Here is a 57,671-nt window from a genome sequence, read left to right as displayed (position 1 = left end):
TTATATGCGGAGTGGGCGCTGGACCAGGCGCCGGAGCTTCTTTCGGCAAAAGCGGGAGATGCGAGTGTCACGCTCGAATGGTCGGAAGTGCAGTTTGCGACTGGGTATGAGGTATACCGGAGCACGTTATCAGGTGATTACGGAGAGCCGGTTCATTCTGTAAGCAGCGCAGTGCACAGCTTTGTGGATACGGGACTGACGAATGCAGCGACTTACTACTACGTGGTGAAGGCGACAAGTCCAGCAGGGGACAGCGAGATTTCAAACGAGCTGAGCGCCACGCCAATTGCGGCTCAGGGTGGAGGTAGCGAAGGCGGTAATACTGGCGGGGAGGACAATCCCGCCGGAGGTAGCGAAGGCGGTAATACTGGCGGGGAGGATAATCCCGCCGGAGGCAGCGAAGGCGGTAATACTGGCGGGGAAGACAATCCTGCTGGAGGCAGCAACGGCGGCAGTACCGGCATCACTCCACCGACTGCCGGGGATACTGAACAGAAGGTCGAAATTGAGCTGCGCGTGAATGGGCAAGTCATTCGCGGCGTATCCGCCTCCAGCGCTGCGGTCGGCGGCCGGAAGGTTACGACTGTAGCGATCGGTGCGGATGGCGCTAAGTCGCTGCTTGCTGCGGCGGAAGAGGGCAGCATCGTTACAGTGCCGGTGACCCAGTCGGCGGACGTCATTGTGCTATCTGTGAGAGGATCATTGCTGAAGAGCCTGGATGAGAAGCAGTTGACACTGAAGCTCCAGACGTCGAATGCGTCGTATTCGCTTCCGGCGCAGCTCATTGATCTTGATGCAGTAATGAAGCAGCTTGGCACGATTGACGTGAATGACGTGAATTTCGAGGTCGAGATCGCTTCGGCTGCGTCCGGCATGGCAAGCCTTGCAAAAAACGCTGCAGCGCAAGGCGGATTCTCTCTCGTCGTTTCGCCGCTTGAGTTTACTGTAAGAAGCGTACACGGCGAGAAGTCGGTGACCGTCACTCAGTTTGACGCTTACGTCGAGCGGACGATCGTGATTCCTGACGGTGTCGATCCGAATCTGATCACAACGGCGGTCGTCGTCGAGCCGGACGGTGCGGTACGTCATGTGCCTACGAAGCTCGTCGTCTTGGACGGGAAATATCACGCTCTCATTCAAAGCAGGACGAACAGTGTGTATGCTTTGATCGGTAACGAGGTAGAATTCGCAGACGTTGAAAAGCACTGGGCGAAGACGGCGGTGAACGAGATGGGCTCCCGCCTTATTATAAGCGGGGAAGGTGACGGCTTGTTCAGTCCAGGCCGCCATATCACTCGCGCAGAATTCGCAGCCATCGTCGTTCGCGGGCTCGGCTTGAAGCTTGAGGGTACGAATACATACGTATCGTACTCGGATGTAGCTGAGAAAGCCTGGTACCATGATGCGGTCGCATCGGCCTCTCAGTTTGGGCTGATCGGCGGCTTTGAGGACGGTACGTTCCGTCCGAACGACAAGATTACACGCGAGCAAGCGATGGTAATTATCGCGAAAGCGATGAATTTGACCGGTTTGCAGGCTGACGGCAGCACGGCAGACGCATTGCAACCGTTCGCCGACAGAGATGCGGTCTCCAAGTGGGCGAAGGAAGCGGTTGCGGGGAGCGTGAAGGCGGGGATTATCTCCGGTCGGAACGCATCGGAACTTGCGCCGCAAGCTTCGATGACGCGCGCTGAAGTCGCCGAGGTTGTTCGGAAGCTGTTGGTGAAATCTGATTTGATCTAACGAATCTTACATGCAAACGAGAAGGGCTCTCCCTCGCAGGTTATCTGCGCAGGGAAGAGCCCTTTCTTTCGTACCGCAGCCGCAAATCTATGGTACAGTTTTAGTGCTTTTTTTCCCGCAAGATCGCACAGTTTTAGCGCAAGCGCAACCCCGACTACTTCGGCATGACGATGTATTGGCAGCAAAAGCTCGGTTCTCCGCTATATATCTTTTCTTTCATTTTCAGTCGCCCATTTCATTGCCTTTTTTACAATTTCGGTGCAATAGGCTTCTTTCCCATCTTGATAGGCACGAACATTATCCGGTGATTGTTGGGCTAAATGTAATTTCAATTCTCCGTATATTGTAGCTTCATCAGGATGATTCATTAAGTATTCTTTAAAGTTCAGATGATACTCGATGTTTATATTTCCGACCTCGTAAATATGTACGTGATGAGTTCTATGTTCTCCACGCTTCGGAAAATATCGTCGGCCAACAATTCCTTGTTCCCCTCTTGGTATATAGCCTTGATGAATCATTTGTTCGTTATACTCGTCTACCTTGATAATATTCTTGACGACAATTAATATATCAATAATTGGCTTAGCAAACCCAATCTGAGGTACAGAAGTGCTTCCAATATGATGGATATCAAGTAACTCGTACGAGAATATGGACTGTAATAAGGCTTCTTCTTTACGGTATAAATCAAACCAGGTTTCGGTCCAAAGAGCAATTTCGGTTCTTCTCAAATTCACACCCCGTTTTGATCATGAATTGTAAGATAGCGTAATGTTATTTTATGTGACCGCTCCAATTCCTCTCTAATTGAATTATGCATGTAGTATGGTTTAGCGAACGCTGCCACATCAGACTAATTCTATGGATCTATGAAAGGGAATGGATGGTTATATAGAGAATAAAGCTTGGATGAAACAAGAACAAGTGAAAGTGGGGGACTTATGTTTTTCAAAAAAGATCCGCTAGATAAGAAGAATCTACTTGAGGAATTAGATGCGCTTGGATATTCAGACAGAGTACACAGAATGGCCATACTAGGTCGTAATAATAATGGATCAGCTCAATATTCAAAGTTGCTTTCTTCCTTACTGGAAGGTGGTGCCTATGAGGCACATCTTGCGTTAACCGGCGCGAGTGCAACGCACGATGCAGCTATTATTTTGCTGGCATTAAAGCATCCTGCAGCCTCTGTTAGAAATCAGGCAGCAGGACTTTTAGCCAAAGTGGTCTCCGATGTTGATATTGAACGTGAAATCATCACTTTATCGCATGATTGTCGCCGCAAGTTATTGCACAGTATTTCATTTATAGACCGCAAAGAATGGGCAGAACGATTATTGCCTCTTGTGTATGCCCGGTGGGGTGCGAAGGAGGCATCCATTTTACTGCCGGCATGTCATAAGGAAACGGTCAGCAAATGGATATCGGATATGGGATATGCTATTCAAAACTGGTCTAAATTAGCCAGCCGGCATCTTGACGTAGTTGCGGAGTATTTTAAAACAACTTTAGAAAGCACACCCCTTAGGGATAAGGGATACGTTTGGTGGAGATTTTCATCCGCTATCGAAGTGTTAGGCAAGTTAAAAGGGGATTTGGTTTTAGAATGTGCCCTGAACCATAGCCCAACGGGTATCCTACATCCTGCGCTAAAAAAACAGCTCGGCACTTTAATTCGCATAAATCCTGATGCCGTGTATAGGCTGCTAACACGAAAAGAGTCGCGAAGCGATCTGATTTCTGAAGGAGTGCCGGACGGTATTTTAAAAAGGAGAGATTATTTTTCATTAGATCAATGGATTGAATTGGCGAAATTACTTGCCGAATACCCGGTACATGTAGCGAAATTACTTCATTATATGGCTCCTTCAAATCGTAAAGTGATCTTTGATTCCGTATATGAAGAAGATAAACGCCTAGAGCGCATTTTTCCAGAAACATTACTGTATGAGTTACCGCATGCATTACGTGACAAGGAAGCAACCCGAATGCTCGGTCTCCGTGAAATCTATGATAATCGGGAAAAAACAATGAGCATGACGGCTTGCCGTTCTATTAAATACTCAAGAGAGATGCTTGAAAAAGCAACACATGTATCCAGTGCAGACGAACGTGCAATGGCACTTGCACAGCTGATTAAGAGTACGGCTCTATCGAGACAAGGAGTTGCGGAGACTTTGGTGTTTCTGGGCCGTATCAAAAATGATCAGGATTCTGTGCGGTATGCAGTGTTGGCAGAGCTTTCAAACAGTCCTATGTCACTATTTACGGATGAGCATATTCAAGAACTCACATTACTTGTCGATAGTGTGATTGAAGCTAGCGATACTTCATATGGTACAAAGGCTGCAACTCAAAACCTAGCCTTTTTCATTATGCGGTACCATGCATCAAATCCCCAAAGTGAGATTTTTAAGTTCGCTTTAAGAACGATTGTAAAACTAGCTAAGCAGACGGGTCACCCGCTATTACCATCCTTAGAGGAAAATTTTCCGCGAGGTATAGAAGAAATACTATTTGACGAGCTGTATCCGCTAGCTGTAGAGGAAAACAAAAGAGAAAACTACAATTTCGTGATTAGTTTGGCCCATTCATTCGGAAAAAGAGGTTTTAGCTTATTCAAACTTCAAAATTCATTAAAGGAAGCGGCGACGCAAGCGAATATAGATTCCATAGCCGTGCATGCGACAAGACATTGGCTCGCTTCTAATAAAACACGGGATGAAAGAGTCAAAGAATTGTTAGCTTCGGATAAATCTTTTATTACCATTAATGAAGTATTCCTGCATTTGCATCTAAAACGTCAAGAATGGTTAGATCCCTTTATTTCGGGTGCTGCTATTAAAGGCAAGTTTTTATCGGGCAAAACCATTTATCTTGTACCGGCTGCGAATGGGTTTAACAGGTGGCTGCCGCGTCAGCAAAAATCGTTCAGTTCCTTATTAGAAAGAATTGCATTCGATGCTAAGCACAGTCTTTGGGAGCGTTCAAGAGTTATCAAGATCATGGGGAGAATGCCGGATCTTTGCCCGGATAAGATACGAGAACTTTTGAAGGATGACGAGGTATCTGTAGTAGAAGCTGCACTTTATGCCCTTTCATTATCGGAAGAACCCGAAAAGGCACTTCCCATTCTATTAGAGAATTTAGATGGAGATCGAGCTCGTGTAGCCATGTACTCGATACCCAGATGCATCCGTAAAGTTAATCCGGTTGTATGGACTTCAATGCTCCAAGAACTTTTAAATCGGGACAAACTTAAAATCACGGTTAGAAAAGAAGCTGTCAGGCTGCTGGGTGCGTATAGAAGCAGTGACAGTATTCCGCTATTAATGAGCGAGTTTGAAAAAACAAATTCACATAAGGATGTAATCATAGCAATAGGGCATGCTGCGAGGCAGCTTCTAGATGATGAACGTGGATGGACGATTGTAAGTTCACTGGCTTCTTCAACACAAAGTGATATTGCAAGGAGTTTGTTACTCCAACAACCTAATGAGCTTCCAGTCGAATATAGACCTCGATATTTAGAATTAATCCTTACAATTGCAAGTCATGCAGATGCGGATGTTGGAAGATACGCTTTCAATTGTATGATGCAATGGACGAATGGCAACGAAGAACGAATTGCGATTGCCACTGCAAAGGCTATTATGGATTTGGAGGATAGCTCCAGATGGAATGCTGCAATGAACACGTTGATAGAAACATGCCGTGACGGTAAGGTCAAAGAGATTGTAATAGGTGTATTTAAGAATCTGGCTAATGCCACAATCAGTGATGATTGGAATGCAAATGCCAAAAGAGATCTGCCTCATCGACAACGTCTCTTGAAATTTGCAGACAAACTGATCTCTTTGCAGGCGGGCACGCGCTTAAACCTGACACCTTTGTATAGGGGGATTATTGACTGTCTGGAACCCAATGAGACACTCAAGCATGTTGAAATGAAATTGTATATAGCCTCAATGGATTGGAATCATGTAGAGGAAACCGTTGCTAATTTAAATAGAATGGTTAGTCGTATTTCAAAGCAGCCCTATCTTTTGACCGAGGCTTATAAGCAGGTTGCGCTAAGTTTAAAAGACAGCAGAGGATATTGGAATCCAGAAACAGTGGTAGCTATTGTAGACGTACTGTGGTCTGAGGGTTGTTATGAATCCCAGTTTATTGGACTTTCTTTGCTTGAGGTTGCCGGAAGAGCTTTAATGTGGAGTCCGGATTGTGCTCACCTTTTAAGATCCTATAGAAATCACATAAACATTGAGATTCGCACACTTGCTTTAGACATTTGGACAGCGATAGATTGATTATTCTTATAAAGTAAAATTGAATCGACGATTGATTTAGATAGATAAAATCTTTATTGAACTAGTTGTTTCAATCAACTGGATGATTCCTATGGTTTTAGCTTCAGCGGCCTGAAATCGGCCGTGCTTAACGGATCGGAGCGGCGGCCTTCCTGAAATGGAACCGCGGCGAGACTACCGGGTTGGAATTCAAGACGGATCTGGTGCTGAGTCTGGAGAAGTGAGGTTGTTGACCGTAAGCGGGGCTCGTCCTGCGAATATATAATATACAAAGTCGTACCCATCCGGAGAGCCCCGCAAAGCGAATACAGACTCTGTAACAAACCCAATGCCGCAAAGGCATTGGGTTTGTTGTTACATTCGGCTAAACAAATGACCGCATCATTCAGGGAGAATTATATAGATTTATCCCGGAAGATCATCTACTTAAGAAAGTCCACCATATTGTGGACTTCGGTTTCATTCATGAGCTAGTAAAATATTCATATTGTGAGTATTAGACCGGCGAACGAACCGGAGTTACTCTTTCGCCTGCTGTTTTTACAGGTTTTTACAACCTCTCCGAGACCAAGGCCCGTATACCCGGCACGCAGACTACAAGTTAAATTTGAAACAATACTAGCAGAAGGATAAGTGGATACCCGCCATTCGGGTTTGTGATTATACGCAGAGTATTACTTAATATATGAATCTATAATATTTTCCAGCCCTCATTACAGCTATATCCCTGCTGTCCTTTATTTCATACAATTCTTCTCCACCTTTGACTAGAGGGGGCATACATCCCGTATCGCATTTTGCATGGATTATGGCGCTTTTCTGCAAGATTCCGAGTTTTCGGCCGATAAGGCCCCCTCCTTTAAAAACATCATCAAGGTAGTATTGATGGTCCTTATAAACAATGGTGAGTTGCTCAGGCTCTTTTGTTTGTCCGCATCCAAAAAGTGAGAGAATTAGAATAAGTACACTTATAAATTTTTTGGTCAATTTTAATGCCTCCTTTTGGAGTATTAGTAATTTTATTGACATAATTAAAAATGACCTTTATATTTTAAATATTACAAAATATGGAGGGTGTTTAATGGTTAAAAAAATGCTCCTATCGGTTCTCTTTTTATTTATTCTAACTCCCATTTTTTCCTCTTACTCATTTGCCCAAACTAGGTCATGGCATATAGTTGAAGTTCATGAGGGGACATATGATGGATTTTGGATGCAAAGTACACTTCCAACCATTACTTCAAGGTGGACTCCTGGTACAGAAAATAAAATAAATTATGAATTTTGGCAGTCGACTAATGGAAAGTCAAAGACAGATTGGGTTGAAATGGGTTATCACGATGGATATGATTATGATATTTATGGTGAAGGTAAGTATGACACTTCTTATAAAGGTCTCTTTGTTGCGAAAAAAACACTCACGTCTTGGACTTTAAGAAAAGTGACTAGTGAAAATTGGAAACCTGGAGAGAATCATACATGGGGAACTGATTTTTGGCCAAATTCCGACGGAACTACTTCTGTAGATATGAGAAGTGATGGAGCTGTAATACAAACTTATCATAAAACCACTCCCGCTGCCAAAATAAGTGTAGGTGTAGAATTTGGACAGGGGCCCATATTACCATCCTCTACACCACAGCGCATCTCTTCGAATAGTTATATATATAATCTTCATGTTAGAAAGTATCGGCCTAATGATATCTGGTACAAGTGGTCTGATGTGGGAGGGATTTTAATTTGGAATGATAATCAAGGCTTGAATACTGGGATATCTTCGTACTATATTAACAATCTAAATCAGATTCTATTCCAATAAAAAGGGAGATGTCATTAAATGAAAAATAAAAAAATAATTCTTGTCTTTTCCTTTGTAGTGTTAATCGTTACAAGTGGTGTTAGCTTCGCTGCTTTAGGTAAAGAAAAAAGTAAATTTGAATATGTAACTGAATCTTTTTCGAAACACAGTCCTGCTCCCGGGCCGAATGGTGAAAAAGTAAAATACGTTGAAAAGTTTTATAAAAAGAACGATCAACTTTTAACGGCATCAAAAATGAAAAAAGTTGAAGAGTTATCCGGTTATTTAGATGAAGAGAAATTGGCGAAAAAAGGAGGCAAGTATATCAGAAAAGAAATGATGACTTATAAAGAGTACATCAACTTAGGGGTCGACGATTCTTATATGCATGATGTGGACCCTGACAGGCTAGTTTGGGTAATCTCAACAAAATTCAACAAAACTCACTATGTGGATGGTAATCCGGTTGAAAAAGCCAATGTGACCAGTCTTTTTGACGCTGAAACCGGGGAATTTTTATCAGTTACAGTCACATCTGATGCTCCAAATGCATTCTCTGAATTTAAAAAAGGTGAGTGACAGGATGAATGTTTCTGTTATCCACATCGGACGAGAGCTGCGGGTCGGTGCGACGCAGTCGGATTAAACCTAAACACCCACCCTTGGAGCGGCTAAACGTAAACATCTGTCGAAGGTCATGAGGGCGGGAGAGAGTGAATACACAATCTTCACCAGTGGTCCTATATTGAGCTATATTGTCGGTAACATTTCTTTCAATTAATGACATCCTTATAAAAATCAATGAGCGGCTTTGGTCCGAAGTTTCATCGTACTGAGGCCTTTTCATTTAGTCTGTAACCGCTTGTAACTGTAAAAGCAAATGAGTTTTTCTCCTATAAAGTCGATAAGCTGAGCTATCATAAGTAAGGTAGAATTTTTGGGTAGAAAGCCGGTGCGTACAACTCAAGTTTACATTAGACAGAAATTATGCACTTCGTCGATGCTGTACTTCACACGGCGTGTGTAAAGCTAAGTTTGCATTCAAACAGCACCACTATGTTCATCTGAATTGTAAAAAATGTTGTTCGCTGCATAGAATTATTCTGTATAATAGTGGAAAATAAAGTGGATCATTTGGCCTACTATGCCAATGTCGATCTGTCGACAAACTCCTGCACGATTTGTTATTTCAATAATCAAATTAATATGGGAATCCAGCCATGCGATTAATCCCCTTTAACTTAGAGTATAGGAGTTGAGGAGCCGAGGTTAAATTCATGAGGGAAAACATTGGATTTATCGGACTCGGACTGCTTGATATGCTGGAGAACGGAGATCGGAGCAGAACATAAGGCTAGGGACGATGTTATTCGTACTCTTGTATAACCGGTCAGCCTGGTTGCGGTTATAAGTAACATTCGGCTCTCAATTCAATACGCTCAAGCGAACCGCTATAAAGCTATGCAATTGGGTTTTCGCAACAGACGGGAAGTCGTTTGCTCAACAAAGCGTCCATTGGATGGAGGAAGTGGAAATGGAAATAGAAAACACGAACAAGCAGTAGCATACCGTTGCTTGTTCGTGTAATTGTACGCTTTGTTTCATTATTTGCTTGTGACGGATTGTATGCCATTCGCAGATTGACTTCGCATCGAGAACGATAATATAGCCGGAAGGAGTGCGATTGCAACACCAATTGCGCCAGCCACGCCGATTGACTGTAAGGAGAAGCTTTCCACCACAATACCGCCCATGGCAGCTCCGACAGCAATTCCCAATTGGATGAAGGATGTATTCAAGCTCAGAAGGATTCCCGCTGCGCTTGGTGCCAAGCTAATCATATAAACTTGTTGAATAGGACCCGTAGACCAAGCAAAAAACGACCATAACAGCAGCAACGGAAAGACAGCTATAGATGTATGGGCAAAAAGGGACATAAGGATCAAAATAGCAGCGTGGATCATTAAGCTACCATTCAGCGTACGCGGAATACCTAATTTATCCGCACCATAACCTCCAGCCTGGGCGCCCAGCAAACTTGCTATACCGAATGAAAATAGCGCGATGCTCACCATCCCATTGCTCATACCCGTAATGTTCATCAGAAATGGTGTAATAAACGTGTAAATGATCGTATAACCGACCATCCAAAAGAAGCTAATCGACAAGGTTAATAATAGCTGCGGCCTTTTCAACAGGGCAAGTTGTTCTTTAAGAGGAACATTTGCCTCTCCCTGCGACTTTGGCAACGCCATTAAAATGACCAGCATCGCGATAAAACTAAGAAGGCCGATTCCATAAAAAATCATTTTCCAGTCGTAGGTGCTGGCAATGACTCTTCCCACAGGAACGCCTAAAATAAGCGACAGATTAAATCCCATCATGATAGTTGCTATGGCGGTGCCTTGTTTTCCAGGTCCGGCAATTTGAGCAGAAACAGTTAAGGCAACCACGGTAAAGACACCTGTACTAAGAGCTAAGATCACTCTCGCACCAACAAGCATCGGATAGCCCGTCGAGACCACCGTAATTAAATTCCCTATAAAAAAGAGCGCCAAAGCAGCCAGCATAAGTGTTCTCCGGCTTAGTTTAGAGGTAGCCGCAATGAGAATTGGAGTACCCACCGCGTAAGATATGGAATAAACCGAAATGAGTTGGCCAGCAGCAGCAATGGTTACGCCTACATCTTTGGAAACCAGGTCCAGTATCCCGGCAATTACAAATTCCGAAGTTCCCACTAAAAAACTTATAATCGCTAAAATATAAACTTTCCACGATTTAATCAATTGATTGTTTCCCTTTCAAATTATCTATATATAGAAATGTTAATGATGAAGGATTGGAATTTATTATCATCTTAGTTTCTTTAATGCCTAGCTAGCTCCTTATGGACAAGGGGGGCGACTTCCGTTCCAAATCGTTCGATCGTTCTTAACAAATCACGATGTGGAAGCGTACTAAAGTCAACGTACAAAAGAAAACGAGTCAAGCCCAATTGTTTGGTTACACGCACGATCTTTTCTGCTACATATTCTGAATCTCCAACATAAAGAGCGCCGCGAGGGCTCAGTGCTTCTTCATATACACTTCTTGTATAATTCGCCCAACCGCGTTCCCTTCCAATTTGATTCATTTGTTCGGCCATAATGGGATAATACTTTTCTTTGGCTGCTTCAAACGAGTTGGCAATAAAACCATGCGAATGACAGGCGATTTGCAATTGATTAGGATCGTGCCCTGCTTGTTGGGCTGCTTTAAGATATAACTGCACTAAGGGAGCGAAACGCTCCGGCATACCGCCTATAATGGAGAAAATGACAGGAAGACCAAGCTGACCGGCACGAATGGCCGACCCGGGATTGCCGCCAGTAGCAATCCATACAGGAAGCGGGAATTGTTGCGCTCGCGGGTATACGCCCATATTATGCAACGGTGCACGGTGCTTGCCGCTCCATGTTACGTTCTCTGAAGATCGTATTTTGAGTAAAAGCTCCAATTTCTCATCGAATAATTCCTCATAATTTTGCAGGTTATATCCGAAGAGCGGAAAGGATTCGGCAAAAGAACCGCGTCCGGCCATGATCTCGGCTCGCCCATTTGTTAAGTTATCCAGAGTGGCGAAGTCCTGATAAACACGGACTGGATCCGACGAAGACAATACCGTAACGGCACTGGACAGCCGAATATGGTTTGTAGTAGCTGCAGCCGAAGCTAAAATAATTGCCGGCGATGAGCTTGTGTAGTCCATGCGATGATGTTCACCGATCGCATAGACATCAAGACCGACCTGATCGGCCAACTGAATTTCTTCCATCGCTTGTCGCAGTCGTTCGCCTGGCAGAACGCCCCCTCCTTTGGGGTTGGTGTGAAGAAATGTAGAGATTCCAAGTTCCAATGGCACGCGATTTTCCAAAATGGTTTCCCTCCTTTAGCTTTTCTATAATTCTAAATATATAGAAATGATGCTTAAAAAATTTACGCCAGTAAATATGGCGCAAACTTCATTGCCACTTCTTGATCAACGCTGTAGTGAATAAACGAACCGTTCTTTTGCGACTGGATCAAACCCGATTCCGTCAGCTGCTTGAGATGATGGGATAACGTTGAACCGGCTACGTGTCCAAGCTGTTCACCGATCGCGGTAACGCATTGATTCTTTTGCTTTATTAGCATTAAGACAATCTTTAGTCGTGTAGGCTCACCTAGAGCCTTGTATACTTTGACAGCTTGCACTAGATCGTGATCGACATCAGCCATTAAATTCTCCTTTCCATCATTTCTATATTTATGGAATTATAGAAATGATATTACCACCTAATGACTGCGGTGTAAAGTAAAAATTTGGCTGTTTGTCAATCGTCTGTGAAACCTTAACGCGTCCGAGAAAATGCCACTTTCAAGTTTGGCCGAAGTGCTCATCAAAGCGACGAGGTCAGAGGGATTTTACACCTAAATATGGACCTGACCGTGGCCAATCAGATTATGGCTTAACCATCAAAGAATAAGCTTAAGAAGATTTAAAGTACACTTTAAGGCAAGCGTAATTTTAATACAATCGCTTGTTGCTTAACGTCGACACATTGCTGGCCAAGCACCGGTATTAATTGAATGAGTCTGCCAAAGTGAGTAGGCATAGCGAAGTCTGGCTTCCACAGGGCCGCCATTGTTTTCGCCGTTAGACCCGATACGGTGAACCGTACCATAAGTAGGGGGAAGTTTTTTGTGGAATTCCTTATCATGTAATGTTCCCCTATCATTTAGGAAAGGTCCAATATGCTGATGTTCAAAAGCGAAAAGAAGCGGTCCTACTGATCGCTTCTTCTTTAGCCCTTCGGTATAAGAATGATGAATGGCTGCCTCTGTCGTAGAAATATTTACTTCCGGGACAGCTTCGCCTAGTGTTCTTAAACAAACCTGTTTTTAAAATAATCCAAAGCGCTTCTTCCTATAAAAGGGTTCGATGTCCTTCCCAGCTTCCGTCCATTCGTCCATACCGATGATGTTGATGGCGATTCCGTTTAAATGGGGGGCGGCAGCCGCTGCAATCTCATTATAAATCTGCTCTTTCCCGCTCATAGCATCCACAATGAGCAGATAGCTCTGCTCGTTTCCCCGCTTCTTCTGCCGCAAATAAGCTTTTTGAATGCCTTTTTGCGTCTTCATATAAGCTTTGAGAGTTTGAATCATTTGCATAGGATATTCCTTGGGCTCGCCCAGCACAACAGTCGGTTCCTCAGTCACTGCAGCCTCTGTGACGGTGCTGTTCAAGGCTTCGTTTCGCTCTCTGCGGTAGTCTTCAATTTTTGCCCGGTTATTGGAATCAATCCTAAGTCCAAGGCCTTGCGGATTGATCACGATCCCAGTCATGCCACCAGAGATTGCCAAAAGATCCTCGTACGCAGCCACATTGCTGTCCCACAGCTCTTTATCATACACCTTTTCGAACTCGTACCAGTCCGTAAAGACCGGCAGCCATTTGGAATCATTGTCGCCATCCAGGACAGCAGTCACAATACGGTCTCCTTGTCTTAGAGTTTTTCTCCCCTGCTTGTCAGTAGCAGAAGGCTCCTGTTCCACCAACTGGATGGGGAGCAGGTACCGAGCTCTTATGATTTCATCCAACATGCGGGCTTCCAGCGATTGAAGACGTTGCTGTTTTCCCGCCGTATGTAGTCTCACGTTCATCGTTTGGAAGAAAAGGATCATCGCCTGCTGTAAACTGGGGTTGGTCACCGGAATTTGGATCTCAGGCGTACCGCTCCAATCCATTGGCGGCATTAACTCATCCCGGTTCACCTCGATATAATATACACCATTATCGATGAGGATGGTTGGAAGGCCCATGATATGAAGCAGACCGATTGTCTTCATGATCTCTTCCCCGCTGATCTTCCTCATTTCAAGCAGGACGAACTGCTGGAGGAAGTAGTCTGCTGCAGATGCAGCATACTCTTCCTTCGAGAAGAGCCAAACCCGGCCGCCCTCATCAACGTAGGGATAATTGGTCTGCTTGTCAAAAGCTATGTACAGTGCCTCGGCTTCCTTAACCTTTTCTTTTATTCTGTGGTTAAGCTCCTGAATCCGGGTATTCAACCATTCACTCCTAACGGGCTCGCTGGTTACTAAACCCTTGGCGTGATGAATCAAAAAGATCATTTCTTGAATCTCCACCCCCTTGTAAGCATCTTCGTCCAGGTTATCGTTCCGCAGAAATGTACCCACGAGTTCCTCTGCCCTTGCCTGATTCATGGCGTTCCCTCTTTCTCCAACCAAATTTAGGATATATCATATACTCTTTGTACTCTTCTTATCTTCTTGAAACAGTTGAAAATGCCAATCTAAAGCCATTCTTATGCCACCACTAACAGATAATTTGACCATACCAACCGATCCAATGCATAGGGTTTTACAAATATCGCCTATCGGATGGCATGGCTTATTGGTTTTACGTTATGCGCTTTGTTTTTCATCATCCCACCAAAACGTACGGTCAATGGAGTAGATTTCAGTGCATCGATATGTTATTGACTTAAATTAAATCTATCACTGAAGTAGTTCTGGAAGATTAATCCACAATAGTGTAATGTAAGAAAGAGTTCAAATTGGGGTTATCCCAAAGAAATTAATAAGACGGAGCAGTAAAGTCCATTCAAGATTAATCTATGAACATAAACAAAATCAGAAGAACCAGTTTCAAATTGTGGTTCTTCTGATTTTGTTTATATTGAAATATAAACTTATTTATGCTCAAATCTCACTTTGTTGTTAAGTGATATACGCCAAACCGTATAACAATGCTGGTAAAGAGAAAAGTTTCAATTACAAACTATTATTTAAAGGTGGGGGGCTTCGTCATGTCTTGGCTCATGCTTTGCGCTATCTACAACTTGTTGTTTGGCATCTTTCATTTAACTTTCTGGAAATTACTCGTATGGAAAGTCGAATTAAAGCGGGTGTCACCAGATAATAGAGCGGTTATGCAGACGTTGAATTTGTGTTTGACATTTGTGCTTTTTTTAATGGCCTACTTGTATTTTTTCCATGCGGACGAAATGCGTACTACATCAATAGGCGAAGCGGTTACATATGGAGCAATGATATTTTGGATGGTGAGAACCATTTTGCAAATCATGCTTTTTAATCTGAAGAAAAGGGTGCATCAAATACTGCTGGTTATATTCTTGACAGGTGTGGTCGTTCATTTAGCTGCCATAGTTAACTTGTAAATTTAGCTTATAAATATGGTATATTTGTATTCACAGTTAGTGAGCAAGGGCGGCAGTTCTCTATTAAATGGGATTAAATTAAAAAATGCATTTGTGAAAGAGGGGGATTTCATGCCTGAACAAACAAAGTCGGAAAGGGTTCATCATGTATTTGAAAAGATATCGAATCAATACGACTCCATGAACTCTATCATCACTTTTAAGAGACATATCGCATGGCGTCAAGATGTCATGAAACGGATGAATGTTCAAGAAGGAAGCAGAGCTCTTGATGTATGCACGGGAACCGGGGATTGGGCGATTGCATTAGCAGATGCTGTTGGAACGCGCGGAGAAGTAATTGGACTGGATTTCAGCAACAATATGCTCCAAATTGCACGAGATAAGCAAGAGAAACAAGCTTTAAAGCAGCTTACACTTATCCAAGGCAATGCCATGGAGCTCCCTTTTGAAGATCATTCATTTGATTATGTAACCATTGGTTTCGGTTTAAGGAATGTACCCGATTATTTAACCGTTTTACGTGAAATGTACCGGGTAACAAAACCGGGCGGAAAAGTAGTTTGTTTAGAGACATCCCAACCAACATTAATCGGTTATAGGCAGCTTTCCCTTTTTTATATGCGTTATATCATGCCCTTGCTTGGAAAAGTTATTGCCAAAAGTTATGATGAATATTCGTGGTTGCAAGAATCAGCGCGTGATTTCCCGAACAAAAATGTACTTAAACAAATGTTTGCAGAAGCGGGATTTTCCAAAGTTGATGTAAAAAGCTATAGCGGCGGCGTCGCAGCCATGCATATGGCGATCAAATAGACGGAACGATTGAAGAGGCTTCGAAGATAGGCTTCAAGTGCAGGAGCACGCCGTCTGAATCTACCGCTGGCTGTAAGTCCTCTTCGAGCAAGGCCCAAATACCAAAGTTAAACACACCCAATAACGGTGTGTTTTTGTTATGCAGCCCATTCGGGTTTTCAACGACCCTAATTGTTCTCTCAACGGCTTTCGAAGATAAAAGTCTGATAGCATCAGTCTTTTAGATTCTCCCGATTTCTTCTCAGCAGATCGATTTGCACTTCCAGCTTTTGTTGTGCTTCGTTTAATGTTTTCCTTTGTTCAATGATTTGCATTCGTTTTTTTTCGTACACTTGCATCAATTCTTCGCAATATATCCCTTTATTCTCGGTTGCTTCCTGAATTTCTGGGTACTTGCAATACATGATATCCCTGATCTGGTCTATTGTTAGACCCAACCCTAAATACAGTTGTATGGTACGAACGCTTTCAACCGACGATTCATCAAATTCGCGATAATTATTGGCTAGTCGTGAAACCGGAAGCAGTCCTTTGGACTCATAATGGCGTATAGAGCGTATGCTGGCCCCTGTATAATCTGCCAATTGGCTGATTTTCAACGAAAACAGCTCCTTTAATATCCTGTTATTGGTTTTTCCATAGTATGGCATATCAACCTGTTCTGAACAAACAATCAAGGCATTCTTGATGAAAGAACGCCTTGATGGAAGGTTGCTGCAAAGCTTATCAGCTAAAGACGTCTAAATGTTCTGCAACCCATTGCGCAAACGTTCGGGCATCTCGGCGGGTCACTTCTTTAACGGTCGGTACTACGTTGTACGCTTCTTCAGGCAGATTTACGTGCCAATTGTGTACATAATCAATCATCTCATCCGATACACCTGTTTTTTTAAGTCGTTCGCGAGCCTGCAGCTTCGTAAGTTCGTCAAATCGAATGTCCCGGCTGAGCGCTGCTGCGATGATATTCACTTTATCGCGTGGAGTCAAAGCTTCAGGACCCGTTAGCGTGTACGTTTTACCGGCATGCCCCGTTTCAGTTAATGCGGCCACCGCTACTGAGCCCACATCCGCCTCGTGGACGATGGCGTTTAAGGAATTGGCGAAGGGTTCCTGAACGACGCTTGCCGTACGGATCGACTGGGCCCACGACAGTGTATTGGACATGAATTCACAATAGGGTTGAATGTGCGTCCACTCCAGATCGCTCGCTTCGGCTGCTTGTTCCACCGTTCCCTTCACGCCGCTCCACAGAATGGTAACGCGTTGTACGCCTGCTTTTACAGCCAGGTCAATGATGTCATCTCCGGTCTGCAGAGGAACGCCACCCCCGCTGCTGGTCATCAAGTAGATGCCCTTGACTCCTTGCATTGCCGATGCGAGCGTGTCGGGTGCCGTAAGGTCCCCATATACATGCTCTATTCCTCCAGGCAAAACATCTTTTGCCGCTGCGGGATTACGCGTCAAAGCCCGTACTTGTTGTCCGGACTGAACAAGCTGATGAACGACATGGCGGCCGACATTTCCGGTTGCGCCTGTTACTAGGATGGTCATTGCGTCTCTCCCTTCGGATGGCGGTTTTGGAACAAATTGATACCCAGTTCCTCAAGAACATCGATTGCCTTCTCAACAGGTAGTCTCGGTAAGTTAAACTCACGGTCGATCACTTCCCGAACCTCGTTGCGGTTAGCTAATGTGTGCTTTTCGACCTCCCCGCGGTTGTTTCGGATACTCAATACGTTGTTGACTAGTGAAAGTGATTGCTGGCGATCCAATTGCCATATTTGACACCGTAAGAACGAGGTGAAAATACCGTTTGGCTTGTAATAGTTTTCGATTGCCTCTTGAAAATCATCGAAGCGGTATATTTTGCGGATATCGAACGTCCAGTTCATTTCGGTAAGCGGCTTTCCGTCGACTTCTCTGTGGTACGTGTACGTTCCGGGTTCATCCCCCGAACGCAGCTTTATTTCTATACCGCCAAAACGGGACACCTGATTAGGATCCGTCTCCAATCGAACGGGCTCAAAAAATGGGGCGCTGTTCCCGCAATCCACGTACATTTCTTCTTGTTCATCCGGGAGCCGGACGAGCAGCCCGACGTGCCCGCCGCCCAATAAAGCGTAGCGGCTGTGAAATCCAAGACGGTTCAACAATTGGTTGAGGCTGCTGTTTATGACATAGCATGTTCCTCCCGTATGATGCTGAAAGAGGTGCTTTACAAACTTCTGCTCATCCTGCTGAAGCCTTTTTTGCTTGTGGTACGCTTTGAAATTCAATAATGAACTCACATGTTCGAAAGGAATTCGATTTAGATGGGCAGTGCAAATCATTGTTAAATAGTCATAAGAAGGCTCATGAACCGGAACTTGAATGTAGTTCAAATATTGAATAGCCCAGGGTGGTAATGATTTTTGAATCAAGGTATCCCACCTTTCCATTTCTTCAATTAAACCTCGAAGTTAGTATAAACTGTAACACTAGTGTTATAGTCAAGCTTCGAAGCTTCGAAGCTTTGCTTCACTTTGGATTTGTTTTTAGGTTGGAAAATAACTTTTGGAATGGGAAGAATGAGTGAGAAGTTAGCGTGGGATTGTCCTCTCTTGAGCGAGAGGGTATTTTTTATAAGTAAGCGGGTGTAGGAGCAATATAGACTAGTGCACATCTATCCAGCAACTAGACTAAATTCGAACGATACGAAAGCAAATCCTAACTATATGGTACAATAAACTACACGAAAAAATTGGGGTATTCAATTGGGAAGTGAAAAGAGAAGGAGACTCATTCCAGACGATACTATTTCTGCTCCGATGCATTGTGGAAAAAGCATTTTGGGACTGGATTTAGGATCTAGATAAAAGGCAGTAAACCATGGTGGTGAAGCACGTTGAAGGTATGGAAATATTCAACGACCGATGTATACTTTGATTTCTTAGATTTTCATGATGCTGTTGTAGAGAAAATCCAAGTATTAGAGAAACAAATTGTTGTAGAAATAGAATCGATAAACATACTGGCAGGGCATCCACTCAACCCTTATGTGGCGGCTAAGAATACAGGTGTTTGCAGATTGATCTTCGTACATCCAATGTCCAGTGAAGTAACTCTTTTCCGAGAAGATGAGACCCCACAGCATATTGAATGTACTGAATTTCAGGAACTAGAGATTCTCAAATTTGATCGTAATGAACAAAATGATGTTTGTTTGTACGAAATATTCGGTTCAGTTGACCAATTCTGCGAATGGAGGGTAAAGGCTAAAGGGCTGATTCTTTATTGGAATGAGTTTGTGGGGGATGCTTGGTTTGTAGGATGGGACAAAGACCAATAATCAAGCGAGCTTGATGATTTATTTCGGACAAAACAGTGAGAGAACATAGGAGGATACCATGTCCTGGAGCAAACTGAAGCAACAACTGGAGAGTTTTCTCTGTCCCGCCTTACATGGCAGGGTCGAATACCGCGCAACCAGTTATCGTTATTTACCTGATAAAGCAGGGCTTTGTTATATTTCGGTAGATAACAAGAACGTACTCAATATGAGTGATAGAACGGGCTTAATCAAGTGGTATCAGACAGAGCTGGAAATTAAGAATGATTCCGATATCCAAATTCCTGTCAACCATGAAGAAATTGAAGCGGTCCGAATAGATACCAAGGGGAACGTTCCGGAGGATCGTCTACAAGTAATGGTAAGAAACAGAAAAATATCCGAATATGCAAAAGAGCTTTTGTCGGCACAGGCTTCACTAAGTAAATCAAATTTTATCGTTGCAGCAAATAAGTTTTTATCTACTTCTATAGAAGAAAGCTTAGAGAGCAATGATATTTTGTTGAATATTTTAGCTTTGGTGGACAGACGGGTTGGAAAAAAGCGGATTTTGAACATGACCGAGGTAATGAAGTTAAAGCATCCCATTGTGCAGTATTTTTATGAACTACGGCGCAGTACATTATGAATCCTAATTAATATGAATATCAGCAACTGAATTAATGTTTCAGTTCATCTTATCTATTTTATTATGAGATTTATCCTAATCGATTTTCGATGTTAAGACAAACCATCTTTGGCGGTACAGGATCCTATACATCTACACATTACGGCATTACGCATTATGAGTGGCTACATTCTAGTAAACGATGGAAGTAATCAACTTGATTGGAACATCCGGGACCTTCACAAAGAGGCACCCATTGGGCGCCTCTTAAATTCTAATACCTAGTAATACACGTAGAATCGTACCGCAAGACCGTTTTCCGAAATACGTAAGCTTTTACCGTTTACGGAAAGCGCCCCCACGGGCCAATGCAAAGAAAATCAGCAAGGCGATGATAGATCCAACAATGGCCGGAATGATATGAAATCCACCTACAACCGGTCCCCTCGCACCCAGAAGTTCTATACCTAACCACGAGCCGATAAACCCTGCAATTACATTCCCCAGCACGCCACCCGGAACATCCCTGCCAATAAAATTCCCGCTTAACCAACCTATCAGTCCACCCACGATTAACACCCAAATCAAATACATTGATTTTTCCCCTTTCTGTTCCTCTAGCCAAGGTATGCTGGGATATGGGATATGTGAACTCTTTTATTAAAGAAATTTCTGCCGCGATACAGCAACTAAAAAATGCCGATGTCATTTCACCGCAGTCTCGGCACTATCAGACCTGTCCAACCGGAACAAGAAAAAACGCCAGTGAAGTCACCCGTCGTCCTTGTGTCGTCCGACACCCGGAATCAGGTTTTTTCAACTGGCGCGATTCGTTTAATTACCGTTATCCGTTCTCATTCTTACCAGATCGAGACCCGATCCTCCGGAGCGACAAACATGCCGTCCCCCGGCTTAATTCCATAGGCTTCATAGAATTCCGGGAAGTTCACAATCGTGCGGTTTACCCGGATTTTATTGGCTGAGTGGACATCGCTTGTACTTAAGAGCGCTGCAAATTCTTTTGTGGTCGTGAATCTCCACATTTCGGCATTGCTTTCGAAATACCCTTTGTAATCCGGTTTGCTCATTTCGGATACAACTTGCAGGGACGCGGCCAATCCGCCTAAATCGGCGACATTCTCGCTTAGTGTAAGCAGACCATTGTTCAGTACACCCGGAACAATCTCAATCCGATCGTAGAATTCGATCAGTTCCTGGTTTTTCTCTTTGAATTTCTTAAAGTCCTCTTCCGTCCACCAGTTCTTCGCATTCCCGTTCTCGTCGTATGCCGCCCCGTTGTTATCGAATGCATGGCTGATCTCGTGGCCGATGACCATCCCGATTGCCCCATAATTTTCTTCGGGTTTAGCGTTAATATCGTAGAAAGGCGCCTGGAGAATACCGGCAGGGAACGTAATTTCGTTATTAAGCGGGTTGTAGAAAGCATTGACTGTGTACACGCTGGTTACCCATTCCGTTCTATCCACCGGTTTTCCCAGCTTGGCTTTCAATTTGTCAACGGCCGCCGTGTTTACGGAGAAGAAGTTCGAGAACAGCGAGCCGCCTTGGTCATAGGTCTTGATAGCGACTTTGTCTAATGTCGTATCCCACTTATCCGGATAACCGATCTTCACGATCATCGTATCCAGCTTCTTAATCGCTTTGGCTTTGGTTGTTTCCGTCATCCAATCAAGCGCTTGTATTCTTTTCTCATACGTAGCGATTAATTTCTCCGCCATTTGCTCAACATCTTGTTTGGCTTCCGGCGAAAAATGCTTCTCGGCAAACATTTGCTCCAAGTATCCGCCCATCGCGGACTTTATCATGGTTAAGGCAAGTTCCTGATCTGTCTTTTTTCCTGAAACGCCATACAAGGTTGCGGCAAAATCGTCTGCGGCGTCTCTGAATTCATCCGATAACAAACCGCCTGTGGCCGTAAGCAGTTGCGCTTTGGAGTAAGCTTTAAGCACTTCCAGGTTAGATTCCGTCATGAACTCCGCGCCTTTTTGCGCCAGCTTCACATCGAATACGATTATTTTATCCGCATTGCCGACTTTCATCGACTCCAGAGCCTGTTTCATATCTACTTCTTTATGCAGGTCATCGAATTGTCCGATTGTGTAAGGATTGTAGTATTTATTCACATCGCCTTGTTCATGAGGCTGGAGTGAGACGGAGGCGAGGCTTTTCTCCATTTCATACACCTTCTCGGCACGGGCTTTCGCCACCGGCTCTTTTTCGCCCGTCAGCACGAGAATTTTGGTGATGTATTGAACATACGCTTCCTTCGCTTTCGCGTCTTCCGTTACATAACTGTTTTTATCCAGACCTGTGGTTAATCCGGTGTAATACAGAGCATTCTCGCTGCTGTTCTTTGCGTCGCCCATAATAGTAAAGCGGAACAGCATGCTTAGTCCCAATTCTTTCTCCATGACCAGATCTGCTTGAACCAGCTCGTCCAGAGTTTTAGCCCCGTCGATTGACGCTACATATTTTTGAAGGGGCTCGATCCCTTGTTTGTTTCTATTGTCGGTATCAAGCGCCGCCGTATAGAAATCGGCAAGTTTCTGTTCTTTTGTACCTTCCGCGAATTGCTTGCCGGTCAGCTCTTCGATGATTTTCGTTATTTTTTCGTCATTTTGCAGGCTTAGCTCCGAAAATCCGCCGCCCATGATTTCTCCGGCCGGAATGGTCGATTTATTCAGCCACCCTTTATTGATGGACTCATAAAAATCGTCATTTAAATGGGAGCCTTTGAGCGCCCAAATTCTGGCGATAACGGTTTGGAACTCCTGGATCGTAATCGTGTCGTTTACGCCCAGTGTGCCGTCGGACTTACCCGCCAGCACGCCTGCTTGAGCGAGTTTGTCGATATCTTCCTTGGCCCAAGCCGGTACATCGCTGAACTTGACACCGAATGTCCCGGTACGCAGATCATTTCCGACCGGCTGCGGCAATTTGCCGAATGCCCTGCTTAACATAATCAAGGCTTCAACCTTCCTGGCCGGATCCTTCTCTCTCAAATCTCCGTCTTCATAGCCTTGAATAACGGCTTCTTTCGAAATGCCGGAGTTGTAGGCATCTGCCGCATTAAGCAAAGCGGCAACAAGATCTCCCCTTGTCGCCGCCGGCAGCGTTTCTTCAGCATACGCCGATACGCTGACAGACAGGACCATGGCAATGGTCATAAGTAAGGCAATAAACTTTTTTCTCATCTTCGGGCCTCCACGGTGGATTTTTATGTATAAAAACAAGAATATGAACAAGGTTTTTCCCATTCATACCCTTATGATTATAGCCCAATCCGATTAATTTGAAAATGATGTAAGGAGCCTGTCCCTGTTTAAAAAACAAGCCGTAACGGGCATGTTTTCTCTATTTTCTATAATGTGGTCGGGATCATAATGCTCAAACTTGCCTAGATCGTTTAATTTAACTCGGGTTCGATCCTATACGAAGTACCGGAGTTTGCAGTAAAAAGATTTAACAAATTTACTTCTTGACACCTTTTAACTCTTAATGCTAATATCATATTATTCCAAGTTGTTTACTATGAATAAGAAAATTGAATAACGGACTAAATCGGATAACCGAAGGGTCTCTCTAATCAGGCACGGCGGACTAGTTAATTCTGGCGCCATAGATTCGCTGTGCTTTTGAATAGGGAGACCCTTGTTTATTTCTACAAAACTGGCGAGGAGATGGGGTTATTCATGGTAAAGAGAAAATTTAGGCCAAGCGCCAAGAGGATTGCGGGATTGCTATTGTTAGTATCGCTGGTATTGTCGGCATGCGGGACAGGAAGCGGCACCCCTGAGGTTAAGGGACAAGGCGAAGGGGGCAGTTCCGGCACAGCAGATGCTACGATCCGAATCGGTTATCAGAAATACGGGACGATTAACATTCTGAAAGCCAAGGGAACACTTGATGCACGATTGGCTAAAGAGCGCAATATCAAGATTGAGTGGACTGAATTCCCGGGAGGTCCTCAATTGCTTGAAGCGCTGAATGTGGGAAGCATCGATCTCGGGCATACAGGAGAGGCACCGCCCATTTTTGCACAGGCGGCAGGCGCTCCATTGGTATATTTGGCTCACGAGCCGGCGAGTCCGAAGAGCGAGGCGATTATTGTACCGAAGGATTCGAAGATTCAGAGTGTTGCAGACCTGAAAGGGAAGACGATCGTATTGAATAAGGGCTCGAATGTGCACTACTTGCTAGTTAAATTGCTGGAGAAGAACGGCATTTCCTATCAGGATGTAACGGTAAAATATTTACCGCCCGCGGATGGACGCGCGGCTTTTGAGAAGGGCAGCGTGGATGCCTGGGTCATCTGGGACCCGTTTCTCGCCGCAGCGGAAACCGCCACAGGAGGCAAGGTATTGGCAAATGGCGATGGTCTTGTATCCAATCATGAATTTTACTTGGCTACCCGCGAATTTGCGGAGAAATACCCGGATCTGGTAGATATTGTGCTGGAAGAAGCGGACAAAGTGGATGCCTGGTCCAAGGAGCATCCGCAGGAGCTTGCAGAGCTGCTGTCGCCACAGCTGGGAATTGATGTAGAATCGCTGGTTCTTGCTGCGGGGCGCAGAGATTATGGAATTGAGCCGATTGATGAGGAATTGGTTACAGCACAGCAGTCCATTGCCGACACCTTCGTTAAGCTGGAGCTTATTCCCCGCAAGATCAATATTAAGGAAGCTATTCTAAAATAAATCGGAGTTAAGAATGGGGAGGCGAGCAAATATGAAAGTATTCTGGTTTATTCCCACTCACGGGGATGGTCGTTATTTGGGGACAAGTCAAGGCGCGAGAGCTGTAGACCTGCCGTATATGGAGCAAATTGCCACAGCTGCGGATCGTCTGGGCTATGACGGGGTTTTGATTCCGACCGGGACTTCCTGCGAGGACCCTTGGGTAATCGCATCAGCTTTGGTGCCGGCAACGAAGAGACTGAAGTTTCTCGTAGCCTTGCGTCCGGGTCTCACCTCTCCGACACTTGCCGCACGAATGTCTTCGACTCTGGATCGTATATCCGGGGGAAGATTGCTGCTTAATGTTGTGGCCGGAGGTGATCCCGTAGAGCTGGCGGGAGACGGGCTGTTTCTGGATCATACTTCCCGCTATGAATTGACCGGTGAGTTTTTAGATGTTTGGCGTAGAGAGGTATCAGGAGAGAACGTGACTTTTGAAGGTAAGCATATCCATGTGGAAGGAGGCCATATTCTCTATCCAAGCATTCAGGAGCCTCATCCGCCATTATGGTTCGGCGGTTCCTCGGCAGCAGGACATAAGGTCGCGGCTGAGCACGCGGAGGTCTACCTGACATGGGGGGAGCCGCCGGCAGAAGTTGCGAAGAAAATTGCTGAGATGCGGCGATTGGCAGCGGAGCAAGGCCGTGAGATCAAATTTGGTATCCGTCTCCATGTCATTGTGCGAGAGACAGAGGAAGAAGCTTGGGAGGCGGCGAATGATCTCATCCGTCATTTGGATGAGGAGACCATTGCGGCAGCGCAGCGAATCTTTGACCGGTTTGATTCGGTCGGACAAAAACGAATGGCTAAGCTGCATAGTGGAAGCAAGGACAATCTGGAGATTAGCCCGAACTTGTGGGCGGGGATTGGCCTGGTTCGCGGAGGTGCGGGAACTGCACTTGTCGGAAGCCCTGAGATCGTAGCCGAGCGAATGAAGGAATACGCAGATCTGGGGATAGAGACATTTATTTTCTCGGGGTATCCTCATTTGGAAGAAGCGTATCGCGTGGCTGAGCTGCTCTTCCCTCTGCTCCCGCTGGAGCAAAGAATCGAGAGCGCGGGGCCGACATCCATTAGTCCATTCGGAGAAATCATCGCTAACAATGTCCGGCCAACACCGAAGGCATCCGCTCACTAGGAAAGGAATGAATCGTTATGCGGAAGACAAACTGGCATACTAAAGCGCTGCCTTGGTATATTCCTGTGTTCATTCTTATTGTCTGGCAGGTGCTGGGAAGCTTGGGGATTATCTCTGAGCGTACATTGCCGTCGCCTATTGCGGTATTCCAAGCAGGCTGGGAATTGACGACCAATGGCAAGCTGTTTGATGCGATAGGAATCAGTGCGTGGAGAGCGCTCACCGGTTTTGTGATCGGCGGATTGCTCGGCTTCATCTTCGGTCTGTTAAACGGGGTAATACCGTTATCCGAAAAGCTGACGGATTCTACCATTCAAATGATACGGAATGTGCCGCATCTGGCTATGATTCCACTCGTTATCGCGTGGTTCGGCATTGGTGAAGAAGGGAGGATTTTCCTCGTGGCGCTGGGGGTTATGTTCCCGATCTATATTAACACGCTGCATGGCATTCGCACGGTAGATCCAAGTCTCATTGAGATGGGAAAAGTGTATGGCCTGCGCCACTGGCAGCTGTACCGTAAAGTCATACTGCCTGGTGCTCTTCCATCCATTCTGGTCGGATTCCGGTTTGCCTTAGGAATTATGTGGCTGACGCTTATTGTAGCGGAGACCATTGCGGCAAACTCGGGGATTGGCTATATGGCGATGAATGCCCGCGAGTTTTTCCAGATGGATGTAGTGGTGCTAAGCATATTATTGTATGCCTCATTAGGTAAGCTATCTGATCTGTTAGCCAAAGGACTGGAGAGGAGGTGGCTGAAATGGCATCCCCATTTCGTCAAAGAAGCGCCGAAGTCGAAGACCGCATAAGGAATCACTCCAATCCGGATCAGGAACTTTCCTTGCAGCTCGTTGCCCCTGCCCTTCTACAGGACAGAGGGATTTCCATTGATCTGAAGGATGTATCGAAGCAGTTCGGTGATCAAGTCGTGCTTAAGAGAATCAGCTTAACCATAAATCCTGGCAGCTTTGTAGCCATAGTCGGCCGCAGCGGATGCGGGAAGAGCACACTGCTCCGCCTGTTGTCCGGGCTAGATTCCGTCAGCTCCGGCTCACTTAAGCTGCAGGGTCAAGAGATTCAAGGAATCCACGGAAATACCCGGTTTATGTTCCAGGATGCCCGCCTGCTGCCATGGAATTCCGTGCTGGACAATGTGAAGCTGGGCTTGTCCGGGGTCCGTTCAAGCGATGTCCAATTGCGGGCTTACGAAGCGCTTAAACTGGTTGGCCTTGAGGAACGTGCAGGCGAATGGCCGTCCGTACTGTCAGGCGGACAACGTCAGCGTGTGGCTCTGGCCAGAGCGCTCGTTGGAAATCCGCATTTGCTCTTGTTCGATGAGCCTCTCGGTGCGCTTGATGCACTGACACGTATCGATATGCAGCGCCTGATAGAGGATTTGTGGGAGCAGAGCCGTTTTACGGCGGTCATGGTCACCCATGACGTCAGCGAGGCTGTTGCATTGGCTGACCGGGTTATCCTGATCGAGGAAGGGCAAATTGCGCTGGATCTGAATATTACTTTGGCCAGACCAAGGCACCGCGACGCGGGCTTTGCGCATTTTGAACAGGTGATCCTGGACCGGGTGCTTGCACCGGCCAAGCATTCGGCGGCAAGAACGAATATTTCCTTATACGATATTTAACAGCATTCCTTCTTTGGCAGAATCCTTGTCCCAGAAGGCTTTTTCCCCACATATCCCCTTTCGTACAAAACTCCATCACTCCACGGGCAGCGATGCGCTCAGGAGTCCTTTCCGCTTAAGCTGTACCTCCAACAACACCTTAAACTCAAACGGCAGAGATGTCGTTTTTTTGTTGTGTTCTAAGCCGTACCTTCAGACACGCCAGTTGTTGGGGATAAAAATCAGTTGATTTAGCAGCTTTACGATTATGCATTCCATGCTGTACGATATACTGATTCCAAAATATTGTAATAGATAGAGAAAAGGCGGGGGATGGAATGAGTAACTTTTTGGCTGCAGTTAGAAATCGAACACAATCTGTAATGGGAATTGATGGTTTTCCGGTCATTTTGCTGGTCAATGTTTTTCTTGGGATCGCTTTCTCATTTGTACTGCCGTTCAATTCCATGTTCGGGATTGATGAAATCGGTATGAGCAACACGTCTTTCGGGGTTTTTATGATGGTATCCACGCTCTGCGGTGTCGGTATCAGCACGTATATCGGCAAGTTGTCTGACCGTGCATCTGACCGTAAGATGATTCTTATTCTTTGTGCTCTCGCTGGAGCGATCGGATATATCGGATTTGCCTATTCTCGCAACTACTACGTGCTTCTCGCGATCTCCGCCATATTTTTAGGTATAGCTTCCTCTACTTTTCCACAAGTTTTTGCTTACGGACGGGAGGTATTGGTGAAGGCTAAACTGCCTGCCAAAGAGATTCCGTTTTATATGAATATATTGCGTGTCCTATTCGCCCTGTCTTGGACCGTAGGTCCTGCCATCTCGGCTTATGTCCTGCTCTATTTCGGTTTCAGAGGGATGTTCCTGGTAGCAGCCTCCTGCTATATCATCGTCGTAGGTATCGTACTGCTCTCTCTCAAAAGGACATCTAAGGAAGAAGTCGCATCAAAACCGCCCCAAGCTTCGATTCCTCTGCGCCAAGTTATCTTCCAACCGTTTATATTTGTTAACTTGATTGCCTTTACACTGATTTCTGTAGCGAACACGATCGGCTCGCTGAATATGGCTCAATTCGTAACGAAGGTATTGAACGGTGAGGAGAAGGATGTCGGTATCATTTTCAGTATTCCGCCTGTATTCGAAATTCCTTTTATGCTTGGGTTTGGCATTTTGGCATTACGCTTTAAAAGCGATCACCTGATTCGTCTAGGCTCATTGCTCGCTCTAGCTTATTTCGGAACGATCTTCTTCGCCACTGAAATCTGGCATATATTCCCGATCCAGGTGCTTAGCGCGGCATACATATCTATTACGAGCGGCATTGCTATTACCTACTTCCAGGACTTCATACCGGATATGCCCGGTACAGCGACGGCTCTCTATTCCAACACAAGCAAAATCGGCTCCTTGCTCGGATTTTTGCTGTTCGGTTTACTATCGGATGCGTTCGGATACCGCAACGTCTATCTATGGTGTGCGATTTTTTCTTTTGTCGCTATGATCCTACTCTTTGCCTTAGTCAAAGCCAAACGAGTTCAGTTCGATTCCGGTTCGTCTTTAAGCGCATAGATTTTTTTGAATTATAAAAGAAAATTAGGTCTTAAGATTTATTTTATTTTTTGAATAATTAGGTAATTAGACATATATTAAATGGATTTTTGCGCATTTTTTGTTTATAATAATCTGGAAAGTAAAAATTTATAAGTTCGAAGCCTGAGCATTCCTCAGGTAAACAAGGGAAATGGAGAGATGAAACAATGCGCAGAAAGTTTAAGAAAGTTTCGGTCATGCTAATCTTTGCTTTAGTCATTTCAGTTTTTGCATCAATCAATGCTTTTGCCGAGGAATTTAAGGGGGAGTCTTTTGATCTGGTTGATGAAAATTCCGGTTACAAAATAATTGTTCCAAACTTTGTTGAGATGAAACAAGTTAAACTGGAATCAGAAGAAGATGTTTTTGAAGGCAATGTTGTTGTCATGGAGAAACCGGAGAAGAATAGCGACGGTACATATACCATCTTTAAAGTTATCACTACGGATAAAAGTGCCAAGACTTTAGACTCCTATCCAGGTGACGTCCTGTGGGGACAAATGGACAATGTTAACGGAGATTTTTCTGATGACGGCAGCTTTATGTATAATTTGAAGGCAGAGTTGACTACGGAAGCCGCCTATCGATTTGATTTCTTTGTTCAGAATGAAAATGGGGATAGTATCTTCTCAGTTAACGAGTTGAATTTTATGTTTGTAGATAAAGCCGGGGCAAGTGAAACAGTTAAAGAGGACGCAGCCTTGGCTGCACCAACCGCTTCTAAGGTTTTAGTCAACGGGAAAGAAACAGCTTTCCAAGCCTATAATATAAACGATAACAACTATTTCAAGCTTCGTGATCTTGCTATGGTTGTGAATGGGACCGATAAGAATTTCGAGGTAAGCTGGGACGATGCCAAGAATGCTATAAATCTTGAATCGGGCAAAGCCTACACAACTGCCGGCGGAGAACTTGCACTATCGGACAATCCGGTTTCTAAAGAGGCCAAGCCGACAAATTCTAAGATGTATCTGGATGGTCAAGAAATAGAAATCGTTGCTTATAACATCGATGGGAATAACTATTTGAAGCTTCGCGACATCGCCAAAGCGTTCAACATCGGCATTACTTGGGATAGTGAGACCAACACGATCGGAATCGATACAAAGATTGATTATAAAGAAGAATAGGCTCGAGCCGCATAAGTTTGGCTCCAAGATGGTGACCTTCCAGGCACCATCTTTTTTTATTCTGACCGGGGCAGAGAACACGATAGGGTCAGGCAAAGGAATTGTTAAATATAGAGCAGGGGATGGCGCTGTCGGTGTGAAGGGCATTGTTTATTTCAAAAATGACAGATGGCAGCTTAAAGAATCGAAAGAGACTTGGATCAGTAAGGCAGGAGAATTTTGTTAAGAATGCAAAACGAGGTTTTAACTCTAGCTGTACAATCCCTCCTATGTTACGATGTTGGATGAGATCTAGCAAATATCCTATCATTATAGACATATGGAACGGAGACAGAACATCTTGAAAGCATTTAAGAAAGTTTACATAGAGATCACCAGCATCTGCAATCTTGCTTGTACCTTTTGTCCGCCTACGGAACGTAAAGCGAGTTTTATTAAAGTGGAGGACTTTGCTAAGAGGCTGGATGAGATCAAATCTTATACAAATTATATTTATCTGCACGTCAAAGGAGAGCCGCTTCTTCATCCCAAGATCGGGGAACTGCTGGATATTAGCCACGAGAAGGGCTTTAAAGTCAATATCACGACGAACGGAACGTTGATTGCGAAGAATCGGCACAAACTGCTGGGCAAGCCCGCCCTTAGACAAATGAACTTCTCGCTCCACAGCTTTGACGGCCATGAGGGTTCAACCAACCGCGAGGGTTACTTGAGAGAGATCCTTTCCTTTGTCCGAGAGGCGGAGGAACACAAGGTCATTTTTTCTTTCCGTCTTTGGAATTTGACGCAGGATAACGCGACCAATCTTCAAAAGAGCAGGAACCGGCAGACACTCGAAATGATAGAGAAGGAATTTGGACTCGATTACAAAATTGAGGAAAAAGTCGTGCCCGGCGGAGGGGTGAGAATCTCCGATCATGTTTATTTGAACCAGGATTATGAATTCCAATGGCCGAGTCTGACAGCACCGGAGGATGACGGGAAAGGCTTCTGTCATGGACTTCGCAGCCAGGCGGCCATTCTCGAGAACGGGACGGTGGTGCCGTGCTGCCTGGATGGAGAAGGAGTCATCAATCTGGGGAACATTAACCAGACTTCATTTGCCGACATCGTGGAGGGCGAGCGGGCAAATAATCTCGTCGACGGGTTTTCCCGCAGGGAAGCGGTCGAGGAATTATGCAGAAAATGCGGCTATCGACAGAGGTTTGGAGCGTAAGATTCGCCTGCTCCGCTCATTAACGCAAGATAAGGTTTTGCTCTTCTATAGCCACACTCATGACAAGACGACCCGGAGTAACATCCGATCGTCTTTTTGTATTTTCTTATTCCGTGAGTTTCATTTCTTTCATAAGTTCGATGAAGTGCTGCGCGGTTTTGGTTAAATAGCGATCCTTCAACCAGATTAATCCGGTTGCGAATCTCAGCTGGCTGTCTGCGATGGCAAAGGATTGAATTTCATATCCGCGATGCAGCTTCAGGATGGACTCCGGAATAATCGTGGTCCCGTCTCCAGAAGATACCCACTCCAGCAGCGTGACGATATCCGAGCATTCCCCGATGACGTCGGCAGCCAGACCACGCCCGGCAAATTGATCGATGATGCTCTGATAGAGCCCGAGTCCTTCTGCACTGGGCAGAATAAGCGGATAGCGCTGAATATCGGCATAGCTGAATTCGCGTGCTTCCGGCACGAAGGTAGTAGCTGTTACGAAGTAGAAGGGCTCGGATTGAAGCCGCAGCACTTCAAAATCACTAAGATCCAGCGGGAGCCGTACGATGGCAAGCTCGATGGAGCGCTCTCTCATGAGCCGGAGAAGCTGGTCGGATTCATTCTGCTGTATTTTATAAGTAACCTTGGGGTAGCGGGTTTTAAAAGCACGCAGTAAATGGGGCAAAGGGGCCGATGACAAGGTGTTGACTCCGATTGTCAGCTTGCCTCGTATCCCCATGCCGATTTCTTTGACCTCGGTCTGCGATTCTTCCAGAAGCTTGGTCAAGTGGATGGCATGTCTGTATAAGGCCTGGCCGGCATCGGTCAGTTCTAAGAGTTTACCGGTTCGGATCACAAGCTGGACTCCAAGCTCCTGTTCCAGGGTCTTTAATTGTTGTCCGAGCGGGGGCTGCGTCATGTGGAGTCTTTGGGCTGCCGCGGTAATTTGCTTCTCTTCCGCGATCGCTATGAAGTAGCGGAGCTGGCGAATATCCATAGGGCGAAGGTCTCCTGTCCAAACGATAAAAGTATGGAAACTAAACTTTATAAATATTTTTCGTATAGTAAGGGCTATGGTACCATACAAGTACCTTCAGAAGAAAGAGGGCGACTCCTATGCGAATGATCATCATTTCCATGGTTATCTGGCTGCTGGCCGGTTGTCAGCAGCCTGCAAACTTAGCCGAAGAGGATGTGCAGACAATGAATGTGTCCATTATTCAAGCCGCAGAAAACGGAGATACCAGCCGGGTATTGCAATTAATCCGGGAAGGGGCAGATATCAATGCACGAGATGAGCAGGGACGGACAGCGATTCTTGCCGCCACACACGGCAACCAGGCAGATACGGTCCGGGCATTGATTGAAGCGGGTGCCGATATCAATCTGCAGGATCACAAACTGGATAATCCTTTCTTATACGCCGGCGCGGAAGGCTTGCTCGAAATCGTGAAGATTTTGAACGAGGCCGGAGCAGATCCGACGATCACGAACCGTTATGGGGGAACAGCGCTTATTCCCGCCTCGGAACACGGCTATGTGGACGTTGTCCGGGAGCTGCTCACAGGGTCGGAGGTTGACGTCAATCATGTTAACAATCTGGGATGGACGGCATTAATGGAAGCGATTGTCTTGAGTAACGGCGGAGAACAACAGCAGCAGGTCATCCGGCTGCTAATTGAGCACGGGGCGGATGTGACAATCCCGGATAAGAACGGGGTTACCCCGCTGGAACATGCAAAAGCGCATCATTTTACAGCGATCGAGCGTTTACTGGAAGATGCCGGGGCTTAATCAAGGCCTTTTTAATAATAGAGAAGGACGGGATGGTATGCTGAATGCTTGCTATTGGTTAACGAATGTAAGAATAGAACAGGGCTACAACATGGAGGACGGGCAAATAGTCGGGACGGACACGGAGATTTGTCACATTCGGATTGAGGGCGGTGTAATCGCTGAAGTGATCCGGTCACAGCCGCTTCCTCCGAGTGATCTTCCGAAGTATAACGGAAAAGAGCTGCTGCTGCTCCCTTCTTTTGAAGAGGCTCATATTCATTTGGATAAAACGTATTACGGCGGCCCGTGGAAAGCGGTCAAGCAAGCGCGGAGCATCTTCGAGCGGATTGAAGAAGAGAAAGTATTATTGCCTAAGCTGCTGCCACTCACGAGACAACAAGCGGAAGGTATTCTGGCGCTTATTCAGCGATTGGGTTCCACGCATGTACGCAGCCACTGCAATATCGAACCGGTCAGCGGTCTGCGCAGGTTAGAGGCGACTTTGCAGGCTTTGGATACATTCTCCGGCAAAATTTCTTCGGAAATTGTAGCTTTTCCGCAGCACGGACTGCTCAGGTCGGATTCTGTCCGGCTGGTCAGACAGTCCTTGTCAGAGGGGGCGACTCATGTAGGCGGAGTCGATCCGCATACGGTGGACGGGGATATCGAGAAATCACTGCAGACCCTGGTTGAATTAGCGGTCGAGCATCAAGCCGGTATTGATATTCACCTGCACGATAGCGCAGATGCTGGCAAACATACGCTGATGCGTCTTGCTGATCTGACCGAGGAAGCCGGACTGCAGGGGCAAGTCACAATCAGCCACGCATTCTGGTTTGCGGGCGCTGAGCCTCAAGAAGCGCTAGAAATGGCCGGGCGGCTGGCGTCGCTTGGCATGTCCGTCGCTTCAACGGTCCCGATCGGAAGAGCGGCGATGCCTCTTCCTATGCTGGTCGAGCAAGGTGTTACCGTCAAATTGGCAACAGACAGCCTTACGGATCACTGGTCACCTTTTGGAAACGGAGATCAACTGGAGAAAGCGGGGCGGTACGCAGAATTGTACGGGTATCAGGATGAAGGGGCCTTATCCCATTCTCTTGGATTGATTACAGGCGGGATAACGCCGCTGAATCATGAAGGTGAGCAGGTATGGCCTAAGGCCGGCGATGCGGCAAGTTTTGTACTGGTCCATGCGAGCTGCTCCGCGGAAGCGGTAGCGCGAAGGGCGGAGCGTCAAGCGGTATGGCACCGGGGCCGGCTCGTGAGCGGTTCGGTTTAATTTGAGCATTTTGAGAGGCGTGCGAGATGTGTCTATACGATTCAGGCTGCTTTTGTCTTTTACATCGGTTGTGGTGGTCTCCGTTATTTTGTTCGTGTCTGCGGCATACCTGTTATCCGTTGCGGTAACCGGCGATTTCCGGAGCATTAGCAGCTTCTACAAGATCCATTATTCGCTTCATCCGCTTTCCGAAGAAGAGGAAACCATCTTTATCGATCTGAAATATTTGGCCAAACACGATCCGCAGAAATTAAAGGATCGGCTGCTGCTGGAGGATTACGATTTCAAGCTGAAAATGGTTCAAGCCGGTCTGGTTGTTCGCAATCATGACGAACTCATTTATGCGGCCCCCATCTTTGAAGGGGTGAATTTTGCGGAGATTCTGCCCCCGTACGATTTAGGTAATCATTCCATCCGGAATACGATAAATGCGGGAAGTCGATTTTTCTCGTACGCCAAATTCGATTTCTATTTCTCGGCAGCCAAGGATGATAAGGGGAGTATCTTCGTCTTGCGGGAGAGAAGCCCATTTGCCGAGGTGGTTCGAAAGCTGCTGCCTATTCTGATTGCTGTATTCACGGCCATCCTGTTATTAACCGGTTTCTTGCTCTACCGGTATGTGACTCGCAAGATCGTTCAGCCGCTCGATGGTTTGCGGCAGTCGGCGGAGCATATCAAGGATGGAGATTTGACGTTCGAACTGCGATCTGCATCTACGGATGAAGTGGGCCAGCTGGTCATGACGTTCGAGGAAATGCGGAAGCAGCTGTACGACTCTATTCAGCTCCAGCTTCATTATGAAGAGAACCGCAAGCAACTGCTTTCGAATATTTCTCATGATCTGCGGACGCCAATCACAACGATAAAAGGCTATGCGGAAGGGATCCGGGACGGCGTAACGGATACGCAGGAGAAGCTCGACAAATATGTCGAGGCTATCCATACGCGCGCGGCGGACATGGAGAGACTGGTAGAAGAATTACTGCTTTATTCGAAGCTTGATTTGAAGAAGGAACCTTTCTCATTCGAGCAAGTGGAGCTGAACGGGTTTCTGCATCGCGTAGTCGGCGAGCTGGCCATTGAATTCGATACTCATTCTGTTGAAGTAAGCTGGGAACAGGCTCCTCGGCAGGAGCGGTTCGTGCTTGCGGATCGCGAGAAGCTGAAGCGTGTGATGATGAATTTATTTGATAATTGTTTCAAATATCTGAACCAGGACCCTAAGAAAATAACAATCGGGATAGAAGAGCGAGGTGAGCATATAAGGGTCAAGCTTGCGGACAATGGCCCCGGTATTAAGCGCGAGTCGTTGCCGCATATCTTTGAGCGCTTCTACCGGGAGGAACCTTCCCGCAGTCTGGGGGCGGGAGGAAGCGGGCTCGGACTTTCCATTGCCCGGCAGATTATCGAGGGCCACGGTGGAACGATCTGGGCGGCTAGTGAGCCGGGGCAAGGCACGAGTGTCTATTTTACTTTGAAAATATTTGTGGATCGTCGGTGATAATCGTATGAAGCGGATTTTAATTATAGAGGATGACCCCTATATCGCAGAACTGCAGAGAGACTACTTTATGCTTCATGACTACACAGTGGAGCTGTGCCATGACGGGTTGGAAGGGCTTGCCCGGGCTCGCAGCGCCGAACACGATCTGATCATTCTCGATCTCCAGCTCCCGGGTGTGGATGGGTTCGAGATATGCAGGCAAATAAGGAAGCAGCTGGATGTGCCGCTGTTAATTGTCTCGGCCAAGAATGAGGAGATCGATAAAATCCGGGGGTTCGGCCTCGGTGCGGACGATTTCGTCACGAAGCCTTTCAGTCCCAATGAGCTGGTTGCCAGAGCCAAAGCTCATCTGTCCCGGTATGAGCGGTTTACCGGCGGCAAATCGCAAGAACCGGATACGATCGAAATTAGAGAGCTGTCCATTCATAAACTATCCCGCCGGGTGTTCGTGAATGCCAGGGAAGTGGCGGTCACTGCCAAAGAATTCGAGGTGCTTGTGTTCTTGGCCGCGCATCCTAACCGCGTGTTTAACAAAGAGGAGCTGTTCGATAAAATTTGGGGCTTCGAATCAAGTGGCGAGATCGCGACGGTGACCGTGCATATCTCCCGGATCCGGGAGAAGATTGAGGCGGACCCTTCTAATCCGCAGTTCATTGAGACCGTATGGGGAGCGGGCTACCGGTTCACGGTCTGACTCCTGTGAAGATATTTATCTGTTTGTTTATAAAAAGTTTAGACTTCCTTTGAAGCGGATTTAGAGTGGTGGATTATGATGAATGCATCACACAAACACCACTTTATAGCGAGAGGAAGCTGGACAATGAACAAGCTAAATCAGACAGCAGCCATGCTGGCTCTAACAGCACTAATGGGCGGAGGTGCATTGCTTCCCTATCAGGTACAGGCAGCACCGTTAAACCCTGCAGCCAGCATTCAAAAGGCTGTGACGGCGAATGACAATCAGCAGGCAGAGCAAGCCGTGCAGCAGTTGATAAGCGAAGGCGTGATTCAAGGATACGGTAGCGGCCAATTGCTATTAGACAAGAAGGTAACGAATGCGGAGCTGCTCAAAATGATCGTGGTCGCGCTCGGGCTCGATCCAAGCGGCACAGTTCAGCAAGAGGAAGGGAAGCGGAACACATGGTATTCCTCTTATGTGGAGACGGCCGCGGCTAACGGCCTCGTCGACCTTGCGGATGAATTTCAGCCGAATAAGCCTGCGGAAAGCAGTGATATAGCGCAGATGATTGCCAAAGCCCTGAAGCGCGATGTCAAATCCGTTCAGTACTGGATGGAAGGCTTGAATCTGGGTACGGGTACTATCACGCGTGGAGAAACGGCTCAGTTGATCGTGCTCTCCAAGAAAGCTGTCCGTTCGGAAACCGCTGAGATCGTATCGATACAAGCATTGAATGCAATTACTTTCGAAGTGACGTTCTCGGCACCTCTTTCCCTTGAAGACGAGACGACGGCTGAAGCCAATGCTAATTTTGCTTTTGATCATGGATTAAAGCTCGTTAATCAGCCGCGACTGAAGACGGGATCTTTTGCTACCTATATTGTTCCTGTACAAACCATGACGGCGGGTACAACGTATACAACGAACTATAAAGGCTTAAAGACTCTTTCGGCAGCGGCCAGTACGGAGAAAATCCGTCTGAGTGATATCCGCCAAGTAACTTCCGATACCTTCGAAGTGGATTCGCTGCGCACAGAAGGGGTCGTGGATTATGGGTACCTGATCTCTGCATACGCCGGAGGCCGCGGTGCGAACGCAATCATTCTGGACGAGAACAATCAGTATAACGGGCAAAAAATGCAAGTAATCCCGTCGCTTGCTTCAAGACAGGCAACACTGACACCTGAAGGCGGTGCGCCGGTGACGGTCAATTATGTCGGTTTCACTCAGTCGACCGACGGCAGGCAAGAACCCAAATTCCGTCTGCCTGCCGGAACGCAGTTGGTACCTGGAGTGAAATATTCCGTAACAGGAGACTGGTTCGAACTTAAGAACAATACGTTCGTGGCTCAAACGATTCAACCGCTGACTATTGCATCTGTATCACAATTGGATGCGGCCACGCTTAACGTTACGCTATCCGAAGATCCGGGGGATGAGCTATTCGCCTATCGTTCCGTACAGTTGAAAGGCTCGGACGGCACGATGCTGACAGCGCAATACAAAGTACAGACCCGGCAAGGCGCAGTCGGCGTGTTCGAACTGCAGAATCATGCCAAGCTTGCTTCCGGTGTTGACTATGAGGTCACCCCTGTAGGAGGCTGGGCTGCTGCCAGTCCAATCTCTCTCACGGCAGAGTAAAACAAGCTAGGAAAGAAAACTTCCCCGGTATACAACGCGGGGAAGTTTTTTTGCAGGTAACTGAAGAAGCTGCAAAATTTAGGAAGCGAGAGAATTCGGCCAAGGATATACAGGTGTGGTCAGGACTTACCTCAAATTTACGAACGCTCCATCTTAAATCTTGCCGTACTTCATTCGTGCCTCTTGTTTCTCTCGCTTTGTTTTGGAGTCACTGCATCTTCCGGTATGCCTGGGTGAAATCAGTGAGGCAGGCTGCCGGTTATATGGGATGCAGGAGCTGGAACGTTTGCAGCAATTCTTTTTTATAGAGAACTCGGCTTTCGTTTAAAGGAAATCACAAAGCGGCTGGAAGCGTATCCCGGACGATTATCGATTCTTTCGCGGCAGCAAGAACCTCTTCTTGTCCGGGAACAAAGGCTGGAGACAATTATTCAAACATGAAGGCTTTCCATGCTAAGCATGGAGAAGGCCGCAGACGCGGTTGTTGTTCACGGATGACTTTCATCTTAGTATGCTTGAAGGTCTGCAAACGGATTGCGTATTACCTTAACACGGCAGTGGAATCATACGCGGCGCAGGCGCAAAATCAATCGCAAAGAGCGCTGCATCGAAAACGGCAGCGGGTTTCTGGGAGTTCTTATAGAAGCAGCATAAGGAAAATTCGCCGTCATGCGTTATAGGACAAGCGTAAAGGGGTGCCGGTCAGCAGAGGCACCCCTTTTACGCTGTCAAGGATAGTCATTGACCCGGTTTTGAGAAGCGGCTGAACGGTTCCTTCATTAATAAGCGCCCTTGGACGTCTTAATACATGTCTAACAGAAAACCGAGGTAGGCAAGAAATAAGACAAACAACAGAAACACGTCCAGACCCGTCGGAAGGATCAGCGTGCGCACAAATTGTATGCAGATCAACGGGAAAAGCACGCCCCGAACAGTGTACCGGGTTTTCCACCACCATTTTTGCATGAGCATCCCCTTCGTTTGTGTTGAGAAATAACCGCTACCAGTTTATGCGGCGCCAGTCTTGAATATGATGAAATTTCAGTACGCGGCAACCCCTCTTATTCTTCAGGACAACAAAACAGCCTTAGCTCGGTCTGACACCGGACTAAAGCTGTTTGTGTTGGGAACTCAGAATGATTTTTTTTTGCCGATTAATACAATCGCAATATTTATTACCAGAATGAAGACAAATGCAATCCCGTAGATACCCGCCTGGGCAAGCTGAGCAAGCCCGTCAGGAGTACTCATCCAGAGCCATAAGAAGCCTATAAGCAGAATTACACCATTTATAAGAGCCGTGTATAATAAGGTCGGTTTCAAGCTGCCGTGTCTAATACTTCTCACACTAATAATAATCGTAAGGATCAGAGAAATAAGTATAGGTACGATTAATTTTATTAAATCTTCATCCAAATGCATCCACTCCTTTTATTGAATGATAGCATGAAGTGAAGTTAATTTGTGGTCGTTTTTCTAAGTTTTGTCCAAGCGGTTCCCGCGCCTCCACGCTGCACAAGCGGACTCGTTTCGAACCACGGTTGATCTCCGCCCAGATTTTGGTGTTCCTTGGCATATTTTATGTTGGATACATCGAAGTTAGTAGGGGTGCCGTTTTTCGTTCCATCTGTAGTTCTGCCCCATACCCAGTGATTGTTCCATTCATAAGCATATTCAACAACTCCGTCACATCGTATGTCATCGATTTCACTCGGGGCAATAGATTCACCCGAATTGGCATCCCAGTCTATCATATTCACTCCGACATAGTTAATATCCGGATCCGCAGCCATAGCAGCTACAGTGCTTAAGACATTTTTCTTGTCGGTTGCTGTCATAGTAGGGTTGGTGAACGGGCCCAGATAGGTCTCGGAGCCGACAAAGTCGGTGAAGCTATTCAAATCGACCGTATAGCCATAGCCCTTAATTTCATATACGCCCGATCCTGCTTTACGGATACCCGCGTGTTCCCAATAGTTGGGCATAGGTCCGGTCCTGTATAAAGCCTCTGCATCCGCGTATGCGGAATTTGGTGCGGAAAAGCTTGCAATACTTGCTGCTGACACTGACAGTACTGCCATTATTCCTATTCGTCTCATCATTGTTATTAGTCCTCCCACTTTTCGGCATTTGAAGGAACACTGGATTTAGGGGTAGCGTTAATTGTTTTTATTGCTTGTTCCGCTTTGTCTCTAACTTCTTTGTCCGGATTGTTTCTGGCGATTTCCTGAAGTTTATCCAGAGCGGAATGCAGAGTTGACACTTCGGCAGCTTGTACGGCCGTTAACAAGCTGTCTTTCGATTGATCGTTGGCCAGTAAGTTTAGTATCAGCTTTTGATTGGAGATGAGGGCATAGTGAACAATATCCCGGTTATTATGCTTGTCTTTAATTTCCAACACGGCTTTCAGAGCTTCTTCATTACTCAGAAGTCCTAGTCCGTATACGGAACTGGCGTAAACTTTTGGATCAGAAGTTGTGCTCGCTATTGTTTTGATTTTTTTTACATCCGAGTACACCCGGCTTTTACTGCCTGCTATAATCGCGTGTCGCAATAAGGTGCTGTCTTTTTGTTCGTGTTTATCTATAACGCTTTTAACGGCTTCGGACAAATGAGGATTTTCTGTTCTTCTCATAGCCGTTAAGGCATTGCCTTTAATTTTATCGGGTGTTGTATCATCAGAGAAAAGGTCAACCAATGCCTTGTCTTTCTTTGTTTTTTTTACCTTATCTTCTTTACTGTCCTTTTTTAATTCACCCAGCGCATAAGACCTGACGTCGGGATCTTCTGTCTTGTCCGCTGCTACATTCATAAGCGTATCATTTATCAAGTCGCCTTGATCTTCATTCTTCTGTTGGCTGTGGAGATCAATTAAGAACAACCTGTACTTTTTATTATTTGATTTATCTTTCACCAATTGATCCAGTTGCTTGGCGTGGGTTCCATTCTTTGTTTTGGAGATTAAGGTAGGAGCGATCAAGGCCACACCTTCATTGAATACATCATCCGTCCCTTCTGAATACTCAGCGGCTGTTTCCAGTAAGCCTTTAGTGTCGAGACTATTTAGATAATCAGATGTTGCTTTTTTGTCATGGCTTAAAGATTTCAATTTGTTGGAATGCGTTTTGTTTTTAATTTTTGTTTTATCAAGTTGTATGGATGGATCGGATTGCGGGGATTGAACAGAAGCTTGAGAGACCGTAGAGTAAGCAGAGACAGCTGAGAAAGTGACTCCTACGGCCAAGACAGCTGCATAAACGGTTTTTGATGTCCTTTTCATAATACACTCCTTCTAAAATGATTTTTTAGTTAAAATAATCATTCTCCCTACTTATTTATTTCAATATTGGGATTGTTATACAATAATACATTTATTTTTATTTGAAACATTTGTAAGAAGATCCGTCTATGAAAAAAACACGATGCGAGTTTATACAAATGCTAAGTTGGGAAGGATGAATGCAGGTAGATGCAGGGCTCGAAAGATTGACGTTATCGGTAGTTCTGGTTTATCATAGAGTGTAATTTATATGCTTAACTATGAATCGTTCTTAATGACTGAATCAACGTAGATGGGGAGTAGTAGACGGCGAGCCCTTCAGAGAGTGGAACCGCAGCGCTGGAAGGTTCCGCAGGGATAAGACGGCCGTACGAAGTCGCCCCGGAGTTGTTTGCGTGAATGCCCTGCCGTGCTGGACACGGTAGTCGATTAGCGCAAACCGGCCGCACCGTTATCTGCGCCTCAAGTGTCATGCACCGTCTCCTTTTACTCGCGGAACGGGCGTGAAATGAAGGTGGTACCACGGAAGCACATCCTTTCGTCCTTTGCGGCGGAAGGATTTTTTTGTTGGCTTAAATAGTGTACATGTATTTGAATGGAGGAAATGGACTATGGCAGAAACAAACGATAAAACTTCGGTTTCCATGCCGACTACGTATGATCCCTCGCAAAGCGAGAAGAAGTGGTACGACTACTGGATCAAGAACGGATACTTCCGTGCGGGCCAGCGTCCGGACGCGGAGACTTATACGATCGTTATTCCCCCGCCGAACGTAACAGGCATGCTGCATCTGGGCCATGCGCTTGATTTTACGCTGCAGGATATTCTGGTCCGTACGAAACGGATGCAGGGGTACGATACGCTATGGCTTCCGGGATCGGACCACGCGGGTATCGCTACACAGACCAAAGTTGAACAGAACCTGCGTGCGGAAGGTTTGTCCCGTCATGATCTGGGCCGCGAGAAGTTCCTGGAGAAAGTCTGGGAATGGAAAGACCTTTACGCGAATACCATCCGGGACCAGTGGGCCAAAATGGGCTTTTCCCTTGATTATTCCCGGGAGCGTTTTACGCTCGATGAAGGTTTGTCCAAAGCCGTGCGTGAAGTATTCGTAAGCCTCTATAACAAAGGGCTCATTTACCGGGGCAAATACATTATTAACTGGGACCCGAAAGCGCAGACGGCCCTGTCTGACATCGAGGTTGAATATAAAGAAGTGCAGGGCAACCTGTACCATCTCGTATACCCGCTCAAGGACGGCAGCGGCTCGATTACCGTCGCTACCACGCGTCCGGAGACGATGCTCGGCGATACAGCCGTAGCCGTTCACCCGGAGGATGACCGTTACAAACATATGATCGGTAAAATGCTCGTGCTTCCGGTTATAGGCCGTGAAATTCCGGTTATTGCAGATGAGTATGTAGAAAAGGATTTCGGAAGCGGTGCGGTTAAAATCACGCCGGCACACGATCCGAATGACTTTGAAGTGGGCAAGCGTCACGATCTGCCGCAAATTCTCGTAATGGACGAATCTGGCACGATGAACAGCAATGCAGGCCCGTACCAGGGACTGGACCGTGCCGATTGCCGCAAGAAGATTGTGGCGGATCTTCAGGAACAGGGGATCCTCGTCCAAATCGAGGAGCACATTCACCAGGTTGGCCACAGTGAGCGCAGCGGCGCCGTCGTGGAGCCTTACTTGTCCACGCAGTGGTTCGTTAAGATGAAGCCGCTCGCCGACCGCGCAATCGAAGCCCAGAAGAACGGCACAGGCGTTAACTTTGTACCGGACCGTTTCGAGAAAATTTACCTGAATTGGATCGAGAATGTGCGTGACTGGTGTATTTCCCGCCAGCTGTGGTGGGGGCACCGCGTTCCTGCGTGGTATTGCTCGGACTGTCAGGAAGTAACCGTAGCTCACGAAGATGCTCACCAATGTTCGCACTGCGGCAGTGAGAATATCCGCCAGGACGAAGATGTCCTGGATACCTGGTTCTCTTCCGCGCTGTGGCCTTTCTCCACCCTGGGCTGGCCTGAGCAGACCGAAGACCTGCAGCGCTTCTATCCGACCAATGTACTCGTCACCGGTTATGACATCATTTATTTCTGGGTAGCACGGATGATTTTCAGCGGCCTTGAATTTACGGATCAGGTTCCTTTCCAGGATGTGCTGATGCACGGTCTGATCCGGGATGCGGATGGACGCAAGATGTCCAAATCGCTCGGCAACGGCGTGGATCCGCTCGAAGTCATTGCGAACTACGGGGCAGATGCCATGCGCTATATGCTCTCCACCTCCAGCACGCCAGGCCAGGATCTGCGCTTCCGCATAGAACGCGTAGAGCAGACCCGCAATTTCGCGAATAAGATTTGGAACGCTTCGCGCTTTGCGCTGATGAATCTGGAAGGCTTCACCGCGGCGGACATCGATCTTAGCGGGGAGCTTGGAACGGCGGATCGCTGGATTCTGCACCGTCTGAACGAAACGTCCCGTGAAGTCACACGTTTGATCGATCTGTATGAATTCGGCGAAACCGGCCGTCTGCTGTACAACTTCATCTGGGATGATCTGTGCGACTGGTACATCGAATTCAGCAAGCTGTCTCTGTACGGTCAGGACGAAGCGGCGAAGAAAACGACTCAGTCCGTACTCGCTTACGTACTCGATCGCACGCAGCGCCTGATTCATCCGTTCATGCCGTTTATCTCCGAAGAAATCTGGCAGCATCTGCCGCACGAAGGAGACACGATCACGCTCGCTGCGTGGCCGACTTATGACGAGAAGTTCGAAGCCGCCGATGCCGTGCGCGAGATGGAACTGCTCATGGACGTGATCCGCGCCGTACGGAATATACGGGCGGAAGTAAATGTTCCGATGAGCAAGAAAGTCGAGCTGCTCGTAAAACCGTCTACTCCTGAAGCGCAGACGATTCTGCTGCGTAACGAAGAATATATCCGCCGTTTCTGCAGCACTTCCGAGCTCGGCATCTCCATGGATCTTGCCTCGCCGGACAAAGCTATGACCGCTGTAGTGACAGGCGCGGAGCTGTTCTTCCCGCTTGCAGGCTTGATCGATATCGGCCAGGAAGTCGCCCGTCTGGAGAAAGAAATCCAGACATTGAACGGCGAAGTCAGCCGGATTGAGAAGAAGCTCTCGAATGAAGGCTTCATCGCCAAAGCACCTGCCAAAGTTATTGAAGAAGAGAAAGCCAAAATGGCCGATTATGCCGAGAAACGGGATAAAGTGCAGGCTCGTTTGGCTGAACTCAAAGAATAGCGCATAACACTTCTATAATCGCGGTGCATGACGTCCCTTAGCGGCGGAGGCACCGCGATTCATATCAACTAAAGGGATGATTAGGATGGAAGAACAAGAAACGGCCATTCCCGCATTCGGGCAGTATAGCGAAGCGGTAAACTGGATTAATGGTTTAATCCCTAACGGAATTAAACCGGGACTTCAGAGGATGGAACTGCTGATGGAGAAACTGAACCATCCTCACCGCAGATTGAAGTTCATTCATGTAGGCGGAACGAACGGTAAAGGCTCCACTTGCGCCTTTTTAACTCAAGTTTTGAGACAATGCGGCTATGATGTCGGGTCGTTTACCTCCCCATATCTGGAGAAGTTTACGAACCGTATACAATATAACGGTCAAGACATAGAAGAAGAGACCCTGCTGAGGCTGGCAAACCGGCTGAAACCGGTAGCAGATGAAATCGCGGCTACGGAGCTCGGTTCCCCGTCGATGTTTGAAATCTGCACGGCGCTCGCTTTGCTGTATTTCGGGACCGTTACATACCCGGACTACGTAGTCCTGGAAGTGGGCCTCGGCGGAAGACTGGACTGTACCAATATAGTAGCTCCGGTCGTATCTGTCATCACGAACATTGGCCATGATCACATGGACATTCTGGGAGACACGCTTGAGAAAGTAGCTATGGAGAAAGCCGGTATTATCAAACCGGGCGTTCCGCTCGTTACGACGGTGGAGCAGCCGGAGATTATCGGGCTTTTCAAGAATGAAGCCAAAAGTAAACGCGCGACAGCCTATGTGCTGGGCGAGCATTTCAGCTATGAGCCGGTATCTGGCGGTCTGGGTGAACAGCGGCTGAATTTTAGCGGGCCGTTCCGCAAAATCGAGAATGTGCCTGTTTCGCTGGACGGGGCCCATCAATTTAAGAATGCGGCTGCCGCGCTCATGACACTCGAAGTGCTGCGGCAGTACAATGCGCTTATTGTCGAAGAAGAAGACTTGTATGCGGCTATGAGCAAGACCGAATGGCCGGGACGCCTTGAAATGGTGTCGGAATCGCCCCGCATTTTGTTGGATGGCGCGCACAATCCCGAAGGGGCGCAGACCCTGGCAGCTGCCCTGGAGGATATTTACACGTATAAGAAACTGCATTTGATGATCGGCATGTTGTCCACCAAGAATCAACCCGGGTATTTCAGGCATATACTACCAATGGTGGATACCCTTATACTTACGGAACCTGATTTTCATAAAAAAGAAAGTGCTTCCCGGCTTGCCCAGCGTGCCCAAGAAACATTACAGGAACTCCATGTAGACCGTGATATTGAAATCGTAGTAGAACCGGATTGGAAGCTGGCGCTTGAACAGTTAAAGCAGCGAACGGGACAGGAAGATTTGGCGGTCGTATCCGGCACGCTCTATATGATCTCCGATGTTCGTTCTTGGCTCTTATACACGACCGACTCTGAAAAAGGATGGTGAGAACGACATTGAATACTCTAGAACACGTACACTTTATCGGCATTGGCGGATACGGCATGAGTGCAATCGCTAAAGTGATGCTCGAAATGGGTTACCAGGTATCCGGCTCCGATCTTGCCCAGCAGGAACTGACCGAGAAGCTCAGAGCCAAGGGAGCCCGTGTGTTTATCGGCCACGAAGCGCAGAACGTAGAAGGCGCAGATCTGGTCGTATACTCCACGGCTTTATCCAAAGATAATGTGGAAATGGTTGCGGCAGGGGAATTGAACATTCCGATCATCCACCGTTCCCAGATGCTTGCAAGGCTCATGAACGAGCGCAAAGGGATTGCCGTTGCGGGTGCGCACGGTAAAACCACCACCTCTTCCATGATCGCACTCGTGATGGAACGCTGCGGAACCGACCCGACCTATATTATCGGCGGCGAAATCATGAACATCGGTTCCAATGCCAAAGCGGGCAAAGGCGACTATGTAGTGGCTGAGGCCGATGAGAGCGACGGCACTTTCCTGCAGTATCATCCGACCCTTGCCATCGTAAACAACATCGAAGCCGATCATCTGGAGAACTATGACGGGAATTTCGAGAATTTGAAGCTTGCCTATGCCCAGTTCCTGAGTCAGGTTCGTGAAGACGGCCGTGCGATTATTTGTCTGGACGATGAATATCTGCGCGCAATGGTGCCGCAAATCCGCAGCAAGACGGTTACTTTTGCAATCGACCGTGAGGCGGATTACATGGCCACGGATATAGAACTTGGCGATCGCAAAGTCGCATTCACCGTGCTGCGGGGAGGCGAGACACTGGGAAGGATGCGCCTGTCGGTACCTGGACGGTTCAATGTCTACAATGCGCTGGCCGCACTGATTGCTTGTATGGAATCGGGGCTGTCCTTCGAGCAGGTAGCCGCTGCCATTGAGGAATTCCGCGGCGCGAAGCGCAGATTCCAGGTGCTCGGCGAGGTGAATGACATTCTTGTCATTGACGACTACGCTCACCACCCGACAGAGATCGAAGCGACGATCAGCGCCGCCAAAGCAACCGGCAAACATCTTATTGCAGTGTTCCAGCCGCAGCGGTATACCCGCACCTTTTACTTATTCGAGCAGTTCAGTCATGCTTTTAAAGAAGCGGACGAAGTGCTTATTACGGATATCTACTCGCCTGCGGGAGAGAAGCAGATCGAAGGAATCACTTCGGAGAAGCTGGTCGAGATGATCCGTAAGAACAGTAATCCGAACGTTACTTACATCCCGACCCGCCATGAAGCGGAGGCTTATCTGACCGAACGCGTCAAGCCGGGGGATCTCGTGATCACGATGGGCGCAGGCGACATCTGGAAAACGGCCGATGGCCTAGCTAAGACGCTGCGTGCCCGTTACGAAGAATAGTCCGGAGATATCCCGGTCTACAAGTTGATTGTATACATCACTCGAAAGCTCTCCTGCATCTTCGGATGAAGGGGAGCTTTTTGTGTTTGCGGGATTCTGGGCGGCAGCGGACCGTAAATCTATCAAACTTGTGCAAAAGATAGGCATAATCTCCTTTTGCGGTTCATAGACTCATAGCAGAACGGTCATAAGGAGAGGAAGAGCATGAATAAAGCGAGAATCACGTACCGGATGGATGATGGGGATGACCGCCCGGAACATAAAGACCATAGATCAGGCAGCAAAATTATACCTCTGACAAGAGAGGAGTTCTCCGTATCCGAAACGCTTTGGAGGGAGGATAATACGGCATCACCGGACGCGGGAGGCGGGCACCGTGGTGCTAAGACCGGTAAACACAGGAGAGAACCTGCGGATGAGTATGAAGGGTTGAATGAATTTACTTCCGACTTTGGATCCTGGCAGAGCCCTTTTGATGAGGAAACAGAACGTATCGCCCGGCTCATTCGCGAATCTAACCCTGCGGATCAAGGAACGCAGGATCATGGGCGGGGAAGAACTCCTACTTCCGTAGAGAAGCCGGGGCTGTCGGGAAATAAAGATCCGGTCTCGATGGGGGAAAGGGATGAATATGCTGCTGGTGACAGAAAGCCGGAATTCGGTACGTACGAATGGGAAATGGAGCAGAACTATAGGGATGGTTCTGAACCTGTCTCTTCACGCCAAGAGGCTTCTCATACGCAAGATAGAATAGAAGGCAGCAGCAGAGGAGCGGCCCCAGATTTTATTTATCCGGTCAAAGAGAAGAAGATCAGGGAAGAGAACACGGAGTTAGCGCCATCTTATCCGCCGGAAGCCGTTGATGAAGATCATGAACCTGATTCATATAGGGGAAATAGACGGGATTTGCAGCTTGAAAAGCATGAGCTTCATAAAGAGGGTCACCGCCGTCCCGTTCCGTACGAAGAAGTTCAAGAACGGGGTCCCGTTTATGAAGATCCGTACAACCGGCTGCACTGGGATGAACCGGGAACTGGGGGAGTACGCTATGCCCGTTCCGGTGACAGAGGAGGGTGGCTGAAGGTGGCGACGTCCGTAGCGGGCGCGCTTGTAACCGGCGCAGCTTTTGGCTATTTTGTGTTATCCATGTTCTCGGGAAACGGTGAGAAGCCGATCTCTATCGACGTGGGCCAGTCTGCGGTCGTAACCTCTCAGCCGGACAGCGGCGTCACCACGCCGACGCAGAAGCCGGAAGACCCCGCAGCCCTTCCCGGCGTCACGGCTCCGGCCGTGGGGGGTGCCGGCACAGCATTGACGCCGGTAGGCGGCAGTTCCGCTGCTGTGTCTATCCCGGCGCGTTCTTACACGGTGCTGCAGCATGGCATCTTCAGCACACCGCAGAGCGCGGAGACGGCACGCTCCGACGCGCGGAGCAAGGGCGCTGCAGCGGTCGCGGAGCCCGGGGCCAAGACGACGGTGTACGTCGGTGTCGCCGGGAGCAAGGAGGACGCCGCCAAGCTGAAGAACGCTCTTGCCGCAAGGAAGGTGGAGGTCTTCGCGAAGCCGCTCGACCTTCCTGCTGTCGGCAAGGTGTTCTGGAAGAGCGGCAGCGCCCAGCCGCTCGCGGATTACCTCGCGCAGGGCGCGAAGCTGGCGGGCATGGCCGGCAGTCTCTCCGCAGCGGAGCTGGCGGAAGCGGCCCCTGGCGCGCTCGATGCGGCGTCGCTGCAGCAGCTGACTGCCGCCCGGAGCACATGGGCGTCACTGCAGCCGGCGGTCGGAGCCGGCATCCCCGACGCGGCCAAGCCGCAGATCGACGCGATGAATGCCGCTCTCGGCCGGGCGGTGGCAAAGCTCGGCGACTATGCGAAAGCGCCGGCTGCCGGCCTTCTTGCGGAGGCGCAGGAGGCGCTGATGCAGTACGTCATCACCGAGAAGCAGCTGATGAAGCTGCTGACTGCATCTTCGGCTTAACGGGGGCCGTTTATCCGCTTAAGAGAGGCTTAAGCGGAATTAAGCAGCAGCGAATTACACAGCGCACAGTGCTGCAGCGGCCAGAACCAAGAAGAGCCGTCAGACTTGCTTCTACATCAAAAAAGCAACGCCTGGTCTGTTTATGTCCAGGCGTTGCTTTTTGCTGTATTCTATGGCTGATTCGCAGCGTATCGGTCCATCATTGCGGCAATTTCCGCTCTGGATATGTAACGGTTCGGTTTGAATTCGGTGTTGGTCACGCCATCAATGATGCCTGATTTTTTAAGCGTAAACACGGCAGGCGCGTACCAGGCGGAAGCCGGCACATCATTGAAAACAAAGCTGCCGCTCGGCGGCGTCTGGGTAGGTACGCCGGTCATTTGCCGAAGCCGCTGAAAAACGGCGGCAACTTCTCCGCGCGTAATCGGCTGGTTCGGACGAACCGTGTGGTCCTCGTATCCGTTCAGCAGCCCGAGACGGACGGCTTTGGACATGACTGTGTAGGACCAATGATTGCTTTTTAAATCGCTGAAGACAGGCACTTCGTTATCAGGACCGTCTGCAGTCAGGCCGTCAAGATGGAAGACTCTGTCCATCACGGTCACGAATTCGGCACGTGTCAACGCGCGGTTGGGTTCGAACAGATTTCCGATTCCCTCCATCCAGCCCTTGTTCTTCATGCGCAGGATAGCGTCTTTAGCCCAGTGAACGGACGTATCTGCAAAAACAGGCGGCTGGAACTCGGCGATGCCGTCCGCAATCGCTTTGGCCATCTTCTGGCGGAAAGCGGAATCTGCAAGCATTGCCGCTTCCTTGGAGTTGCTCAGAAATGCTGTCTCGACCAGCACGCTTGGAATCGTACCCTTCCGGACAACATACACCGCGCTCGGGACTAACCCCTGGTCCTTAAGGCCGGTCTGCTTCAGTACGGAGTTCAGTACTTTTTGCGCGAGCTGCTTGCTGTAAGGTGTGAGTGCTTCCATCTCAGGGCTGGCAGGATAACTTGCCTGCGGATAGGCGCTGTCATAATAGAGCACTTGCGAACCCCCCGGTGATGAGCTTGGATTGGAATTCGCATGCACGGAGACGAGAATATCCGCTTTTTGGGCATTTGTGAATTCAACCCGGTCGGCAAGTGCCAAGTATCGGTCGTCCGATCGCGTCATGACCACTTGGATTCCTTTTTTTCTCAGTTCATCCCGGAGTTTCAGTGAAATATCGAGATTTACCGTCTTTTCTTTCAAACCGTTTACACCGATGGCTCCCGGATCGCTCCCTCCATGGCCGGGGTCTACTACTACTTTGTAGGCCATAGCTTCATAAGGGAAAACGAGCAGTAGCACAAGGGTCAGCCACAGGAGTTTGCTGCTTTTTCCCATCTGAAAATCCCCTCCCGTTTCCAATTGTACAGGAACTTACCAATGCCGTAAGCAAGAAATATGTTACAAATTGTTGTTTTCTTGGATTGAACGTAGTCAGGAGGTTCCGTATAATTATGGGGAAACAAGGGAAGAGAGGGTAATGGATGAAGAAAAATGGCTTCACCCTGATCTTATTTCTGATCATCGGTCTCATTGTCGGCATCATAACGGGGCAGCTGCTGGCTCCTGTCAAGGCCCTGTCATTCCTCACCCAATCGACAAGCATTGTTTGGCAGCCTCGTGCAGACCTCCAGGTGATCAGTTACGACATTAATCTTCAAATCAAGCTGAATTTGTGCAGTATCCTCGGACTGGCTGCTGCCTTTTGGCTGTACCGCAAAGTATAGGCGATAGATTGGTGTTTCTCCGTTAATCGGCTTACAAGGCCGCTTTCGCGCGTCAGGCAGCCTAAGAACATTTTCAGGTTGCATGTATTTACTTGTCACAAATTTCGGGAGGCTTTAGTTCATGGATAACATGCAGACACCAACCAGTACGACCATACCCCGGATCATTTTGGCTTCTTCCTCGCCCCGGCGGCAGGAGCTGTTAAAAGGAATGGGGCTTACGTTTGAAATCGTAGTAAGTGATGTTGACGAAGGTGTCACTCCCGAGCTGACTCCGCCGCAAATTGTAGAGGAACTCGCACTCCGCAAAGCAGAGGCTGTCTCCGGGCGTTTCCAATCCAGTCCACACGACCAGGAGACTGTTGTCATCGGATCGGACACCATAGTGGTACTGGAGGGGCAGGTGCTGGGCAAGCCTGTGGATGAAGAGGATGCTTTCCGGATGCTTTCTTCCCTTCAAGGAAGGACGCATGAGGTGTACAGCGGGGTAGCTTGTCTTCGTGTGAACGGGAGCATACGTGAAGTACGCCATAGAAGAACCAGCGTACAAATGAAACCGATGGATGCGGGCCAAATCCGGCGCTACATCGCCACGGGAGAACCTTCGGATAAAGCGGGTTCGTATGGAATTCAAGGAATTGGCGCTACATTGATAGAAGGAATCGAAGGGGATTATTTCAATGTGGTAGGCTTGCCGGTCTCCCTGCTGAGCGACATGCTCATCCCTTTTGGGATTATGGTCCTATAAAAGCCATGCGAAGTCGTTCCGGCCGTTTTCAAGATCCCCCGCTTCTGGTACAATAAGGAGGACATCAGGAGAAGGAGGTGCTTTTGTCATGAACAGTGAGTTTACGATCGCGGTTCACAGTCTGGTGCTCCTGGCCCATCTGCCGGAACATATGGCTTCTAGTGACGATATCGCCCTTAATGTTTCGACACATTCTGCGCGTATCCGTAAAATTATGGGCTGTTTGCGCAAAGCAGGATATGTCCGGACCAAGGAAGGCTGCGGGGGAGGGTTTATCCTTAACTGCGACCCGGACCTGATTACTCTGGGGGACATTTATACGCTGACTTCCCTGGGGACACTCAAGCCCCATTGGTGCTCAGGCAATGAAGATAACGATTGTGTTATTTCTGCTAATATGCAGAACGTTATGGATGAAATGCTCGATGGAGCTGAACAGAATATGATTCACTATCTCAAAGGCGTTACGATTGGAAGTATGCTTCGCAAGTTAAACCAATCCGAGAAGAACGCAGTGTTATAACCAGTGCCTGCCGTTATTTCTGGAATCTTCTGACTTAACGAGCGGGCACATGCTGTATGCCTGCTCCTGTCAGGCAGAGGCAGTTAGCCTTCCGTATGCAGCTCCCCTAACAAATCCATCTGGTAATTTTGACCAACTCAAACGACCTAACCCCAACTCGAACCTAACCCCAACGAACCTAACCCCAACGAACCTAACCCCAACGAACCTAACCCTAACGAACCTAACCCTAACGAACCTAACCCTAACGAACCTAACCCCAACGAACCAAACCCTAAACTCAAACCTAAACCTTAACTCAAAACCCAAACCCAAACCCAAACCCAAACCCAAACCCAAACCCAAACCCAAACCCAAACCCAAACCCAAACCCAAACCCAAACCCAAACCCAAACCCAAACCCAAACCCAAACCCAAACTCAAACTCAAACCTAAACCCAAACTCAAACCCAAACCCAAACCCAAACCCAAACCCAAACCCAAACCCAAACTCAAACCTAAACCTAAACTCAAACCTACACTCCAGTAATAAGACTGTTCTCACAAAATACCCACACAATAAGCTTACAGAACACAGTTAGCTGCGACTACGCTGCACCAGGCGTAAGGAAATTTCCTTCCAATCGTTATCTTCCAGGCATTGTGCCTATAGACTGGAACCGGCACATTTTTCTCAGTCCCCTCTCCAAAAGCAATCTCACACGGCAAAATGTCCCGTTTCTATAGGCGGCACAGCAATAAGATAGATTCATGCTGCAGACTTTCATGCGGCTTGCTTCGTCATTACATAGAAGCCCCTGCAAGTTTTCTCTCTTCCTTTGGTTCGTTCTTTTTATCAAAAGAATATTTTATGGCCCGGATACATAGAGAATCCCGGCTTAGGGAATATCAGGAATTTTGTAAACTACATACCGGAAGAAGGGAATATATGATATCATCAATTGTCACCTTGCGCGAGATTCCGTCCGAAGAGAGGCCGCGCGAGAGAATGATGCAGGTAGGGGCCTCATCGCTCAGCAGCGCGGAGCTGCTCGCTATTCTGTTGCGTACCGGGACTTACTCCGAATCTTCACTTGGACTGGCCCAGCGGATATTGTCGGAAAGCGGCGGGTTACGCGGGTTAGTTGAGACCAGCAGAGAGGAACTCACCCGGATCAAAGGCATCGGCGATGCCAAGGCGCTGCAGATCATGGCAGGAATTGAGCTCGGCCGCCGAATTTCGCGGACCCGGATGGATGAGACGACGACAGTGCGCTCTCCATTTGATGTTTTTGACTTGCTGAAGGATGAATTGCGATATTTGCAGAAAGAACATTTCGTTTGTTTGTTCCTCAATACCAAGAACCACATCATCGGCAGAGAAACGCTGTCTATCGGCACTCTGAATGCCTCCATTGTACACCCGCGGGAAGTTTTCCGGGCTGCCATCCAGCGCAGCAGCGCCTCTATCGTATGCGTACATAACCATCCCAGCGGGGATCCTACGCCAAGCCCACAGGACATTGAACTCACTCACAGGCTGATCGAAGCAGGCGGAATTATCGGAATTGATGTACTGGATCATGTGGTCATCGGTGACGATCGCTACGTCAGTTTGAAGGAGCAAGGTCATATGTAATATAATAGAGATTATGTTCGAGAAAGACCCCTAATTTCGACAATGAATACGAAAACTATGACGAAAACAATAAACCGTCGGTATTTTGCTGCCTGTTGAGCAGCTAATCAGAGAGAAGATGGATTTTGGGAAGGAGCCGTTTTATTATGTTCGGAGGCTTTACAAAGGATTTAGGTATCGATTTGGGTACTGCCAATACATTGGTATATTTAAAAGGAAAAGGTATCATTGTGAGGGAACCGTCGGTCGTTGCGATTCGTACGGATACCAAAACTATTGAGGCTGTCGGCGACAATGCCAAGAAAATGATCGGCCGGACTCCGGGCAACATCCGTGCGATTCGTCCGATGAAAGATGGCGTTATTGCCGATTTTGAAACAACCGCAACAATGATCCGTTATTTCTTGCGCCAGGCGCAGAAAGACCGCTTTATGTTCCAAAGACATCCTAACGTGATGGTTTGCGTACCGTCCGGCATTACCGCAGTAGAAAAGCGCGCGGTAGAAGATGCTACGAAGCAGGCAGGCGCACGCGATGCCTATACCATCGAGGAACCTTTTGCTGCGGCTATTGGCGCAGATTTGCCGGTTTGGGAGCCGACCGGAAGCATGGTTGTGGATATCGGCGGCGGTACGACCGAAGTGGCCGTAATTTCCCTCGGCGGTATCGTAACGAGCCGTTCTATCCGGATCGCCGGTGATGAAATGGACGAAGCGATTACCCAGTACATCAAGCGCACGTATAACCTGATGATCGGTGAGCGGACTGCAGAGACGCTCAAAATGGAAGTAGGTTCCGCGCTGCCGATGGAGCAGCCTGAATTCCTTGAAATTCGCGGCCGTGACCTCGTTACAGGCCTGCCCAAGACAATTTCCGTCACTTCAGACGAAATTACAGATGCTTTGACAGACACCGTCAACGCCATTATTGACGCGGTCAAAGTAACTTTGGAGAAATGTCCGCCGGAGCTTGCCGCAGACATCATGGACCGCGGCATTGTGCTGACAGGCGGGGGCGCTCTGCTGCGTAATATGGATAAGCTCCTTGCAGGCGAAACGGGAATGCCTGTCATTGTGGCCGATAACCCTCTGGATTGTGTAGCCATCGGTACGGGTCGTGCACTCGACCATATTCATCTGTTCAAAGGCGCAAGATCTGGCGCCAAGTACAGACGTTAGTCTAATCGCGACGACGTGAGAAGGTGCTGAATTGTTAAAATTCATGGGGAACAAAAGACTGATCGTGCTAATGCTGGGACTCATCTGTTTTTTTATTCTGATGGGTCTTACGCTTAGCGGTCGGACTAGTTTTTACTGGCCGGAGAAATTTTTGAAAGACTCGATCGCTTGGACACAAAGCCTGTTCTACCGACCGGCTGCCAGTGTCTCAGGCTTCTTCGAAGACGTGAGCAAACTTAAGACCATTCATGAGGAGAATCAGATCCTTAAGAAGCGGCTTACCGATTACGCACTGGCTACCCAGCAGCTGAATTCGCTGGAAGACCAGAATAAGCGATATAAAGAAGCTTTGGAATTTACAGAGCGGCAGAAACAGGTATCGAACTACCGGTACCGCATTGCGGATGTGATAGCTGCAAGTCCCGATCCTTATAACGGGACGATTACCGTTAATCTGGGTGAGAAAGACGGGATCAAACCGAATATGGCCGTTATGAACGTGGACGGTATGCTCGGCAGGGTTCTGACCGTTACCGAGTTTACCTCTAACGTACAGCTTCTTACCGATCTTAGCGATACGCAAGCGAACAAATCCAAAGCAATTTCCGCTACGGTTAAAGGAAAAGAGTATAAATCTGGTCAGAACCAGGGCTCCTATGGAATGATTCAATCCTTCGATAAGGAGAAAGGCCTCTTGATCATGAATCAGGTAGATGTCAATGACAGGCTTGAAATTGGGGATACCGTAATCACATCGGGCCTGGGCAAAGTATTCCCGAGCGGAATTCCTGTCGGAACGGTTGTTTCCCGTGAACCCGGAGACTTCGGCATTACGCACAAAGTCGCTGTGAAGCCTTTCGCCGATTTCCGGCACATCTATGAAGTGTTCATTGTTGAAGTGCCCGAGGTGAAATGATCATGATTCGTAACTCGCTCTGGCTTATTTTAATGGGACTGCTTATTCTGGAAGGGTCTCTTATTCATTGGCTTATCCCTCAGAACTGGCAGGATATCGTTCAGATTTCTTCTAATTTTATGCTTATTATTATTTTGTACATCGGACTTTATTTAAACCGGCATTCGGCCCTGCTCTATGGTCTAGCCTTCGGTATGCTTCATGATTTTGTTTATTACGGACATATTCTCGGCGTGTATTCTTTCGGCTTCGGCTTGATTGGCTATATTGCCGGAATGATGCCCCGGAGGCAAAGCGGCCTGATCCTGTCTACCTTATTGATGATGGGGATCGGGGTGCTGCTGTTCGAACTGACCAAGTATGGGGTATATCGCTTATTTGATGTTATGAACATGGACTTTGAATTTGCATTTACCCATATTATGCTGCCGAGCGTGTTATTCAATATGCTTTTTGCTCTTGCGGTGTATATTCCGATGCGGAAGCTGATGGAAGCCCTGCAGGGTCAGAAGGTTCAGGCGGATTAATAAATTTGCCTGTGGAATGCGCCCCGGCAGGAGAACACAGCCTGCAAGCCGAATTGTATGGGGTGGGAGGTAGGAACGTTTATGACGGCTGGCAAACATCATGTGATTATTAAGGGAGTCAAAGACGGCCTAAACTTTCTTCTCGATGATTCTTGCGAGCTGGCGGCTGTTCTGGATGAATTGCGGCATAAGCTGGAAAGCACCCATGACCGCATATTGACCGGCCCCATCGTGCATGTCCATGTAAGACTAGGCAGGCGCATTGTCAGCGATGAAGAAAAAGAGGAAATCCGGGCTATCATCGGACAGAAGGGCAATCTTCTTATACAATCGATTGAATCCGATGAACCGGAGCCGCTTGCCGGAACCGCAGCGCCGATCACCGTCCTTAAAGGTATGATCCGGTCTGGACAGACTTTGCAGCACGATGGGAATCTTCTTTATCTGGGAGATGTGAATCCTGGGGGTACTATCCTGTGTACCGGCAGTATTTACATAATGGGCTCACTCAGAGGTATGGCCCATGCCGGGTTGGATGGAGATGATACAGCGATTATCGCGGCTTCTCATATGCGTCCGACTCAGCTGCGTATTGCGAGTGTAATTAGCCGACCTCCGGATGAATGGGGGTTCCAGGAAGCTTTCATGGAATATGCCTGCATCAAAGACGGTCATATGGAAATCGACAAATTGAATGGAATGCACCGCCTGGTGCTTGCATAGAACAAAGACGGACCGCATAAGCGGCCGTCTTGTACGCAATAATCGTATCGCTGAGGAGTGAATACCATGGGAGAGGCAATCGTCATTACTTCCGGAAAAGGCG

49 protein-coding genes and 1 pseudogene (2 of these 50 cut by a window edge) are annotated in these 57,671 nt (G+C 47.5%); 34 read left to right on the top strand and 16 right to left on the bottom strand.

The annotated features are described in order from the left end of the window. Positions 1–1,743 carry the 3' portion of an S-layer homology domain-containing protein gene (locus EDM21_RS09300; protein WP_157334843.1) on the top strand. The gene continues 2,121 nt to the left of window position 1, outside the view, so only the last 1,743 of its 3,864 coding nucleotides appear in the window; its start codon lies off the left edge, out of view; the stop codon is at positions 1,741–1,743. Positions 1,744–1,943: 200 nt separating this feature from the next. Here EDM21_RS09300 and EDM21_RS09295 read toward each other — a convergent pair whose 3' ends face one another. Next, positions 1,944–2,477 carry a GrpB family protein gene (locus EDM21_RS09295; protein ID WP_157334841.1) on the bottom strand — a complete coding sequence of 178 codons (534 nt, stop codon included), beginning with the start codon at positions 2,475–2,477 and terminating at the stop codon, positions 1,944–1,946. A gap of 174 nt (positions 2,478–2,651) precedes the next feature. Between EDM21_RS09295 and EDM21_RS09290 the strand changes: the two genes are divergently transcribed. Both EDM21_RS09290 and EDM21_RS25490 read left to right on the top strand, forming a co-directional pair. Next, positions 2,652–6,056, top strand: a complete 3,405-nt coding sequence (locus EDM21_RS09290) for a HEAT repeat domain-containing protein (protein ID WP_235918102.1) — start codon at positions 2,652–2,654, stop codon at positions 6,054–6,056. Positions 6,057–6,407: 351 nt separating this feature from the next. After that, positions 6,408–6,628 (top strand): annotated as a pseudogene (locus EDM21_RS25490) (IS5/IS1182 family transposase); the annotation flags it as partial. Positions 6,629–6,734: 106 nt separating this feature from the next. On the opposite strand, the gene EDM21_RS09285 reads toward EDM21_RS25490, so the two are convergent. Beyond that, positions 6,735–7,043 carry a hypothetical protein gene (locus EDM21_RS09285; protein WP_157334839.1) on the bottom strand — a complete coding sequence of 103 codons (309 nt, stop codon included), beginning with the start codon at positions 7,041–7,043 and terminating at the stop codon, positions 6,735–6,737. 94 nt (positions 7,044–7,137) lie between these two features. Here EDM21_RS09285 and EDM21_RS09280 point away from each other — a divergent pair, with 94 nt between their 5' ends. Beyond that, positions 7,138–7,875, top strand: a complete 738-nt coding sequence (locus tag EDM21_RS09280; RefSeq protein ID WP_157334837.1) for a hypothetical protein — start codon at positions 7,138–7,140, stop codon at positions 7,873–7,875. An 18-nt stretch (positions 7,876–7,893) separates the two neighbouring features. Further along, entirely contained in the window at positions 7,894–8,433 is a 540-nt protein-coding gene (locus EDM21_RS09275; protein WP_157334835.1) for a hypothetical protein, read from the top strand. A gap of 1,025 nt (positions 8,434–9,458) precedes the next feature. Here the strand turns inward: EDM21_RS09275 and EDM21_RS09270 are convergent. The 4 genes from EDM21_RS09270 to EDM21_RS09255 all read right to left on the bottom strand — a co-directional run bounded on the left by EDM21_RS09270 (position 9,459) and on the right by EDM21_RS09255 (position 14,103). Beyond that, positions 9,459–10,640, bottom strand: coding sequence for an MFS transporter (locus EDM21_RS09270; protein WP_157334833.1), 1,182 nt, complete (start codon positions 10,638–10,640; stop codon positions 9,459–9,461). An 80-nt stretch (positions 10,641–10,720) separates the two neighbouring features. Continuing rightward, positions 10,721–11,770, bottom strand: coding sequence for an LLM class flavin-dependent oxidoreductase (locus EDM21_RS09265; protein ID WP_420850652.1), 1,050 nt, complete (start codon positions 11,768–11,770; stop codon positions 10,721–10,723). Between the two features lie 59 nt (positions 11,771–11,829). Beyond that, positions 11,830–12,111: an ArsR/SmtB family transcription factor gene (locus EDM21_RS09260; RefSeq protein ID WP_157334830.1), complete on the bottom strand. Its 282-nt coding sequence runs from the start codon at positions 12,109–12,111 to the stop codon at positions 11,830–11,832. Positions 12,112–12,774: 663 nt separating this feature from the next. Next, positions 12,775–14,103, bottom strand: a complete 1,329-nt coding sequence (locus tag EDM21_RS09255; protein ID WP_157334828.1) for an enhanced serine sensitivity protein SseB C-terminal domain-containing protein — start codon at positions 14,101–14,103, stop codon at positions 12,775–12,777. Between the two features lie 605 nt (positions 14,104–14,708). On the opposite strand from EDM21_RS09255, the gene EDM21_RS09250 reads away from it, so the two are divergent. Both EDM21_RS09250 and EDM21_RS09245 read left to right on the top strand, forming a co-directional pair. Further along, positions 14,709–15,080: a hypothetical protein gene (locus tag EDM21_RS09250; protein ID WP_157334826.1), complete on the top strand. Its 372-nt coding sequence runs from the start codon at positions 14,709–14,711 to the stop codon at positions 15,078–15,080. Positions 15,081–15,191: 111 nt separating this feature from the next. Continuing rightward, positions 15,192–15,896: a demethylmenaquinone methyltransferase gene (locus tag EDM21_RS09245; protein ID WP_157334824.1), complete on the top strand. Its 705-nt coding sequence runs from the start codon at positions 15,192–15,194 to the stop codon at positions 15,894–15,896. Between the two features lie 212 nt (positions 15,897–16,108). Here EDM21_RS09245 and EDM21_RS09235 read toward each other — a convergent pair whose 3' ends face one another. The 3 genes from EDM21_RS09235 to EDM21_RS09225 all read right to left on the bottom strand — a co-directional run bounded on the left by EDM21_RS09235 (position 16,109) and on the right by EDM21_RS09225 (position 18,316). Further along, the gene (locus tag EDM21_RS09235; protein WP_157334822.1) at positions 16,109–16,495 is read right to left on the bottom strand and encodes a MerR family transcriptional regulator; all 387 of its coding nucleotides are present in this window, start codon (positions 16,493–16,495) and stop codon (positions 16,109–16,111) included. A 127-nt stretch (positions 16,496–16,622) separates the two neighbouring features. Further along, positions 16,623–17,447: an NmrA family NAD(P)-binding protein gene (locus tag EDM21_RS09230; protein WP_157334820.1), complete on the bottom strand. Its 825-nt coding sequence runs from the start codon at positions 17,445–17,447 to the stop codon at positions 16,623–16,625. After that, positions 17,444–18,316 carry an arylamine N-acetyltransferase gene (locus EDM21_RS09225; RefSeq protein WP_157334818.1) on the bottom strand — a complete coding sequence of 291 codons (873 nt, stop codon included), beginning with the start codon at positions 18,314–18,316 and terminating at the stop codon, positions 17,444–17,446. Before EDM21_RS09225 ends, EDM21_RS09230 begins: the two co-directional genes overlap by 4 nt. A 464-nt stretch (positions 18,317–18,780) precedes the next feature. Here EDM21_RS09225 and EDM21_RS09220 point away from each other — a divergent pair, with 464 nt between their 5' ends. Together EDM21_RS09220 and EDM21_RS09215 are read left to right on the top strand one after the other, a co-directional pair. Continuing rightward, complete coding sequence (locus EDM21_RS09220; RefSeq protein ID WP_157334816.1) at positions 18,781–19,224, top strand: hypothetical protein; 444 nt, start codon at positions 18,781–18,783, stop codon at positions 19,222–19,224. Positions 19,225–19,282: 58 nt separating this feature from the next. Then, complete coding sequence (locus EDM21_RS09215; protein WP_157334814.1) at positions 19,283–19,852, top strand: SF0329 family protein; 570 nt, start codon at positions 19,283–19,285, stop codon at positions 19,850–19,852. 315 nt (positions 19,853–20,167) lie between these two features. Here the strand turns inward: EDM21_RS09215 and EDM21_RS09210 are convergent, their stop codons facing one another. Together EDM21_RS09210 and EDM21_RS09205 are read right to left on the bottom strand one after the other, a co-directional pair. Further along, positions 20,168–20,425 carry a GlsB/YeaQ/YmgE family stress response membrane protein gene (locus tag EDM21_RS09210; RefSeq protein WP_157334812.1) on the bottom strand — a complete coding sequence of 86 codons (258 nt, stop codon included), beginning with the start codon at positions 20,423–20,425 and terminating at the stop codon, positions 20,168–20,170. A gap of 266 nt (positions 20,426–20,691) precedes the next feature. After that, positions 20,692–23,046: a M13-type metalloendopeptidase gene (locus EDM21_RS09205; RefSeq protein WP_157334810.1), complete on the bottom strand. Its 2,355-nt coding sequence runs from the start codon at positions 23,044–23,046 to the stop codon at positions 20,692–20,694. Positions 23,047–23,544: 498 nt separating this feature from the next. On the opposite strand from EDM21_RS09205, the gene EDM21_RS09200 reads away from it, so the two are divergent. The 7 genes from EDM21_RS09200 (at position 23,545) to EDM21_RS09170 (ending at position 31,309) form a co-directional block, all read left to right on the top strand. Next, entirely contained in the window at positions 23,545–24,549 is a 1,005-nt protein-coding gene (locus tag EDM21_RS09200; protein ID WP_157334808.1) for a sulfonate ABC transporter substrate-binding protein, read from the top strand. A gap of 31 nt (positions 24,550–24,580) precedes the next feature. Next, entirely contained in the window at positions 24,581–25,726 is a 1,146-nt protein-coding gene (ssuD, locus tag EDM21_RS09195) for an FMNH2-dependent alkanesulfonate monooxygenase (protein ID WP_157334806.1), read from the top strand. Between the two features lie 17 nt (positions 25,727–25,743). Continuing rightward, on the top strand, positions 25,744–26,538 hold the full coding sequence (ssuC, locus tag EDM21_RS09190; protein WP_157334804.1) for an aliphatic sulfonate ABC transporter permease SsuC: 795 nt from the start codon (positions 25,744–25,746) through the stop codon (positions 26,536–26,538). Continuing rightward, positions 26,490–27,371, top strand: a complete 882-nt coding sequence (locus EDM21_RS09185) for an ATP-binding cassette domain-containing protein (protein WP_157334802.1) — start codon at positions 26,490–26,492, stop codon at positions 27,369–27,371. Before ssuC ends, EDM21_RS09185 begins: the two co-directional genes overlap by 49 nt. A gap of 317 nt (positions 27,372–27,688) precedes the next feature. After that, a complete protein-coding gene (locus EDM21_RS09180; protein ID WP_157334800.1) occupies positions 27,689–28,942 on the top strand; it encodes a sugar efflux transporter in 1,254 nt (417 codons plus the stop codon). A gap of 188 nt (positions 28,943–29,130) precedes the next feature. Further along, complete coding sequence (locus EDM21_RS09175) at positions 29,131–30,093, top strand: stalk domain-containing protein (RefSeq protein ID WP_157334799.1); 963 nt, start codon at positions 29,131–29,133, stop codon at positions 30,091–30,093. A gap of 340 nt (positions 30,094–30,433) precedes the next feature. Continuing rightward, a complete protein-coding gene (locus EDM21_RS09170; RefSeq protein ID WP_068774133.1) occupies positions 30,434–31,309 on the top strand; it encodes a radical SAM/SPASM domain-containing protein in 876 nt (291 codons plus the stop codon). 106 nt (positions 31,310–31,415) lie between these two features. On the opposite strand, the gene EDM21_RS09165 is transcribed toward EDM21_RS09170, so the two are convergent. Then, positions 31,416–32,300, bottom strand: a complete 885-nt coding sequence (locus tag EDM21_RS09165; protein WP_157334797.1) for a LysR family transcriptional regulator — start codon at positions 32,298–32,300, stop codon at positions 31,416–31,418. 119 nt (positions 32,301–32,419) lie between these two features. Between EDM21_RS09165 and EDM21_RS09160 the strand changes: the two genes are divergently transcribed. The 5 genes from EDM21_RS09160 (at position 32,420) to EDM21_RS09140 (ending at position 38,182) form a co-directional block, all read left to right on the top strand. Beyond that, positions 32,420–33,097, top strand: coding sequence for an ankyrin repeat domain-containing protein (locus EDM21_RS09160; RefSeq protein WP_420850645.1), 678 nt, complete (start codon positions 32,420–32,422; stop codon positions 33,095–33,097). Between the two features lie 37 nt (positions 33,098–33,134). Then, entirely contained in the window at positions 33,135–34,358 is a 1,224-nt protein-coding gene (locus EDM21_RS09155) for an amidohydrolase (RefSeq protein WP_157334795.1), read from the top strand. Positions 34,359–34,386: 28 nt separating this feature from the next. Continuing rightward, complete coding sequence (locus EDM21_RS09150; RefSeq protein ID WP_166541907.1) at positions 34,387–35,859, top strand: ATP-binding protein; 1,473 nt, start codon at positions 34,387–34,389, stop codon at positions 35,857–35,859. Positions 35,860–35,866: 7 nt separating this feature from the next. Next, positions 35,867–36,556 (top strand): response regulator transcription factor, encoded by a 690-nt coding sequence (locus EDM21_RS09145; RefSeq protein WP_157334793.1) that lies wholly within the window; start codon positions 35,867–35,869, stop codon positions 36,554–36,556. Positions 36,557–36,682: 126 nt separating this feature from the next. Then, entirely contained in the window at positions 36,683–38,182 is a 1,500-nt protein-coding gene (locus tag EDM21_RS09140) for an S-layer homology domain-containing protein (RefSeq protein WP_157334791.1), read from the top strand. A gap of 1,131 nt (positions 38,183–39,313) precedes the next feature. On the opposite strand, the gene EDM21_RS09135 is transcribed toward EDM21_RS09140, so the two are convergent. From EDM21_RS09135 to EDM21_RS09125, 3 genes are read right to left on the bottom strand one after another with little or no spacing between them, the layout of a single operon-like run. Then, positions 39,314–39,598, bottom strand: a complete 285-nt coding sequence (locus EDM21_RS09135; protein ID WP_157334789.1) for a hypothetical protein — start codon at positions 39,596–39,598, stop codon at positions 39,314–39,316. Between the two features lie 41 nt (positions 39,599–39,639). Next, a complete protein-coding gene (locus EDM21_RS09130) occupies positions 39,640–40,284 on the bottom strand; it encodes a hypothetical protein (protein WP_157334786.1) in 645 nt (214 codons plus the stop codon). A gap of 5 nt (positions 40,285–40,289) precedes the next feature. Continuing rightward, a complete protein-coding gene (locus tag EDM21_RS09125; RefSeq protein ID WP_157334784.1) occupies positions 40,290–41,462 on the bottom strand; it encodes a HEAT repeat domain-containing protein in 1,173 nt (390 codons plus the stop codon). A gap of 611 nt (positions 41,463–42,073) precedes the next feature. Between EDM21_RS09125 and EDM21_RS09120 the strand changes: the two genes are divergently transcribed. The 4 genes from EDM21_RS09120 (at position 42,074) to EDM21_RS09105 (ending at position 49,567) form a co-directional block, all read left to right on the top strand. Continuing rightward, the gene (locus EDM21_RS09120) at positions 42,074–44,740 is read left to right on the top strand and encodes a valine--tRNA ligase (protein WP_157334782.1); all 2,667 of its coding nucleotides are present in this window, start codon (positions 42,074–42,076) and stop codon (positions 44,738–44,740) included. 85 nt (positions 44,741–44,825) lie between these two features. Next, complete coding sequence (locus EDM21_RS09115) at positions 44,826–46,202, top strand: bifunctional folylpolyglutamate synthase/dihydrofolate synthase (protein ID WP_157334780.1); 1,377 nt, start codon at positions 44,826–44,828, stop codon at positions 46,200–46,202. A gap of 8 nt (positions 46,203–46,210) precedes the next feature. Beyond that, a complete protein-coding gene (gene murC, locus EDM21_RS09110) occupies positions 46,211–47,593 on the top strand; it encodes a UDP-N-acetylmuramate--L-alanine ligase (protein WP_157334778.1) in 1,383 nt (460 codons plus the stop codon). 204 nt (positions 47,594–47,797) lie between these two features. Continuing rightward, positions 47,798–49,567 carry an SPOR domain-containing protein gene (locus EDM21_RS09105; protein WP_157334777.1) on the top strand — a complete coding sequence of 590 codons (1,770 nt, stop codon included), beginning with the start codon at positions 47,798–47,800 and terminating at the stop codon, positions 49,565–49,567. A gap of 170 nt (positions 49,568–49,737) precedes the next feature. On the opposite strand, the gene EDM21_RS09100 is transcribed toward EDM21_RS09105, so the two are convergent. Beyond that, a complete protein-coding gene (locus EDM21_RS09100; RefSeq protein ID WP_157334776.1) occupies positions 49,738–50,946 on the bottom strand; it encodes an N-acetylmuramoyl-L-alanine amidase in 1,209 nt (402 codons plus the stop codon). Positions 50,947–51,092: 146 nt separating this feature from the next. Between EDM21_RS09100 and EDM21_RS09095 the strand changes: the two genes are divergently transcribed. The 9 genes from EDM21_RS09095 to minD all read left to right on the top strand — a co-directional run. Then, the gene (locus EDM21_RS09095) at positions 51,093–51,335 is read left to right on the top strand and encodes a DUF4321 domain-containing protein (protein WP_068774142.1); all 243 of its coding nucleotides are present in this window, start codon (positions 51,093–51,095) and stop codon (positions 51,333–51,335) included. Positions 51,336–51,456: 121 nt separating this feature from the next. Then, positions 51,457–52,083, top strand: a complete 627-nt coding sequence (locus EDM21_RS09090; protein WP_157334775.1) for a Maf family protein — start codon at positions 51,457–51,459, stop codon at positions 52,081–52,083. Between the two features lie 88 nt (positions 52,084–52,171). Next, positions 52,172–52,606, top strand: coding sequence for an Rrf2 family transcriptional regulator (locus tag EDM21_RS09085; protein ID WP_157334774.1), 435 nt, complete (start codon positions 52,172–52,174; stop codon positions 52,604–52,606). Between the two features lie 928 nt (positions 52,607–53,534). Continuing rightward, a complete protein-coding gene (radC, locus tag EDM21_RS09075) occupies positions 53,535–54,224 on the top strand; it encodes a RadC family protein (RefSeq protein ID WP_157334773.1) in 690 nt (229 codons plus the stop codon). Between the two features lie 146 nt (positions 54,225–54,370). Next, positions 54,371–55,402: a rod shape-determining protein gene (locus EDM21_RS09070; RefSeq protein ID WP_157334772.1), complete on the top strand. Its 1,032-nt coding sequence runs from the start codon at positions 54,371–54,373 to the stop codon at positions 55,400–55,402. 31 nt (positions 55,403–55,433) lie between these two features. Then, positions 55,434–56,318, top strand: a complete 885-nt coding sequence (mreC, locus tag EDM21_RS09065) for a rod shape-determining protein MreC (protein ID WP_338043950.1) — start codon at positions 55,434–55,436, stop codon at positions 56,316–56,318. Positions 56,319–56,320: 2 nt separating this feature from the next. Then, complete coding sequence (gene mreD / locus EDM21_RS09060; RefSeq protein ID WP_068774147.1) at positions 56,321–56,845, top strand: rod shape-determining protein MreD; 525 nt, start codon at positions 56,321–56,323, stop codon at positions 56,843–56,845. Between the two features lie 81 nt (positions 56,846–56,926). After that, positions 56,927–57,568: a septum site-determining protein MinC gene (locus tag EDM21_RS09055; RefSeq protein WP_157334770.1), complete on the top strand. Its 642-nt coding sequence runs from the start codon at positions 56,927–56,929 to the stop codon at positions 57,566–57,568. A 66-nt stretch (positions 57,569–57,634) separates the two neighbouring features. After that, a protein-coding gene (gene minD, locus EDM21_RS09050) for a septum site-determining protein MinD (protein ID WP_157334768.1) crosses the window boundary here: on the top strand, positions 57,635–57,671 show its 5' end (the start). 758 nt of this gene lie beyond the right edge of the window; the window shows 37 of its 795 coding nt (coding positions 1–37); the start codon lies at positions 57,635–57,637; its stop codon lies beyond the right edge, outside the window.

The sequence above is a fragment of the Paenibacillus lutrae genome, from assembly GCF_009757775.1.
GTDB classification, from domain to species: Bacteria; Bacillota; Bacilli; order Paenibacillales; family NBRC-103111; genus Paenibacillus_F; species Paenibacillus_F lutrae.
Note: the sequence above shows the minus strand (reverse complement) of the source record. Positions and strands in the feature narration are given on the sequence as shown.

Bases quoted from the DNA above. Each gene is read 5' to 3' on its own strand.
- EDM21_RS09280 (WP_157334837.1), top strand. From the start codon at position 7,138: ATGGTTAAAAAAATGCTCCTATCGGTTCTCTTTTTATTTATTCTAACT.
- EDM21_RS09275 (WP_157334835.1), top strand. From the start codon at position 7,894: ATGAAAAATAAAAAAATAATTCTTGTCTTTTCCTTTGTAGTGTTAATC.
- EDM21_RS09260 (WP_157334830.1), bottom strand. From the start codon at position 12,111: ATGGCTGATGTCGATCACGATCTAGTGCAAGCTGTCAAAGTATACAAG.
- EDM21_RS09255 (WP_157334828.1), bottom strand. From the start codon at position 14,103: ATGAATCAGGCAAGGGCAGAGGAACTCGTGGGTACATTTCTGCGGAAC.
- EDM21_RS09250 (WP_157334826.1), top strand. From the start codon at position 14,709: ATGTCTTGGCTCATGCTTTGCGCTATCTACAACTTGTTGTTTGGCATC.
- EDM21_RS09245 (WP_157334824.1), top strand. From the start codon at position 15,192: ATGCCTGAACAAACAAAGTCGGAAAGGGTTCATCATGTATTTGAAAAG.
- EDM21_RS09230 (WP_157334820.1), bottom strand. From the start codon at position 17,447: ATGACCATCCTAGTAACAGGCGCAACCGGAAATGTCGGCCGCCATGTC.
- EDM21_RS09215 (WP_157334814.1), top strand. From the start codon at position 19,283: ATGTCCTGGAGCAAACTGAAGCAACAACTGGAGAGTTTTCTCTGTCCC.
- EDM21_RS09210 (WP_157334812.1), bottom strand. From the start codon at position 20,425: ATGTATTTGATTTGGGTGTTAATCGTGGGTGGACTGATAGGTTGGTTA.
- EDM21_RS09205 (WP_157334810.1), bottom strand. From the start codon at position 23,046: ATGAGAAAAAAGTTTATTGCCTTACTTATGACCATTGCCATGGTCCTG.
- EDM21_RS09200 (WP_157334808.1), top strand. From the start codon at position 23,545: ATGGTAAAGAGAAAATTTAGGCCAAGCGCCAAGAGGATTGCGGGATTG.
- ssuD (WP_157334806.1), top strand. From the start codon at position 24,581: ATGAAAGTATTCTGGTTTATTCCCACTCACGGGGATGGTCGTTATTTG.
- ssuC (WP_157334804.1), top strand. From the start codon at position 25,744: ATGCGGAAGACAAACTGGCATACTAAAGCGCTGCCTTGGTATATTCCT.
- EDM21_RS09185 (WP_157334802.1), top strand. From the start codon at position 26,490: ATGGCATCCCCATTTCGTCAAAGAAGCGCCGAAGTCGAAGACCGCATA.
- EDM21_RS09180 (WP_157334800.1), top strand. From the start codon at position 27,689: ATGAGTAACTTTTTGGCTGCAGTTAGAAATCGAACACAATCTGTAATG.
- EDM21_RS09175 (WP_157334799.1), top strand. From the start codon at position 29,131: ATGCGCAGAAAGTTTAAGAAAGTTTCGGTCATGCTAATCTTTGCTTTA.
- EDM21_RS09165 (WP_157334797.1), bottom strand. From the start codon at position 32,300: ATGGATATTCGCCAGCTCCGCTACTTCATAGCGATCGCGGAAGAGAAG.
- EDM21_RS09160 (WP_420850645.1), top strand. From the start codon at position 32,420: ATGCGAATGATCATCATTTCCATGGTTATCTGGCTGCTGGCCGGTTGT.
- EDM21_RS09155 (WP_157334795.1), top strand. From the start codon at position 33,135: ATGCTGAATGCTTGCTATTGGTTAACGAATGTAAGAATAGAACAGGGC.
- EDM21_RS09145 (WP_157334793.1), top strand. From the start codon at position 35,867: ATGAAGCGGATTTTAATTATAGAGGATGACCCCTATATCGCAGAACTG.
- EDM21_RS09140 (WP_157334791.1), top strand. From the start codon at position 36,683: ATGAACAAGCTAAATCAGACAGCAGCCATGCTGGCTCTAACAGCACTA.
- EDM21_RS09130 (WP_157334786.1), bottom strand. From the start codon at position 40,284: ATGATGAGACGAATAGGAATAATGGCAGTACTGTCAGTGTCAGCAGCA.
- EDM21_RS09125 (WP_157334784.1), bottom strand. From the start codon at position 41,462: ATGAAAAGGACATCAAAAACCGTTTATGCAGCTGTCTTGGCCGTAGGA.
- EDM21_RS09120 (WP_157334782.1), top strand. From the start codon at position 42,074: ATGGCAGAAACAAACGATAAAACTTCGGTTTCCATGCCGACTACGTAT.
- EDM21_RS09115 (WP_157334780.1), top strand. From the start codon at position 44,826: ATGGAAGAACAAGAAACGGCCATTCCCGCATTCGGGCAGTATAGCGAA.
- EDM21_RS09105 (WP_157334777.1), top strand. From the start codon at position 47,798: ATGAATAAAGCGAGAATCACGTACCGGATGGATGATGGGGATGACCGC.
- EDM21_RS09100 (WP_157334776.1), bottom strand. From the start codon at position 50,946: ATGGGAAAAAGCAGCAAACTCCTGTGGCTGACCCTTGTGCTACTGCTC.
- EDM21_RS09095 (WP_068774142.1), top strand. From the start codon at position 51,093: ATGAAGAAAAATGGCTTCACCCTGATCTTATTTCTGATCATCGGTCTC.
- EDM21_RS09090 (WP_157334775.1), top strand. From the start codon at position 51,457: ATGGATAACATGCAGACACCAACCAGTACGACCATACCCCGGATCATT.
- EDM21_RS09085 (WP_157334774.1), top strand. From the start codon at position 52,172: ATGAACAGTGAGTTTACGATCGCGGTTCACAGTCTGGTGCTCCTGGCC.
- radC (WP_157334773.1), top strand. From the start codon at position 53,535: ATGATATCATCAATTGTCACCTTGCGCGAGATTCCGTCCGAAGAGAGG.
- EDM21_RS09070 (WP_157334772.1), top strand. From the start codon at position 54,371: ATGTTCGGAGGCTTTACAAAGGATTTAGGTATCGATTTGGGTACTGCC.
- mreD (WP_068774147.1), top strand. From the start codon at position 56,321: ATGATTCGTAACTCGCTCTGGCTTATTTTAATGGGACTGCTTATTCTG.
- EDM21_RS09055 (WP_157334770.1), top strand. From the start codon at position 56,927: ATGACGGCTGGCAAACATCATGTGATTATTAAGGGAGTCAAAGACGGC.